Below are 48,985 nucleotides of genomic sequence, written 5' to 3'. Positions count from 1 at the left end.
TCGGCTAATTGTTCCAAAGCCGTTGAAACTCCACCTGTTGGCATTGAAACTTTAGTTGCTACCCTTGAAACTTTAAAAAGTGTAACCACAACTACTAATACTGCTACTGCTGAAGTCGCAAAAGGCGTTAAAACTACTGTCCAAGAGACAACTAATACCACCGTTGGACAATTGGCTGGAGTTGCAACCGATTCTAAAACAACTGCACAAGTAAAAGACCCAAGTCAAGTTAAACTACCATCTTTGGATAACCCAACACAACTCGTCCAAACCACTGGTCAAGCTGCGGTTGGAATTAAAGCCGATCAACAAAGTACTCAAGCTGATGCAAAAGCCAACCTGGGAGTACAAATCGCTGATTTGGCCACAGTCGGTATCTGTTTAGACGCTAATGCAACATTAGGAATTGTTAATAAAGGTAGCTCGGCTAATTGTTCCAAAGCCGTTGAAACTCCACCTGTTGGCATTGAAACTTTAGCTGCTGCCCTTGGAACTTTACCTGTTGCGGTTAAAACTCCACCTGTTGTGGTTGAAACTCCACCTATTACGATTAAAACTCCATCTGTTGTGATTAAAACTCCACCTGTTGCAGTTGAAATTCCACCTGTTGTGGTTGAAAAGTTCTATGTTGGTATAAAAATTCCATCTGTTGGTGATAAAACTCACTCTGTTCCCGAACCTACAACTCTCGGAGGACTTGCTTTGTTGGGGGTTTACTTTATTTCCCGCCGTCGTCGAATCTCTTAATTTAGAACCTACATTCCGTAGAAGTAGGTAGTTACATGTTTGGGCTATTTAACTTGAATTGGCTAACAGTGCCTTCTCTGTTGGCGAGTTGCTACACATTTATTAAAGGTGATTTAGGAATGGCTAAAAAGTGGTAACTTTATCTGGAACGTCGAGCCTTTACCCTCATTGCTCATCACATGGATATGACCGCCGTGGGCCTGGATAATTTGTTGAGCGATCGCTAATCCCAACCCAAATCCGCCGCTTTCTCTAGCACGTTCTGTGTCAACCCGGTAAAAGCGATCAAAAATGTAAGGTAAATCTGCCTCTGGAATTCCAATTCCAGTATCGATGACCTGAATTACTGCCCGATCTGGATGAGATTCTAAGCGTAACCAGACAGTTCCACCAGACGGAGTGTAATTGCAAGCGTTGTTGAGTAAGTTTTCCACAGCTAGCCGCAACAAATCGGGGTCAGCCGACAACTCAATAGGTTGTTTTGGTAAATGGCTGATCAACTCGATCGACGCTTTTGCAGCAACAGTATTGTAATAAACAGCTAAATTCTCTAGCAAACTATTAAGATTAACCTTTTTAAGAGATTCGGGAGTTAATTTTCCCTGATGCCGAGCTAACAGCAATAGGTTATTGACCAAGGTACTCATCGACTTGGCGCTATCGATGATGTTCTCCACTGAGGGATGAATTTGGGGATAGTCTGCTGCTATTAGTAACCCAACTTGGGCATTGGTCAAAATCGCAGAAAGGGGCGATCGCAACTCATGAGAAGCATCTGATGTGAAGCGTTGCAGTTGATTATAGGCTAGCTGAACGGGTTGCATAGCTATGCCACTGAGTACCCAACCTGTAAGTCCAATCAACCCCAGTGCTACAGGTACAGCAAGGGTCAATATTAACTGAAATTCTCTGAGCTCGTTTTGAGTTTCTGTCAGTGGGATAGCAACTTGCAGATAACCGATGACCGAATTTCCTCCTTGAACAGGTAGAGTGACTTGACGAAGCCAAAGCGTCTTACCTGTAAACTGGTCAACAGACTTAATCGTGAGAAACTCAGATGCTATTTCTAACTGCTCTAGAGGTGGAGTACCAAAAAACCGCTTGAGTTTGCCATCGGGGTCATACCAGCGAACATACACCAGTTCAATATCAGCGGGGTGAGAACCACTACCCAATAGCGGTATATTGCTCAGATCGACTTGTTTTTGTCCTTGATACAGCCGATACTGCGAACTGGCAGCCATTAGCTCTGCTCTTTTATAAAGCAGTTGATCTAATGCTTTGAGCTTGTCTTTCACCTCAAGATTATAAATGACTCCAGCAAAGAGAATGAGAATGCACCCCATTGAAAGGGTAAACCAACGAGCTAAGTTACGACGACTGCGGTTAAACACAACTCATGCTAATTCGTAATTCGTAATTCGTAATTCGTAATTACAACGCTTTTCAAGTAATTAAACTACACTATATTTCTACTCTGCGTAGCCATTATTAAATCTCAAGATGTTTCTGGAGGGTTGAGGCGATAGCCCATACCATAGACAGTTTCAATCCAATCGGCTGCTGCTAATGTTTGCAAACGTTGGCGAAGTTTACGAACTAGAACGGTAATTGCATTGCTTTCTGGCTCACTACCCCACTCCCATACGGCTTGTTCAATTTGGTTGCGAGTCAAAACTTGCTTAGGATGACGCATGAAGTACTCTAGCAACTGAAATTCTTGGCTGGAAAGGGATACGATCGCCCCTTGTCGCTCCAAAATTAGTGTATCGAGATGAAGTTGCAAGTCTGCCAAGCAGAGGGTGTCTCTTTGCCAAAGGGGCGATCGCCTCCTCAATGCCCGCACCCGTGCCATGAACTCCACGATATCAATCGGTTTGACCAGGTAATCATCTGCTCCGGCATCTAATCCTATGACTTTATCGGGTATGGTATCTTTTGCTGTGATCATTAATACGGGAGCTGTTTTTCCCGCCGCCCGATACTGTTGACACAAACTTACTCCACTAATCCGAGGTAACATCCAATCCAAAATCAGCAGGTCATATTCTTTTTCAGCCAAAAGCCATTGAGCGGTTTCACCATCCTTGACACCATCGACGCTGTGTCCAGCCTGAGAGAGAACCATTTGTAACGGCATTAATTGTTTTGGATCGTCCTCTACCAGTAAGATTTTCATCACCTTTATACACTTGTGCTTGTTTAGAATAATCCATTGAAGCAATCTCAACGTCTTTCATCAGTCAGATTTCAGAGGATTGTCTACCTGATTACGATATACATGAACTGTGATCTAGCAAAATCAGAAGCAGGTGTAGTGTGTGGCGTGTTAGTAAACGTTGGCTGCAAGGGCTGGGATTAGAGTTTTGGTTGCCTCTACCACTGGTAGCGGTTGTGTTTTGGCTTGGCTGTAATTTCCTAGCTGCTCAAGAGTTAAGCCGACCCTACTCTACGAAGAAAAAACTTCAGTCAGATACTCAACTTGAAGCACGGGTATCAGTCAATGTGTTGCTCATTAACGCTGCCGTCAACCGAACTAAAAGAATTACCCAGGTAGAAGTGGAAACAGCAGACCCCATCTTGAAGCGACTGGAATTAGAACTTCCAACAATAGAATTCAGCCAAATAGAAGCGACAATTGCCCAAGAACTAGGTCTACCCCGTGAGGATGTTAGAAAGTTAGTACGCTATGAAGTTGTTGACTAATGACGTTCTTGCATGAATGGAGTGTCATAGAAAGCGGAAAAGTATTATTTTTTGTTTACTGCATTAAATGTTTACCATGAAAATTTAATATGTATGTAATGCATCCATCCACTTCCTTGCGTCAAGGTGGTGAAGTTTCAGCCGGAATTGCAGGGATATTGTTTGGAGAAGAGCAATGAAGGTGCGTACTGTTTCTGTACTCTATGCGATCGCGGCTTTGTTGATTTTTCCCGCGCCTGCTCGGTCTGCGATCGAAAAGGTTGTTGGAGGTGGTAGTGTTCATCAGGGTGAAACACGCCGTATTACTGTGATCGGAGATGGGATCGATTTTGCGACTTCGGTCGCTTCCTCGGATGCGCGGATTGGTGTCAGGCTTCTCAGTAAGAAAGGACTTGGACAGGGCAGAGCAAAAGGGCAAATTGTACTGGAAGTTGCTGTGCCTCTCAATGTCCCTAAAGATCAGAACTTTAACCTGACGGTTAAAATCGCTCCAAACCTTTATTACTCCAAGGGAGGTTCTGAAACGGTTCGGCTGAATGTGCAGGAATATCCCAACAGTTCATGGAGACCTTTGTTTCATTTTGCTCCTTCATGGGGATGGATGAACGATCCGAACGGTCTTGTCTATGTAAACGGAACGTACCATCTCTACTATCAGGCAATTCCGTTCTCCCGGGATCTTAATGGCCAAATTAACTGGGGACATGCAGTTAGCACCGATCTGGTTCACTGGTCTGGGCGCAGAGACGCGATGTTCAGTCCGTCAATGGATCTCCTTCCCAGTAGCGACGATCAGAATCAAGTCTGGTCTCCTTTCTCGGGGTCTGCGGTGACTGTTAGTGGTGAGGCAGCAAGACAGTTCCCCTGCGACTGCTCAAACCTTTGTGTTGCTTCTATATTCACCAAGAACACTCCTATTGTTTCACTCCAGGATCAGTGGCTTGCGGCTAGCTGCAATGGGGGCGAGTCCTTTAAAGCACCGGAGAGTGTGTTGCCTAACTTGACACCTCCTAAGCCAGATTTTCGAGATCCGAAGGTATTCCCCTATAAGGGACGCTGGATTATGGTGTTAGCGGTTGGAGATAAAGCCGAGCTTTACGAATCTGCGAATCTGAGACAATGGAACCTTTTATCCTCTATCCCGCTCTACAGCAGCCTCACCACTTTAGGTCCTTTCGTCGAAACCCCAGATTTGTTTGAATTACCGATCAGCAATTCGGGGACGAACCAGACCAAGTGGATACTGACCTACAGCGAAGGTTTCCTTCCGCCTGTGGTATGCCAGGGTCTTCGAGACAGTACCGGAATGCCGCTCACTGACCCCAAACTCAAAAAGGACTGTGAAAGCTCCCGAAAATTTACCTCACGTAGCTTCTATATCGTCGGCGAATTTGATGGGAAGCAGTTCAAGCAGGAGTCACAGCCTCGACCTATAGATTTTGGCTCAGATTTTTATGCGCCTCAAACCTGGTCTGGCACTCCAGGACGACGCATCCTGGCTGGCTGGCAAAATAATTGGCATTATGCCCACCAAACTCCAACAACGCCGTGGCGAGGGCAATTGAGCATTCCGCGAGACTTGGGGTTGATGAGAGATTCTGGCACCTATTGGCTGACTCAAACTCCGGTTCAAGAACTAGCGCTTCTGAGAAATTCTGCGCTTGGGCGTGTGACTCGGCTGCGGAATAAACCCTTGACTAACAAGACGCCAGAGGAGCTGAAGAATTTTCGTTCCACTGCATTCGATGCTGACCTAGCAATTGATGTTGCTGGTTTGCCCAAAGTGAACTCTGAAATTAAGATTCATCTGCGATCGGGTAATACAGCACAAGGAATGGTGTTGGCATGGCGACGTACTGGTGCCGACAAGGGGGAGTTATCACTAACGCGCTCTGCTTCTGAAGCCGGTGGATCGACTTCAGAATTAAAACAACAAGAGTCTGGGTTTATCGGTAAATGGTTGTCTGTCTCTGTTCCTTTTGCAGCATCCACAATTGAGCGACTCGTATCAAACCTCATGAATGCCCAACCTAATCAAAGTTCGCAGATCACTCAGGTGCCTGTTGTGACAAGTGGCACCAATAATAGCCTCTTAAAACTTCGGATTCTCGTGGATCGAAGTTCGGTAGAAGTGTTTGCGGGCGATGGACGCGTAGTGTTAAGCAGTTTGTTCTTTCCTAATTCAACCAATAAAGAGTTCAAGCTGTATGCAACAGGGGGAAATGCAAAGATAGTGAGCTTGGTTATATACCCGTTCAGTGATGACTGATGATTTCAGATAACGACTGCAAACTAATCAACCATCAGTGCGTAGACGCAAAGCGGTGAGGGGGTCGCAGTCTTCTCCCAAGGGGAGACGCTAAAAGCGATAGCGTAGCGTTAGCGAGTCCGCGAGCGTCTGGCGGTTCCCGTCGTTAGCGCAGCGTTAGCGAGTCTTCTCCCAAAGGGAGACGCCAAGGGCGAACGAGCGTCTTGCGAACCCTCAAACCCGTTGGCGCAGCCTCTCGTAGAGAAGGGCTTGTCGCCAGATATCACCTTATTGATGTTCTAGGCGACTATGTATCTCACTTCCTGCCCTGCTGTCAACTCTCAACAGGTGATGCTAGCAGTTGACTTGAAAAAGCGATTTAGCGATTTAATGAAGTAGTCGTAGTTTGATTAATGCGTTCTGCCTTGGTTTTCAATGTTTGGTTCATGGCTTCAAAGCCTTGACGAACGTCGATTAAATATCGACGAGACAACAGAGGTACTAGTAAACCCTGGAAAGATGCTTGCTGAATGAAGCGGACGCGTAGGCGTAGCCCGTCGTAGACATCGCTTCCTAGCGGTTCAATGATAAAGCTATGTTCACCGTCAAATAATCCTGGGAGCAAAAAGTGCCCTAACCAGCGCAATTTGCGATTAGGTTCTACCGTAATCACAGTCGGGCGAAAGGTCATAATATTTGTACCCGGAGGCTGAAAGTGAATAGTTAGCTGTGCCCCTTCACTCAGCGACCCACTAATTTGACGAATAAACAGATTCCAATGTGGAAAACTGGCAAAATCAGTGAGTAAGTTCCATACTTGCTTATCGGATGCCTGAATTTCGATTTCAGTATAGATTTTCATGGGTATGAGTTGATAGGAAAACCAGAATTAAAACGGTTATTCCTGCTAAAAATAACCCAATGTATTGTTGTCCTAGTACTCGATAAGCCCAAAAATTACGGGTGAAGGCAGGCAGATAAAGCAGGGGGAGCAGGGGGAGAAAATAACTTGATTTTCCTACCATAAACCCTGCAAAGTTTTTTGGTGGACTACGAGGAAACTAGATTGTTTGTTGTAAAGCATAATGAATACTATTCGTAGAAAACTCACGTTTGAACAGCAAAATTATGGCGGTTGGTAGACAGTTGTCAATGAATTACTGACCTTGAACAACCAGAACGGAACATGGAGCGTGATGAACGACGTGATTGCTCACACTTCCTGCTAAAAGTTCGGCAAATCCTTTAAGTCCTCTACGACCAAGCACAATCAAATCTGCTCCCCAACTCCGGGCTAAATCACAGATGTTAGTCCCAGGATCTCCTGTTTGATAACTGGATTCTGCCATAATGCCTAGTATTTTCGCTTTCTGATAGTACAAATGGAGTAAACTTTGTGCCTGTTGTGTTTCTATTTCCAGGTCTACTAAGTTCACAGTGAGTTGACTAGAAGCTGCTAGCTCAATGCTGTAACCAATCATTAACTGAGCAGCATCTCTTTGGGCTAACTCCAGCGCTTTTGTAAATACTGTTGCAGTCGCAAGTGAATCATCGACCGCCACCAAAATCTTCTTAAAGCTCATATCCAGCTCCAATAATCAATTACTTCATTCACTTTTGTTGTCTTTTAGCTTGAGGGACAAATGTGATTTAAAAGTGAAATTAAGTCCCGATAAGCAATTTATTCACTTTTCGTTCACATTCATCAGCAATCCTGGAAAAGAAGCAGAGAAACGAAACTAAGCTAACTGAGGTTTAAAACGAATCTCTTACCTAATACGGTTCATGCTCACACTAGAAAACTATAGTTTTTTACTATTTTGAGATTAATAAAGCTTCGTTTTAAACTTACTGATTTTGATAGGAGAGGTTGTGATGAATTTCAGTCCAGTTAAAAATGCGATCGGTATCATTTCTACCCGTCAGGCTGTAACACAGGTGCTTGATGAACTCAGAGCGATTGACTTTCCCATGCAGAAAATTTCTGTGTTCACTTTAGACTCTGAAGACGAAAAGTTGCACGAGGATGTTAATGCGGGTAAACATCCCATAACTCCGATCGAAGGTGCTAAAGCAGGCGCAATTACAGGAGGAACAGCCGGGGGCTTCCTGGCACTCACAGCCGGACTTGGCGTATTAGTTATTCCCGGTTTTGGGCCGGCATTAGCGGTTGAATCTGTGGTGAGTACACTGCTAGCGGGTGGAGCGAGTGCAATTTTTGGCAGTGTTTATGGCGCATTTCAAGGTTGGTTTGCTCCCGAAAGGCAAGCTAGACTCTGTGAGCCAGCCACCTGCCAAGAAAAATTTTTGGTGAAGGTAGAAGGAACAGCAGATGAAATCTGGCAAGCAGAATCCATTCTCCGTTATTGGGGTGTGCAGGAATGGCATATTTATGAACTTAGCAAAAAATTCTCGTTATTAACACAAATTTGAAAAAAAGGTAGAGATTCAAACAGAGAAATCGATATTAAATCTGATGAGTCTTAATTACGAATTAGTTTAACGGTTACTTCAATTTGGAAACTGAGATGACAGCAAATACGATCGCTACAAATACTTTTGCCCAAACAACAAAAGATTTACTCAACTATGAATGGCATACTCTGGGTGAACAAAAGGTTGTGCAAACGTTAACCAGCCATCCCGAAGCAGGTTTGAGCCATGAAGAAGCTACCAAACGACACCAGCAGATGGGTGCAAATCAACTGACTACTAAAAGTGGAAAAAGCCCTTGGCTACGATTTTTAGAGCAATTTAATCAACCACTACTATATATTTTGCTGACGGCGGGAGTAGTAACGCTGCTGCTCAAAGATTGGATAGATGCGGGAGTAATTTTTGCTGTCACCCTGATTAACGTCATCATTAGCTACATTCAAGAATCGAAAGCAGAAGGCGCGATCGCTGCTTTATCCAAAGCCGTCACTACCGAAGCAACTATAATTCGCGATGGTCAAAAAACCCGTCTAGCTTCGACTGAACTTGTTCTTGGTGATTTGGTATTGCTGGCATCTGGGGATAAAGTACCCGCCGATCTGCGGCTATTAAGTGTGCGTGGGTTGCAAGTTGACGAGTCTGCCTTAACAGGCGAATCCGTTCCGGTGGAGAAAGCAACGGCATCGCTGGCTGTGGAAACACCGTTAGCTGAACGAAGCAATATGGTGTATGCAGGAAGTTTTGTTAATTTTGGACAGGCAGAAGGGATTGTAGTAGCGATCGCAGATGCCACCCAAACCGGTCGCATCTCACAGTTAATTGAAAGCAGCACAAATCTGAAAACACCGCTAACGCGAAATATTGACAAGTTTAGCAAAACCTTGTTGTATGTCATCTTAGGTTTGGCTGCTCTGACATTTGCAGTTGGATTAGGACAAGGCGAATCTTGGATTGATGTTTTTAAAGCAAGTGTAGCTCTGGTAGTCAGCGCGATTCCAGAAGGACTACCTGCAATTGTTACCGTCACTTTAGCGATCGGAGTTTCCCGGATGGCACGACGTAAAGCAATTATTCGCAAGCTACCCGCAGTGGAAACTTTGGGAAGTACTACTGTTATCTGCTCTGACAAAACTGGGACGTTAACTGAAAATCAGATGACGGTTCAAAAGATTTATGCGGGTGGGCAACACTACACCGTTAGCGGTATTGGTTATGCCCCAGATGGTGAAATCTTAATCGATCAACAGCCTGTTGATTTCAATGCAGATGGACATATTGCTCTTTGGGAATCCCTGGAAGCAGGATTGCTCTGCAATGATTCTCACATTGAATGGGGAGATGGACAGTGGGACTTAGTAGGAACCCCAACTGAGGGAGCATTGATTACGGTTGCCAATAAAGCGGGATTGACACAAGCGAATCTAGAGCAATTACCTAGAATAGACACTATTCCTTTTGAGTCTCAATTCCAATACATGGCAACTTTGCATGAATTAGATGCAAAGCGATCGCTCAATATCATTTATCTCAAAGGTTCTGTAGAGGCAATTCTCCAACGATGCGATCAGATGCTTGATGCTCAAGGACAAGCTCCTCTCAATGCTGCCGCAGTGGAACAGGAAGTTGCTAGTATGGCAAACCAAGGGTTACGAGTGCTAGCTTTTGCCAGCAAAGAAGTTGCCACTAAGCGATCCTTGGAGCGTAATGATATCGATCAAGGACTGGTGTTTTTGGGACTTCAGGGCATAATCGATCCGCCCCGTGAGGAAGCGATCGCCGCAGTCAAAGCCTGTCAATCTGCCGGGATTCAGGTGAAGATGATCACTGGGGATCATGCACTCACAGCAGCTGCGATCGCCCGCCAAATGGGAATTTGCTCGACTGAAGAACAGGTTTTCACCGGACAACAATTAGCTCAGATGGATGAAAAAGAATTCGCCCAAGCGGCTGAACAAGGTATGGTATTTGCGCGAGTTGCTCCAGAACAAAAATTGCATCTGGTGAAAGCGTTGCAGTCTCAAGGTGAAATTGTTGCCATGACTGGAGATGGTGTCAATGATGCTCCCGCTCTCAAACAGGCAGACATTGGTGTAGCGATGGGCATAGCCGGGGCAGAGGTTGCCAAAGAATCGGCGGATATGCTTCTAACTGACGATAACTTCGCTTCAATAGAAGCTGCTGTGGAGGAAGGACGTGGTGTTTACCGCAACTTGCGAAAAGCGATCGCCTTCTTGCTGCCGATCAACGTGGGAGAATCCATGACGATTTTGATTGCCATTCTCCTGGCAACCGTGCTTCCCATCTTACCAATCCAAATTCTCTGGTTGAACATGGTCAGTTCAGTAGGGTTGATTGTTCCCCTCGCCTTTGAGCCAAAATCTGGACAGGTGATGCAGCAACCACCACGCAATCCTAGAGAAAAGCTTTTATCAGGTAGTTTACTTAAGCGCATATTAGCGATTTCTGTTTTCAATTGGGTGGTAATTTTTGGAGTGTTTCAATGGATACTTCAAACTACAGGCAATGAAGCCTTAGCTCGCACGATGGCGATTAATGGATTGGTGGCAGCAGAAGTCTTTTACCTGTTAAGCATTACCCAGTTTTTACCATCTCTAGTCGTGAGAATCCAAGGTAAACGCACACCCGTAGCTTATGCACCTGCGATCGGAATTGTGGTTGTGGTGATTTTACAATGTCTGTTCAGTCAGTGGAGCATGATGAATCAAGTGTTTGACACCACACCTTTAACATTTATCCAAGCTCTCATTTGCATGGGTGTAGGTTTGCCAGTGGTGTTTATAGCTCTAATATTGCAGCGTTTCGATCCGCTCAACTAGGGATATAGGAGTCCAATAATGGTTTCATCCAATGCCAAATGATTATGTTAGAGTTACACCCAAATAAATTAAAAACTCCATCAGTACATTTTGCTAGGTATGATATTTAATCTGCAAGCATTTACCTAGTAATAACCAGCTATGACCCAGAACTACCGCATTACTCTACTCCCCGGCGATGGCATTGGCCCTGAAATTATGGCAGTGGCGGTAGATGTGCTAAAAGTCGTAGGGAAGCAATTTGATCTGAAGTTTGAATTCCAAGAAGCCCTGATCGGTGGTGCAGCAATTGATGCCACAGGGGAACCCCTACCATCTGCCACTCTAGATACTTGCCGTAACAGTGATGCTGTGTTACTCGCTGCGATTGGTGGTTACAAGTGGGATTCCCTGCCATCCAATTTACGCCCAGAAGCAGGTTTGTTAGGGTTACGTGCCGGTTTAGGATTATTTGCCAATTTGCGCCCAGCGAAAATTTTGCCCCAACTAATCGACGCTTCAACTTTGAAACGCGAAATTGTCGAAGGCGTGGATATTATGGTGGTGCGCGAACTCACTGGTGGGATTTACTTCGGTAAACCCAAAGGGATTTTTGCTACAGAAAATGATGAAAAACGCGGTGTAAATACAATGGTTTACACAGAGTCGGAAATTGAGCGTATTGGGCGGGTGGCGTTTGAAGCAGCAAAAAAACGCGGTGGGAAACTTTGTTCGGTGGATAAGGCGAATGTATTAGAAGTATCTCAGTTGTGGCGTGATCGCATCACTCAACTTTCTCAAGAATATCCAGATATCGAACTCTCTCATTTATATGTAGATAATGCTGCTATGCAGTTAGTACGCGCTCCCAAGCAGTTCGACACCATTGTTACAGGCAACTTGTTTGGTGATATTCTTTCTGATGCTGCTGCCATGCTCACAGGTAGTATTGGGATGTTACCCTCAGCTAGTTTGGGCGCTTCTGGGCCTGGTGTATTTGAACCAGTCCACGGTTCCGCCCCAGATATCGCCGGACTTGATAAGGCTAATCCTCTAGCACAGGTTTTGAGTGTGGCGATGATGTTACGCTACGCTTTAGACCAGCCAAAAGCGGCAGACCATATCGAACAAGCCGTATTACAAGTTTTAGAACAAGGCGATCGCACCGGGGATATAATTTCTCCAGGAAAAAACCTCCTTGGTTGCCGCGCTATGGGAGACTCACTAATTAAGGCTCTTGAACAAAAATAATTTTATAGAGCAAACTGGGCAATATGGCAACCTTTGCTATAAGTTTCGGGTAGACTAAAGGGAAATCTAGCAATCAAATAACAGTCGATAGTGTACGCATTACGACAAGGTCAAGTAAATTTTACCGCCCCAAAGAACCAATCGCCTTTGATTGATCCTGCTGTAATCCGAGCTGCTGGGCAGATATACTATACTCACTGTGAAGTTCATCCCGAAATAGCTGGGCAACCTTCCGGTGTAGCAATTAATCGTGTGACTCATCGAGGTAAGGTTATTTTTACTAACCAACCAGTTCTTTTACCTCAAGAATGTTTTGTGCCCTTAAGTCAAATTGAATCCCACATGTATTAGTCATTGGTCATTAGTTCATTGGTCATTGGTCATTAGTTATTGACAAAGGACAAATGACACAGCACAAATGACACAGGACAAATGACAAAGGACAAATGACTATATGGACATTTTGTTCGCCATCCCGGCGAGTGTAATGGTCTTTGCTTTGGGTGCATCTATCGGTAGTTTTCTCAATGTTATTGTTTATCGCCTACCTGCTGGGTTGTCAATTCTTTGGCCGCCTTCTCGTTGTCCTAAATGCTTAAACCAGCTAAAAGCTTACGACAATGTACCAGTGTTCGGCTGGATTTCCTTAAGAGGGCGGTGTCGATATTGTAAAAGCAAAATTTCTGTCCGTTATCCTGTGTTAGAAGGGGTAACGGGCATAATTTTTTTACTAATTTTTTTGGTATTTCAAGTTTCGACTTTAACAATAGGCTATTGGGCTTTTTGCAGTTGGTTATTGGCGCTATCGCTCATTGACCTAGATACAATGACTCTACCCAATCCACTTACTCAGTCGGGTTTAGTGGTAGGGATTTTATTTCAAATGGTAGTTGGTTTTCTACCAGAGGGTAGTTTTGTAGCATTGGTAAATCACCTAATAATGGGTATAGTTGGTGCGGTATTAGGATTATGGCTGTTTGATGCGATCGCCCTATTGAGTTCAATTGCCTTTGGTAAAACTGCAATGGGTGCAGGTGACGCCAAGTTAGCAGCCATGATGGGAGCCTGGTTAGGCTGGAAATATTTGCTCTTGGCTAGTTTTATTGCCTGTGCGCTGGGAGCATTAATTGGCATTGGTGTTTTGATTATGCAGCGATCGCGACAAAAATTAGGACAAAAGATACCCTTTGGCCCTTTTCTGGCTTTAGGATCTGTGATTACCCTATTTAGCGGCGAAGCCATTTTGTCTAGCTACCTGCGGTTATTTTTTCCAGCCTCTTGAATTGAAGTAGCGACTGGGGACTGGGGACTAGGGACTAGGAGAATAACCATACCTAATCCCCAATCCCCTTTCATAAGAAATATTTATAATTCGTGACTGTAACCAACATTACCCCATCTGCCTTTCAGATTTTGATAATATTCAGCTTGTGACTTGTATTACCCTCTTAACGACGATTAACCGTTGGCAAGCGCAACTAGTACAACAGATGCTGATTGTTCAAAACCTAGCAATAGGAATAATTGATTTGGGTGGGAGAGGGAGAGCATCTTATTTGGAGGTTGGTATTCTCATGGCTTTGTCAGTACATCCATATAATTAAGTCTGCTGAAAAAAAGAGCAAGAGACTTGTATTGGTATAAGTATTTTCGTTAAGCTGGCAACCAAAGATGAAAATTAAGGTCTGAATTGCTTAAAAGCGTAATTTAACGACTTAGGCATTAGTCAGCCAGCGCGGTCTCTTCTCTACAAGATGCTATGCGAACGCGAAGCGTCTCGTAGAGAAGGGGGTTTCTACGCCACTTCCTTCAAGTCGGCAAAGCCGCCCGACGGAATGGCTTCCCATGAGGAACTGGCGTTAACGATGTAGAAGCGTCACCGAAGGGTCATTAATAAAGACAAATGACTAATGACTAAGGACAACCCAATACGGTTTGAAATGTTTTCGACCTCATACCCACTTAAAATAAAATAAAAAATGGCTAACAACGAAGAATCACGTGGTTTAAAGTCTCTATTTGATTGGTTTGCAAATCGACGGAAGTCAGGATCTACCAGCCTCGAACGCCAAGAACGTGAAATTGCTGATGGATTATGGCATAAATGTTCCAAGTGTGGCGTGTTGGCATATACAAAAGACCTGAAAGCCAATCAGATGGTTTGTGTCGAATGTGGTCATCACAATCGGGTAGACAGCGATGAGCGCATCCGTCAATTGATTGATAATAATACCTGGAAACCGCTGGATGAGCATTTGCGTCCAACTGATCCGCTGGAATTTCGCGATCGCAAACTCTACAGCGATCGCCTACGAGAAACACAAGATAAAATTGGCTTAATAGACGCGGTTAGAACTGGTTTAGGTCAAATCAATGGTTTACCCATTGCCCTTGGGGTTATGGACTTCCGCTTCATGGGTGGTAGTATGGGTTCAGTCGTGGGAGAAAGACTCACCCGGATGATTGAGCAAGCCACTCAACGACGCTATCCTGTAGTTATCGTTTGCACCTCCGGTGGCGCAAGGATGCAAGAAGGTATGCTTTCTTTGATGCAGATGGCAAAAATCTCCGCAGCCTTACAACGCCATAAAGACGCGCGATTATTATATATTCCTGTTTTGACCAATCCGACAACAGGCGGCGTTACCGCTAGTTTTGCAATGTTGGGCGATATAATTTTGGCAGAACCCAAGGCAACGATTGGTTTTGCAGGTCGGCGAGTGATTGAGCAAACCCTGCGGGAAAAACTACCCGAAAATTTTCAGACTGCTGAAGATTTGCTCCAGCATGGTTTTGTTGATGATATCGTACCCCGTACCCAATTAAAGAACACCTTAGCCCAGCTGATTGCCCTACACCAGCCTGTACTAACAACACCTCACATGGTGTTGTGGGAAACAATGTCCTTGACTTCTACCGCCGCAGAATAAAGCTTGGGGATTGGGGCTTGGGGCATTGAGTACAAGAGGCAGAGGTGCACGGGGGTAGAGAGGCAGAGGGGAAAAACTTACTGCAACTTCTCCCCTGCTCCCCTGCTTCTTTCCCACTCCCCACTCTCTCATCCTCTGCCTGGCTCTTGAAGAAATATGAGTGGAACAAGGGCTACTAGTCGGAATAAACCTGATAGGGCAAACAAGCCTAGTAAGCCTCCAGACTGAGCAAATTGGACGAGAAAGCTGCCTATAGTTGTGCCCAAAGCACCACTTGCTCCAGCAACGGCAGCTGCGATCGCAAAATAAATAGACTGATTTTTAATTGGTGCAATGCCCAATTGTATATTGTTGCTGCACAAGTCAATTGCCGCCCAAGTACCTCCAGTCAAGATGTGTAGTAGTGGCAACCACAGCCAAATGTCAAGGCGATTAACACTAATCCCTAGCCACAAAAGTGGTGTGATTCCAACCAAAATCCCAATACAGATGAGGATGGGACGATTACCTATCTTGTCTGCTAATTTTCCCCACAGGATAAGCATCAGCAAAGTTGCCCCCGCCTGAAGACTGTTGTAGATAGTCACATAGCTCACATCTAAATTCAACGTGTCAAGCATATAGAGGTTAAAAAAAGGACTGCTGAGGTTAACAGCAAGCGTCCAAAAGCTGAAATACACCAGAAATATCAAAAAGTTAGAGTTTTTCCAGATGCTGTTAGCTGACTGATCTTTTGGCAGATGAATTGATTGAAGTACTTCAGAAGATTCATCTTTTGTAACCTCTGATTGAATTTCACTGATTTGTGGTGACTTGTCATAATAAGTGTTTTGCGATTGCGGATTCATGTCCACTTGGAAATACTGACAACCCAATCCCATAATCCCAAAGACAATGCTTATCAGTAGAATTACTCCATAGCCTTGTAGAGTTCCCCCATACCAATGTGATACAACTAGACCGGCCATTGGTACGCAAACCAAATTAGTTAGACTAGCGGCACTATTACGTGTCCCAAAATACCTGCCTCGCAATTGACGGGGAACTATCATTGCTACCCAACTTAGCCACGATGCAGTTCCTAGTCCTCCCAAAAGACTACTAAATAGAACAATCAAGAGTGTTAATATGACTAGCTGGTGAGTATTAAGTACTCCCCAACTGACACTGGCAATACCAATTACTAGAACCAACCATAGCAACCGACCAATTCCGTGTGTCCGAAGCGAATATTGAAAGCGACTGGTGCTACGTTCAGACAAGTAAGCACCCAACGGCTGAATGAGATTGACCAACATGGGAATAGAGGACAGCATTCCAAATACCACTGGACTAGCACCCAACTCCACCAATAAATTGCTGAGTAAAATCCCGCCAGTTCCAAGAGAGTAAACCGATGCTAAGACAGAATCCGCAGTGGAAGCTTTTAAACTAGTGCGAATAGTATCCTTGGAAATTCGAGAGTTTGAAGAGATTGCTGTTGGTGGTGAGGCAATCTGGGTAAATTTCAGGATCAGTGGTGCAGTTGTTTCAATCTGAACAGAATCCGTAAACATAGATTATGGGTGAAGTATCCTCGGATAAATCAGCTTGCAAAGGATCTCAGTATGCTTTAGTTAGCATCGCTGATAATTTTTCGTTATTTTAGCTTGCAATTTTTAACCAAAATTTCAAATAATTAAGATATCACTCCTTAATAACACAAGGTATGAGCGAGGAAAAAGACGTATTATTTGTTTGTGATTAATAAAGGATTATTTAATTTTTTGGCATTGGTGATGGCGATCGCGATCGCCATTATTGGTTGTCACACCCTAGAATTACCAAGCAAACTCTCAGCATCTACCCCAGTCACCATTAAACTCAGTGGTTGGGGGGGCAATCTTGTTGAGCAAAAACTTTTGAAACAGGTTCTGCTAGACTTTGAGGCACAGCATCCAAATATTAAGGTCAAATATGAGGCGATTTCTGACCAATACATGGATGTAATCAAAACTCGTTTGGTTGGAGAAGCAGCGCCTGATGTCTTTTATCTGGAGTCGGTCGAAGCTCCTTTTTTGATGAGTCAAAATGTCCTCGAACCGCTAGAAGCTTACATTACCCCCGAATTTGACCTAGCGGACTTCGAGGATAGCCTACTTGACAGCTTCAAATACCAGAACCATATTTATGGTCTTCCTAAAGACTATTCCACCCTTGCCCTGTTTTATAACAAAAAAGCCTTTGCCGCCGCCGGCTTGAGTAATCCGCCAGCTACTTGGGATGAACTACGCACTTACTCTAAGCAATTGACAGGCAAACTTAATAAATACGGCTTTGGAGAAAACCCCGACTTAGCACGTCAGGTTTATAAAATTAAAGCCTTTGGTGGACAACTCGTCGATCAAAATAGTTATGCTACCTTTGCCAGTGAGGCAAGTTTACAGGGTTTAGAGTTAGTGATAGATCAGTATCAAAAAGACCGCTCCTCCGCTCAAAAATCTGATGTTGGCACAAACTCAGGTAGTGAAATGTTTGGTCAGAGTAAGGTGGCGATGGTGATTGAAGGTAACTGGGCAATTCCCTATCTAACCGAAACCTTTCCCCAAGTAGAGTTTGCTACCGCACAAGTGCCTACGATTAATAATAAAAAAGGCACAATGATGTTGACCGTTGCCTACGTGATGAATAAGCAAGCACAACACAAAGCCGAAGCTTGGGAGTTGATTTCTTATCTCACGGGTAAAGAAGGAATGCAGAAGTGGACAGGCACAGGGTTTGCTTTGCCAACACGTAAATCAGTAGCAAAAAATTTGGGCTATGACCAAGATCCCTTGCGATCGCCATTAGTAGCGGGTGTTGATTATGCTACACCGTGGCAAGTAGGTCAGTATCCAGCTGCGATCATAAATAACTTTGATAACCAGTTTGTCAGCGCCTTGTTGAGGCAACAACCATTAAAGCAAGCGATGCTGAAGGCAGAGAATGAAGCTAATCAGCAAATTAAGACGATGGAGTAAGTAATCTTTCTTACCTCTACCAAATCACTTCTGAGTAGAAATTTGCTATCTCCTTATCAGATGTAATTATTGCAGCTTAATTATTTCTGGCTATTGCAACGACAACTCGATCTACTGGATCTCGATGACCCCATTCCAAGTTGACACTTTCCATCCAAATATTTTCATCAATAGGTACAATTTGAACGGTACTAGACTTTTTCAGCCTTACTACGTAATCGTTAAGATTGACTCCTAAATCTAGTTTTTTATTTTTAATTTTTATCGCAATTTCCCATATAGCTATGGACGGGACAAGACTATTTTTTATCCCTTTCCATGTAGTTGCACGCTTCTTTGGCTTGTTCAGAAAGTTTGGCTGGATCTAAACTCCACCAGATTAAGGCACAAGTGTCAAGGACTATCTTCACAATTGTGTCCATTCCTCAGTAGTTGGTGTAGTTAAATCCTCAAAGTACTTCACTTTACCGCGCATTTCCCCAAATAACTCTTCTGTTGAAGGTGCTTGTGCGTATTTGGAAATTTTCACAACTGGCTTACCGCGATCGGTAACTACAATTTCTTCTCCCTCTGACTCTACAAGTCGTAAGAACTCAAGAAGTTGAGATTTGAGTTTACTTTTGGAAATTGATTTCATGATAACCGTAGTCATGACTATAGTCATATTCTAAAGGGCATAGCATGAACTATTACTCAATATTTACTAGCTATGACCAAGACCTACTGTGATCGCTATTAGAAAGTGGTGTAAATTATGCTACACCGTGGTAGATAGGTCAGTATCTAGCGGCGATCGTGAATAATTTTGATAACCAGTTTGTCAGTGCCTCGTTGGGGCAATAACCATTAAAGCAGGTGATGGTACGGGCAAAAAATGCAGCTAATCAGCAGATAAAAGCCATGAAGTAACTTAAGAGCATTCACCGCATAATATTTAACTGCTAACGTTCTTAACTCAAAAACAAGCTGTCTATTGCCATAGTCTTGATAAATGTCTTGAAGAAAATCAATTGACCTATTATTGTAAAAAATGAGGTCTCGAATAAGTTTTCCAGATTCTGTACGACTCTGTTCTGCTGCAAAGTTAAGGTCTGGATAGAAAAGCGATGCAAAAAGTTGACAGATATAATTTTCGTATTTAATGTGTGCTTCATTCGTCTTTCCTGTTGGTAGCTTTTCTATTTCACCTAATTTTCGTTTAGCGGAAAAGACGGGAATCTGTTTAAATAGCGGATCGTTTTTACAGTCATCCTGAGTTCGCTCTTTTACCTTGATATATTCCTGAACAATGCCATAATTATCCCTATTGAAGTTTAGAACCTTAACACGTTCTTCTGGCTCACCAGGATTAAAAATTTCATCACGAGGACAGTAATCCTTAAAGTAGTCTTTAAAGTTGATCCACGGAGAAAATCTTAGCCATCTCTTAGGAACAAAGATTAAAGGCTCTTTGGTTTCAGGATTTACGGGCAATGTAATTTCCTGATCTAGGATAAATGAATTTTTACGGTAGTTATAAATTCCAGCAACAACAGCTTTAGTAATTGGTATTCCTACTTCTTCGCATTGTTGTATTGTAAAGTCTATCAAAAATGATTAATGATTTAATAAAGTTACAACAAATATCACTGATGCGATCTTTCGCAATTCCATCTACATAAAACTGGATCTCTTCAAAGTGAACAAATCCGTATTTTCCATACTCAGGAATTTTCTGAAATAAAGAGAGAATTTCATCTGCTTTATTACGGCTAATTTTTATACCTTTTCGTTTTTTTGACAATCCCAGTCCAATCTCTTGGCATTCAGATGCAAGAATGAGGTTGTCACGAGCCTGATCTATTTTGCCTTTCTGAACAAGAAAGTTTAGGTTATTAAAGGAATTAATTATGGAGGTATGAAGTGATTGGTCTTGTTGTGAGGGAGACTTCCATAAAAGAAAAGGGTCAACGTAAAGGGGAATATCTTCATCTAGAAATGCTATGGCAAAATCTAGCTGTGCTTGGGTAGCTGAAATGCCGTGGTAATCAATTATTCTTGGGCGGACGATCGCCATTTGCTATTTTTGTCTACGTATAGTCGACTATTATAATGTCAAATAATTTTTGTGCCATGTCTAATACTTCTGCCCTTGAAGACTTTATTTCATTCCGTGGTCATCAGGTATGGTATGGTATCGCATCGTTAAACCAGACCAAGAAGATTCTGGCAAGCTACCACTGCTGTGTCTTCACGGAGGCCCAGGAGTACCCCACGACTACTTGGAACCTTTGGAAGCGTTGGCTTCGCCCGCCGCAGGCATCGCCACAACCGGACGCAGGGTGATTTTTTACGATCAATTAGGGTGTGGAAATAGCGATCGCCCCACAGACCCTACCTTATATTCCATAGATTTATTCAAAGAAGAACTCTTCGCCGTCCGCAGTGCCTTAAATTTAGACCAAATTCATCTTTTTGGGCAATCATGGGGCGGTTGTTTAGCTTTGGAACATGGTCTTTCTCAACCGACTGGGTTAGTCAGTCTCGTTCTAGCTAACACGCCTTCTAGCATTCGACAATTTGTCACTGAAGCTTATAGCCTGATGAATGAGCTACCAATCGAAGTACAAGAGGTCATTCGTAAACACGAAGCCGATGGTACTACTCAAGACCCCGAATACAAACAGGCAATGGAAGTATTCAATCATTCTTTTCTTTGCCGACTAGACCCTTGGCCCAGCAGCTTAACTAGAGCCTACAGTAAAGTTGGTACAGAGTTTCGGGGTACAGGCAAAATCATCGACTGGAATATTGAAGACCGCCTCGGTAAAATTATCGTACCTACACTGCTGCTATCAGGTCGTTACGATGAGGTGACGCCTACTTGTGTTGAAACAGTTCACCAGGGTATTTCTGGCTCTGAGTGGGTAATGTTTGAAAACAGTTCACATATGCCTCATCTCGAAGAGACGGAACGATTCTTGCAAGTCTTGAGCAAATTTTTGAATCGTGTCGAAACAGCCTTGTAAAGGTGAGATTGTAAGTTGAGTCTCATATTCCTTGAACCTAAGTCTTCATTTATTCTCGAATTCTCGAAGTTCCGAGTTCTGAGCACGAAGTTCCGATATTGTAAACATTAAAGCATCCATAATAAGAATTAAAGCGTTTATGAATACTTTAATGTTTGCTACTAATGTTGTTTTCTAGTAGTTCTCTTTCGCTTTGCAAACGAACCAACAGCTAATCCACCAAATACTACTACTGCCCCCATGATGGTTGTTGGTTCTGGAACTTCTTGGGGAACTTCGATAGAGCCGCTGACTAGAGCCAGACCATTCAAGGTAATAGTTGATCCTAAATTAACAATGTCTTCTTCCGAGAACAATAGTGTGCTTATACCATTTTTGAATATGCCCTTACCGCCAGTGATATTCACGATGCCAGAACCTTTCGCTGTCAGATTATCAAAATTAACTGAAGCACTGGCATCACTAGTTCCAAATAACTTGTTATCACCGTCGCCAAACACGATGTAGCCTAATGGGAAACCTTGGACACCAAATACTTCTGGATTATTGTTAAAAGTGAGATTTCCCTTGTCATCAATCACGGAGTATGTCAAACCTTTGTATAATCTTAAATCATAGGGTGCATTATCACTCAAACCAACCTCAAATACCTGCGAAACGTTGCCTGAAATAGGCGTAATATTGACTGTTGTCCGATAATTGCCAATAAATGGATAAATGGTCTTTGCTGTTGCTCTGCTTACATTTGAGCAAAGACTAACTGAGGTCAAAACTAGTGGAACAATCCACATTCTGAGTGAATGAAGCATCATTTAAAATCTCCATTTTTAAAAAGTACCTATTTTCACAGGGAGTTTACAATACCTAAGAAGCAGTTACAATGAATAATCCTTTGATAAAATTGGCATTTTTTTATCAGATGATATATAGAAACCTCCTCTAAAGATAAAAATTCCACTCCGGTGCATAGCCCAAAAAGAGAACAAGAGCTAAGTTAAGCAAATTTTTCAACAATTTTCTAACCTTTTCCCAAAGCAGAATCATCTTTTCCTTACAAAATGAGGATTGAATGCTTTTGTGACAGGAGTACGATAAATAATCATGCACAACCCATCGCTACAGCCGGGTTAGTGCGAGATTAAACGGAGGTTCAGTAGTGTTTGAAATCAACAGGCGGCGGAATAACCCCAGGTGGAACATCACCGAAGACTTGGCTGGGTATATGTTCATGATGCCCACCATTCTAGTTTTGGGAACTTTTGTAGTCTTACCTATTCTCTACGCCGTTTTTCTTTCCTTGCAAAAAGTCCAACTTCTTGGCGGTATTGAGTACGAGTTCATTGGTTTTCGGAACTTCACACGATTAGCTGAAGATGAAAGAGTTTGGATTGCTTTGAGAAACACAGCCGAATATGTAGCCATTGTTGTGCCAACTCAAACTATCCTGGCTTTAATTCTGGCAGTAACTCTAAATTCTGGGATTCGCGGTAAAAACTGGTGGCGCATTCTCTATTTTTTGCCGACAGTCACTTCTTCAGCAGTGCTGACACTTATCTTTATGTGGATTTATAACACTGATGGGCTACTAAACGATTTTCTTGCCTTTGTGGGGCTACCTACTTATAACTGGTTGGGCGATCCAGCAGTTGCGCTCAAAGGAATTATGATCATGAACATTTGGTCAACCGCGCCGTTTTATATGGTGATTTATCTGGCGGCGTTGCAAGATATACCCCAAACACTTTACGAGGCCGCGGAACTTGATGGCGCAAATGGATGGCAGCAATTTATCCACATTACTCTTCCCTTGCTTAAGCCTGTAACCTTCTTTGTGGCGACAGTGGGGGTAATTGGCACTTTTCAACTTTTTGACCAGTCTTACATCTTCTCTGGCGGTACTGGTGGGCCAAACAACGCTACCTTAACTGTAGTGCTGCTGATTTATCAAGCTGTATTTCGGAATTTACAAATGGGATATGCAGCTGCGATCGCATTTTTGTTAACAATAATCATCATTGCCATCACTTTGATTCAGCGGCGACTTTTCGGAGGCGAACGAATTTGACTAAAACCTCTGGCTTATCCTGGCTCAAAGCCCTGTTGTACGTCTTAATGACACTTTATGCCATCATTACCCTAATTCCCTTTCTCTGGGCACTTTCAGCATCATTTAAGCCACTAACAGAGATTGTCAGTGGTGAACCCAACTTTCTCCCCAAGAATTTTACTCTTGACAACTACAGGCAAATCTTTCTCCAAGAACCGCTATTTTGGCGCTGGTTATTCAACAGTGTAGCGATCGCCGTCAGTGTTACGCTTTTAAACTTGTTGTTAAATTCAATGGCTGGTTATGCCCTGGCAAGACTGCGCTTTTTGGGCAAGCGCTTTTGGTTCTTCCTAATTTTGGCAGTACTAGCAGTACCGACGCAAATCACCCTGATTCCGACATTTTTGATTTTAAAAGCGATCGGCTGGCTGAATTCTTACCAAGGCATGATTGTTCCTAGCATGGTTAATGCCACTTTTATCTTCATGATGCGGCAGTTTTTCGTTAATTTTCCTAAAGAACTAGAAGAAGCAGCGCAACTGGATGGCTTAAATACTTTTGGAATTTTTCGACACATTGTCTTACCTTTGGCAAAACCAGCACTAGCAGCACAGGCAGTTTTTGTGTTCATGGGGAGTTGGAATAATTTTTTACTGCCTATAGTTATCCTATTTGACCCAGAAATGTTTACCCTTCCTTTGGGGCTGAACACCTTCAAAGGTCAATACATCAGCTATTGGAACTACATTATGGCGGCTTCTATGGTCTTCACCCTACCAGTCTTAGGTATTTACGCATTTTTTAACCGTTACTTTATTCAAAGCGTCACCTTTACTGGGGGAAAAGGTTAATAGGCATTGGGCATTGGGTTATTCCCCTTGTCTCCCTTGTCCCCCCATGCCCCATTCCCCAAACAGTATTTTGGGCAACAAATTGCACTCCTAACGTGATATTGGTATTACAGCGACTCAATCTCTATCTATCAGTAAACAAGCATTATGGGTTTTGCAGACCTATCGATCGCAGAGATAGCAGCCGACTACAGCATTCCTGTAGAAAAAGTGTTTTCTCTGTGCAACCAACTGGGAATCGCCTACAAACACCAAAAGACCCGTTTGGCGTTAGAAGATGCAAAGGCAATTCTTTCCCAAATATCATCTGAAATATGCCCCAAAGGTACTAACGACTTGGTGGACGATCGCGAAGTCCCCTGAAGGGTTATCTCAGAACTTTCGCTAATAACTGATAGCTAATGACAAAAAACAATGAGTCATTAGCAATTAGCAGCTTGGAGATTGAGAATCGCATTCTTAGCTGTGTTGAGCGTCAAATCTTTAAGGGGAAACATGTTTATAAAACTAATTGGCGTTGTTGTGGCTACTGTTTTACTTTCGTTTCAGTTGATTGTCGGTACCGCGACAGCAGTGGAACTAGACGAAGCTACCCGAACAGTGCCATTAAATACTCAGGGTGATACCGTTGTACTCAGCCTTAAACAAGTCAAAGAAGGCAAACGCTTATTTAATTACGCTTGCGCCCAATGTCATGCTGGGGGAGTTACCAAGACAAACCAAAACGTGGGACTTACTCCAGAGGACTTGGCACTAGCAACACCTAACCGTAACAACGTTGAAGGTTTAGTAGATTACCTGAAAAATCCCACTACTTACGACGGGGAAGAAGAGATTTCCGAAATACACCCCAGTCTCAAAAGCGCAGATATTTTCACAGCAGTGCGAAATCTGACGGATGATGACTTGGAAGCGATCGCCGGTCATATTCTCTTACAACCCAAAATCGTTGGTACTAAGTGGGGAGGCGGGAAAATCTATTACTAAATCCCGGAGTTGAGTCATTGGGAATAGGGCATTGGGTATTGGGAATAGGGCATTGGAAAGAATTTAGTCTCCATTCCCCATTCCCTATTCCCCATTTACTGCTGATTGGACGGCTTTTTGCAATAAATTACTCTCCATTCTTAAAAAAAAAATAGATATATGACAGATTGTCATACTTTGACGTTGATTTTATTTAAAATGAGAAAGGGAAAAAATTGTTTGTTAGGAGAGAGCTATGAAATTAATTTCGGCAAGCTGGCGACGCCTTAGTTTAGCTGTGTTGACAATCCTTTTAGTTGTTAGCAGCTTTGCTGTTTTTACTCCCAGTGCTTCGGCTGAAACCTACAAGGTGAAATTGGGTAGTGATAAAGGACTGCTAGCATTTGAACCGAAAAAGTTGACCATTAAAGCAGGTGACACAATTGAATGGGTGAACAATAAAGTTCCTCCCCATAATGTAGTGTTTGATCCTGCCAAAAACCCCTCTAAGAGCGCTGATTTAGCTAAATCTCTGTCTCATAAGAAGTTGCTCATGAGTCCCGGTCAAAAGGAAACAACCACCTTTGCAGCAGACGCACCTGCTGGTGACTACACCTTCTACTGTGAACCTCATCGTGGTGCTGGTATGGTTGGTACAATCACTGTCCAATAGCTAGAAACACCAGCGTTTGACACGAGATGATTACTCAGTGAAATTAGCTCATCGCCACACGCTAGACTCCTAGAGTGACGCACAAAATACACAAATGGCGGTAACGAGTCCTATCCTTCCCTAAGACGCTAAACAATCTGTAGCGATCGAGGAGTGAACTCGTTACCGCCAATTTTGATCAAATTTGACTTAATCAGGGATTAATCGCGTTTATACTCTTGCTGGAGGCTTGTTGCGAGGAAATTTTGTTGAGAATACTTTTATTAATTCTACTGTCGACGATCGCCCTATTCAAATTTACATTCATTAGTCCAGCACTAGCTGCCGAAACATCCAACGGTGCTAAAATTTTCGAGGCTAACTGCGCTTCTTGCCATATAGGTGGCGGTAACATCCTTATCAACCAGAAAACCTTGAAAAAGGAAGCATTGTCAAAGTACCTAGAAAATTACAATCAAGACTCAATCCAGGCGATTATCCACCAAGTGCAAAATGGTAAAAATGCCATGCCTGCCTTTAAAAGCAAGTTAAGTTCTGAGGACATTTTAGAGGTAGCTGATTACGTTTTTCACAATGCAGAACAAGGCTGGTAAAGTAGCTATACCGTCTAGTTTTTATGGGGTGAGCAGTTATTGCCTATCTTTAATTACTGGCGAGCTAGACGCTCACCCCAAAACATTGGAGAATTTATTTGTTGAAAATCTCTTATACCAATTCTTTATAAGCTTGCACTAAATGATTATCTCTCTCTTGCTTGGCGTTCTTGGCTTTCTTGGCGGTTCGTTTTTCAAGATTAAGTGCATCTTCATGGAGAATTGGTATTAGTGCATTTCCTTCTTGGAAGCTTTTAACGAACTTCTAAGTTAAGTATTATGTATGACGAACCAGCGATCGCTTATTTGTCACTACTAAAAACAATATTTTAAACCCAAAACCCTGATGTAGAGACGCGATTTATCGCGTCTTAAAAGACCAATTATCTACACCAATAGATTTCTTGTACGAATACAAAACTAGTTCTAATCCCCCAACCCCTTCCCCCAATTTTAGGAGAAGGGGAGACAATTTCAAAGTCCCTCTCCCAAGCTGGGGAGAGGGATTTAGGGTGAAAGCTCATTGATTCATGCAAGAAGTCTAATAACTTTTAACCCAAGCGTATTGTATTTTAAACAGGACTTACGCAAACAATAGTCGAAAAGAATGATTTTCAGGTAGGTAAAAGGCCCAAAAGGTACTCCAGGGGAGAACTCGTAGAGTAGCTGCTTCTTTAAGAGACGCTGCGAATACGTCTAGAGCAATTACCCCTACCTGAATCCAAAATCATCAGCGGGTGATTATTTTTCTGAATTAGACTTTTGTCTACTTTCCTTGACTTCGCGCAACCGTTCTACTAATTTTTTATCCGATTCAGCAGCAGATGTAGACTGGCCATGATTGATTTTTGGCAACAATAACGGTTCAGAAGTAGTAGCTGCCGATGAAGGCGTAAGCTGGTTATTTTTAATTTGCAGTTCAGATAATGGTTTAGGAGTAGCTGCTGGTGCAGTTAATGGTTTGAGAGTACCTGTTGGTGAGGACGTAGACGGGTTATTTCTGATTTGTAAATTAGGTAATGGTTTAAAAGTATCTGCTGGTGAGGGGGTAATCTGATTATTATTGATTCCCGGTGCAGATAATGACGAGGGCTTTTGCTCTTGAGTAATTCCAGTAAGATTGCTCCTACTGCTTTGGAAATGTAGGTTGAATGGATAGGAACTAATCTGTTTATCTCCCTTGGGGGATTGCTTGTTGAAGTATTGCCTTGCTTTTAATTGCAATTCCGGGGAAATTAACTTGTCTTGAAATTTGATATCTAAGACCTTACCATCAGGATCTACAACCAATACACCCAAAACAGCACCTTCAAGATTTGACTTATTCGTGGATAATGTTTGGCGGATGACTGGTTTTTGTTCAGCGTTAGGGTATTGTTGCTGGACTTCCTTTCTCAGGTTGGCGTAGGAATCTAGCTGTGCAATTGCCTGTTGAGTTCCCTTAGTCGATAAATCGGCTGTTTGTAGCGTGCTTCCCCTAGTTCCAATTAAAGTACCTCCATTCGTTGGAGCTTGTTTTAGAGAATTTATCAGTGGGTTTTGAGCAATTGCAGACGACGCATTAGAAATTGGTTGCGTCATTGGCTGAATTGGCACAGAAGTCGTATTTACCTGTGCTGTTTCAACGGGTGTACTGTCAGATAAGATTGGAGGTTGGGCATTCCGCAGAATATCAGCAGGTATTTGCTGCGACTGCAATTCTGGCAACCTATTTACAGCCAGCGGCTTAGGTGGCTCGTATTTGGCGACGTTTTCACTCACATTCACGCGAGGAACTGGTCGAGAGAATCTGGCGCTGGTATTAAATTTAGAACTATCAAATTTAGACGCGTCAAATCGCAAATTATCACTAGGAATCATCCGCAAAGACTGCCTTGTAGGCAAGGAAGAGACTCGATAGTTATTCGATGATGCCGGTAGCGGAGGTAATATCAGCTGACTTGATGGTGATGGCGCTAATGGGGTTAATCCCGGTTGGAGGCTAAAGTTTGGAGCAGCAAGTGGGGCGACAGGAGGTAATTGTTGTAAACCAATTTGGGGTGTGCTTTGTTGCGGCAAACGGTTTTGGTCTGCTTGGCTCAATTCCAAAAGTCCAACTGTTTTAGATGATGCTGTTTCTTTGGGCTTGTTAGACTCCATCGGCATCAATGGTACAATCATGGCGATCGCACCGTGGATACCAAGAGAGGCTATAGCTGCTATCCCAATTGGCTGGCTTAAGATTTCTGGTATATTTTTCAGCAGGGAGACGTAAGACATAGCTTTTCTCGTTCACTCACTCAGTTGCAGTTGACTAGCGATTTTCTCTTTTCGATATTGCAATATCTTGCAAGATATGCGTTCTTCATAATGAAATAATAACTTCCTCTGCTGGCAATCAAAACGCCAAAATTGCCATTTATTCAAGTTTTTAATTAATGACGCTGTATCATATCTTCAAAATTCCAGCTTGCTAAAGAGATATTTGAAAAATTACTACTTTTGATTTTTTATTGTTATGACACACACAATTAAAATTAATATCTAGAAGTTTTATAAAGTTTAAGTAAACGCACAAGTTATCAAAACATCTGCTGAAGTTACCTTGTTTTTTCAACTGTTTTTCAGTCAACTACACTTCTGTAACAAATGACACACGTGTTTGTTTGAGACTGGGGCTTATTAAAAAAATAGTACCACATCGGCAGCCACTCAAACTGTTGCAAATTGTACAATTTTATTGAGATCCTAGCCTAAAACCCACCAAAGCTATTAGTTTTTCTCCAAGGAGTGAGTCAGACGATCGCAATTCTAGCTCCTGAATCATGACTATTTCTTCGTCAAAAAAGTTCAAACCTTCAATCTTACATCCCCAAAATTTCAAATGCCGTTACCGACAGTTATTTTGCCTGGATATTTAGAAAGTGCGATCGCTTATCGCCAGCTAGAACAATCCCTACAAAAGTTAGATTTTCCCGCAGTTACAGTACCACTGCGAAGGCGTGACTGGCTCCCCACTTTGGGAGTAAGACCCATAATATTGATTTTGCAACAACTCGATTGCACAATCAAGCATATATTATGTCAACATAATGCTACTCAAATTAACTTAATTGGTCACTCAGCCGGAGGTTGGATATCCCGCATTTACATGGGAGAAAAGCCCTATTTAGCACGCGGTGATGTCAAGCCATTTCTCTGGCAAGGGCATCCCTTAATTGCTACTCTCATTACCTTAGGTACACCCCATATTAGCCAAGAACGCTGGACACGCTCCAATCTAGATTTTGTCACCAATAACTACCCAGGAGCTTTTTACAAAAACGTTCGTTACGTTTGTGTGGCTGGCAAAACTATCTTTGGGAAAAGGCGGCCTGGTAGTTGGTTAGCTTACAGTAGTTACCAATTAACCTGTGGTAAGGGCAACACCTGGGGAGATGGCATTACGCCTATTGAAGCTGCTCATTTAGAGGGAGCAGAAAATCTCGTGATTGAAGGTGTCAAGCATTCTCCCAGAAGTCCTGGAATTTGGTATGGCTCACCAGAACCCTTAAAAGCTTGGGTGCAATATTTGATTTAAAAAACTTTATTTTTATATAAGAAAAGTAAAATTTATTAAAATTTCTTAGCTAGAATCGTAATAAGAATAAATACTTAGTTAAGAACAGGAGGGGTGAGCCATGCAAAGCACCCAGTTCGATAAGATTTTGCGACGAATAGCGACGATATTATCAGTCGTGATTTTGACTCTGTGTTTAATTTATATCTCAACCGGAGTAATGCTTTCTTTTTACTATGAACCGACAGCAGGCGGAGCTTATAACTCATTAAAGATGATTAATACACAACTGCCATACGGCTGGTTGTTTTGGAGAGCGCATGATATTGCTGGGAATGCGGTAATTGCGATCGCTCTAATTCAAATTGTGGTGATGTTTTTAGGTCGGCAATTTCGCAAGAGTTGGCTGGCTGCTTGGATTAGTGTGATTTTGTTAACCCTGAGTGCGATCGGGCTGGATTGGACAGCGATGATTTTAGATTGGACTCAGGAAGGATACTGGCGTTTTAGCATTGAGCTAGGAACTATTGAAGCCATTCCCTTGATTGGTGGGCAGTTGCGCGAAATCCTAACTGGTGGTGGAGCCATTAATACAATTACTGTCGAACACCTTTACACAATCCACAGTTATCTGATTTCGGTAGCGACACTAATTCTCGCTATAGTACATTTGTCTACTTTACTCTGGCAAGAATGGCAAATGTATCAAGAAGCGCCAAAACCAGAAAGCGAATTTATTCCTTCCCAAAGCTAATATACAGTCAAGAGTTAGAAATTCCTCCTCTGCTCCCCTGCTCCTCTGCCCTATCCCCCTCATCCCCCAGAAGCCTCACTAGTAGAAAGTTGAGATAATTGGGTCAGGGATAGGTCTTCAACCTCTGGTAACTTTTCTAGAGAAAGGGGAGTGGATTGGGTAGCACCAGATAAGCGTTTTAAAAGGCTAGGTCTGGGGTCATGCAACAGATAAATAATGCGATCGCCAATTTCCCAATCTTGGTTAGCTGATATTACCTGTAAGCGTTCTGCTCGTTCTATCAATAGCGGTATCAACCCCCCCGTCCGAATCTTTTCTTGGATGCGATCGCATTGAGTCGAAAACTCCAACTCATCTAGCGTGGTTGTCCCCAACTTCACTCGCCCATCATTCAAATATTCATTCCAAGTTTTAATCGCTAAGTCTGGGATAAAAGCTTGATTAACTTTATTACTAGCCGAGATACTCGCTTGCGGATCGCGGGGAAAAACAGCTAAGACGCGCGGGGGTTTAAACTCCTCAGCTGCTCGTTGAGCCAAAACAAAATTCACCTCGCCATTACTTGTCATAGCCAAAAAAGTACCCATAGAGGCAAGTCCTGCCTCTTCCAAAACAGCAGCATCCAGCGCACTGCTGGCAATAACCCGGAGATTTTGCGCCTCGGCTTGCACAAGACATTCGGGGTCAGTATCAATCATCACCACGTTTTCTCCCCGTTCTTGAAAGAAGCGAGCAATCAAAAGACTCAAAGGATTACAACCCACAATCACTGCTCCAGTTACATCCTTGGAAGTGATTTGCAGCCATTTAGCAACCCAGCCAGCTGTTAGCCCCTGGCAGACAACAGTCATGATAATTGTCAGGAATACTAGAGCTTTGATCGAATCACCGCCGTTAATGCCGCGTTGTGTCAACGAAATCGCAAAAAAAGAAGCTACAGAGGCAGCAACAATTCCTCTCGGAGCAACCCAGCTTAAAAACAGTTTCTGTCGCCAGTTTAAGTCACTGTTCCAGGTACACAAGAGGATATTAATCGGGCGAACGACAAACATTAGTACCAAAACGGTGAATAAACTACCCCAACCCAAAGCAAACACACTGGCAATGGATAAATCAGCAGCTAATAAGATAAATAGCACCGAGACACTGAGAATTGTCAGCTGACCTTTAAAGCTGCGTAACAGACGTTCTTCCGGGACTGAGGAGTTAGCAAAGACCGCTCCTGCAACTACTGTTGTCATTACTCCCGATTCACTGCGGATCATTTGCGATAATGTAAACAGGCTCCAAAGTATCGCCAACACCACTAAGTTTTTTAGCTCAAATGACAGAAAACTGGCGCGTTTGAAAATCAAACTCATCAGATAACCGCCAGCACCACCAATTCCTGCACCAACAGCCAGACGTATAAGTAAACCGACGATCGCATTGATCGGGTCAGCATCGCCGTTCAAAATCGTATCGAGGACAACGAAGGCGAGGATGGCTCCTACAGGGTCAATTAAAACCCCTTCTCCTTCCAAAAGTGTTGCCACTTGTCGATCTACATTGATTTGTTTGAGCAATGGGCCAACGACGGTTGGCCCTGTCACCACGACTATGGAAGCATAGAGAAAAGCTATGTTCCAGGGAAATTCACCCAGCCAGTGGGCTGCCATACTCCCGCCAAGCAATGTGATCAGCGTTCCTTGAGTGACAAGCAATTGTAGGCTGACTGAAACTCTACCTAACTCTCGCAGATCCAAGTTAAGTCCGCCTTCAAACAAAATGATTGCCGTTGCTAGGGCGACTATAACTTCCAGTCCAGTGCCTAGCGAATGGGGATGCAATAGCCCTATGCCATCAGAGCCAAACAAGATGCCCAACAGCAATAACAAGACGATACTGGGTACACGAAGGTATGCAGCCAGCACTTGGGCACTAATGCCTGCAAAGACAGCGATCGCCATCTGTATGGTGATTTCAAAAGATGCTTCCATGTTGTAGATTTTGAGCGATTTATTTCAAAATCTCTTGTAAAAAACCGTAGATATTAACTCTACAGGGTACAACATCATACCCTTTGTTCCTTGCTGTCTTCAGCGTTTTTTAGATATGTGTATACCCAGAAATTCCCAGCGCCCAACGCTGACGCACCCTGTGGCTGATCGCAGAAGCATCTACGGACTTTTTTATCTGTCTCCATATCTTTGTATCCTCTTCAAGCTTTTGCTTCCACCAAGTTTAGCTGCTACAAACTTTTTTTGGCAAAACCTGTTGACAACGGCAAGGAAATTGGTTAACTTATAAAAGGTTTGAGTCCAATGCCCCCATCGTCTAGAGGCCTAGGACACCTCCCTTTCACGGAGGTAACGGGGATTCGAATTCCCCTGGGGGTACTTAAAAACAATAAAAGCAAAAGCTTTTTTGTTTTAAATCTAGCAATAAAAACCATCATTCATGAATACACCTGAATGATGGTTTGATTGTTGTTATACATACGGTTCTTTGCTGGCTAGTTCTTCTACACGTTGGTGAATAGCCAAAAGATTTAACCGCAAATCTTTGCTCAGGCGATTTTCAATAATTCCCACTGGCATAGTGAGTTTAGGCCAAACTTGAATTGTGTAGGACAGATTTGTTCCTAGATACTCACCAAAAGAATAAGGCTCTAAGCACCAGCTACCAGAAAAGCCTTTAAAATCTCCCTCTACCATGCGGAAATTAATTGCTTTAGGGAAGCATTCTTCCAAATCTAGAACTACCCGCGCACAAAAATTGAAATTCAGTAAACGTTGGGAGCCTACTTGCTCCAGTCGAATTCCACCATTGGGATGCTCGATTAGACAACTCTTGGCGAGGCTGGGGATGAAGTCAGGTAAGGCTTCATAATTTGTCAGAACCTTCCAGATTTGCTCCACTGGGTGGGGAATTTGGACTTTAGCACTAATTTGCCGCTGTCGCTCTGCTATTTTCTCAATTTGAACTTCTACCTGAGCAGGTAAATCCCCTTCTAGGTTGGTGTCATCAGCAAAAGACTGCAAATTAGGGTTCTCTGTTGTGTTCTGTTTTTTAGTCACTTTCAGAATTATGGTTTGCTTTCGTCAGAAAATTGGGGCAGAGTCAAGGTGAAGCAAATTTCGCTCTGTTCAGAATCCGAAATTGGCAGACTTTCAACAGCGATCGCTCCATTCAGATGCTGCACTAAAGACTTAACTAAAGCAAGTCCCAAGCCAGTCCCTGGAGTCCAACGCCCTTTTCCACGACGGAACTTATCAAAGATGTAGGTCGCTTCTTCTTCTGAGATGGCACGTCCTGTATTCGTCACCTTCATGATAACTTGATCGATTTGTTGATCGACTCGGTGAGCAGCTTCAAGGTGGACTATTGTATCAGGCTCTGAGTATTTACAGGCATTCGTTAACAATTCTTGCAGAATCCGGTCAAAGCTTTCCAGTTCTGTTTGCAGTTTGAGCGATTCCTCCGGCAAATCTACAGAAATCTTTAATCCCTTTTCGCCAAGTTTTTTTTCAAAAGATGCTGCTATATCCTGAATTCTAGTATTTAAATCTATAGATTCTAGTTGCGGGGCTTCGTGAGGCGACTCTAGCTTTTGGAGGGTTAACAAGTCATTAATCAAGTTGATTTCCTTTGAACATTCTTGTTCAAGAATATCCAGATATCTACCCTGACGCTCTGGTGTTATTCCTGGCAAACGCAAGTTTTTTATTGACATCAGCATATTTGTCAAAGGATAGCGTAGGCGATCGCTCATGTTACTCAAAAATTCATCTTTGAGTTCATTCAGTTTCCGTAGCTGCTCAACATACTGCCGTGTTCTTTCATGCAATTTTGCCTGGAGTTCCAGACTACTCTGGAGTTTTGCCGTCCGCTCATCTACCAAAGTTTGCACTTGGCGCAATGTCTGTGACTGAATTATGGCGTTACTCACTTGAGCGCAAACCATTTCCACAAGATTTAATTCTGCTGGTTGCCAACTGCGAATCACAGATTGCTGTAGCACCAAGAATCCTAAAATTTTACCTTGACTCTCCAATGGCACTAAAAGTACCGCAGGCAATTCTTCTATTGCAAATAATGGAGCAGCTGTCAAGGTTTCATTTTGGTCTGTATAGTCATCGAAGATTACTGGTTTTCCAGAATCCATGAAGGCACGCTGGCATAAACCACAGTCTGAAACCAAGAAAGACTCAGCTAAAGTGTCTAGTTTACTAGTGCGGGAACTTTGTGTTTCCCTAGCCCATTTACCAATCACAGTAGCTTTCGCTTTGGGAATTTGTTTTTTAGCTTGAGTCCTAAAGAGTGGATCTGTATATTTCAGTGATATGAGTAAACCCCGATCTGCCTGTAGAGATTCGGCAGTCGAGGCGATGACTAACTGGAGCATTTGATTCAGCTCCAAGTTGCTACGACTCAATATAGTTAATTGCTTGATCAAGCTCTGATGCTGCTTGCTTTTTTCCAGGTACTGCTCTTGATGAGCAATTTGTTGAGCTTGTGCTACTCCAGAAAAAGCGATCGCGCAAGCCGACTCCACTTCTTTGAGCAATTGTTTTTCTGATTCACTCCATTCATAAGGTTGGAATTTAATCAGATTAATCACTCCATTATTATTGCCACCAAACCGAGTGGGAATTGCCAAAACTGCTTTTATCGGTAGGGGCAAATATTGACACCCAATTACCAGACTGTTCTGAATTATGGAAATGTCTTCAATAGTCAATGGTTGGGCAGCACATTGCAGCACTGGCGAGTGCATAAGCAACTGTTCCATCGAAAACATTTCTTCTGGGTGTGGCAACCCTAGATACTCATCAGCACACCAATTACTAGTAGTTGCTTCGTCGGATGTCTGATCCGCCACTGAAACCAAGCAGCAGCAATCTACTTGAAAAGCAACTCCTAGCAATTGAGCAATATCTTGCAGCATCAATGCCGTAGCCGAGCTATTGGCAATGATTTGGTTAATCTTTTGTACCAACTCGTGGGCAGGTTCTTCCTGATGCTGCATCAGCTTGACTTGGTAAGGTTGTAGTCGATCTATGTCATCTACGTAATGTGGCGGCGATGATAAAGGCTTTTTCATTCTTGGCACGCCCTCGGATAATAACCCCATTGTTCTTGCACCCAACCTCTTGGCATATTCTTCACCGTTAGTTGTGTTGCTACACCCTGATAATTGACAAATTTTGTGTGAATACTTTCTCTCACCTGTTATAGCCCTTTTCTATCTCAGATGACCAAATTTCCACTGTATCAAGCAAATTGCTACATTGGTACATAAGTAATAGAATATTTAAGATATCCTATAAATGCTTCAGTTAGCTTATTTTTAACTACTCTATGTTGAAATAATTTACTAACTTTATCCTGTCTGTAAGTATCACATAAACCGTAATTTCTCTGGAATTCCAGCAAAATTCACCTTTTGAGGGCGTAAAATTACGTAACTTACTTTATAAAGCTTTATTACATTTATTGAAAAAACTAGTAGGTTTAACAAGCTACTCTTCGATCTCCGTAACTCTCAGTAAAATATCAATAAAAGTAAAAAGAGGCACGAGGAGGTTGCTCTTGTAGTGTAGGCTTCTCTTCTCTACGAGAGGCTGCGCCAACGAGACACACTCGTGTTCAGACCTACGCTGATAGCGTAACTGTGGTAGCGAGTTCGTGAGCGTCTTGCTCTCCAACTGTGGCAGAAATTTGGAGTAGAACTTAAATTTAAATAAATTCTTGCTTATCAGAGGTTGCGGCAGTTCTGGCTAAATTTTGAATGCAGCCCAGTTATTAGTAAAAATAACTAGGCTGCATTCGTCTGAATATAAAATTAAACCACATCTATTTTGAAAACTATATTTTTTAAAGTAGTAAGAGCATTTAGTACTCCCTGCTGGTAGTGGCGAGCTTTTCGGCCCGCCCTACTCCAGGTTTCAAAATGGACGAAGTTTATCCAGCCAAGCTCTCGACACTCAGAGGAACCATATCGCCATTCCTCGTTAGTCCTAACAACATCGGTTCTTGGGGTTGAATTAGTTGACCTGTAAGTACACAGCGTTCTTCTTGCTGAGCTGTGGCAGCTATGCTAGCTCGAATGTCGGATCGCGAAAATCGAGGCTTCCACTCACCTGATTTTTGCTGGACATAATTCCAAAGGATATCTCGGATCAGAGCTTGATATCCCTGATTCCCAGCTATTTCTTTGAGCTTATCTTTGAGTTCTCGCTCTAAGCGAATGCTGGTAACTTCCATATCAGTGGTTGGGGTGCGAGCGATCGTATGCATCAGTTTTTCTCCTTAAAGGTATAGACAGGATAGTAATACAAGTGTAGTATGTTTAAAGGAATGTTCAATAGGTGAAATTTTCTGTGAAATCCATTTACCCCATCTCTACTTCAATTTTGTGCGCTACCAATTGCCGAACCAATTGGGAATCAGCTGCTATGGAAGTGGAGTATTTATTTATGGGCGATGGTAGCCGAAATCATGGGCAAATCACAGAGGGTAATGATGATTATAAGTATGTAACCATTAGTGCACTATTTGCAAAACCACAACTAAATCAAAAAAGCGGGGGGTATAGGCAAAGGAATCCTGTACCGATATGAGACTAGAAAATTTTCCGGTCAATTCTAACCTCCGCTTCACCGAAAACTTGAAGCGGGGGTTTTTTTATAAGGAGTTATAGCTGTGACGATATCTTCCATGCGCGGCGCGAACGCAATGCAAGTGTTAGAGCAATCTGTGGTGGTTTTCTCTCAAAATTACTTGCCACTATGTCGGGTCAATATCAAGCGGGCGATTGTGCTGTTAGTAACCAACAAGGCGCAACCGCTGGGTTTTACCACAGAAAGCGGATGGCAAGTTCACTCACCCAGTTTGGTAATTGATGTGCCAAAACATATTCGCTTAACAATCACTTCTAATGAGCGGATGTGGAAAGTTCCGCCAGTCAATCGGCGGGAAGTATTGCGACGAGACCATCACAGTTGCCAATATTGCGGCAGCGGCAAACATCTAACGCTAGATCATGTGATGCCGCGTTCTAAAGGCGGTTCTCACACTTGGGATAACGTAGTCGCAGCTTGTGAAAGATGTAACTCCCGTAAAGGCGATCGCACTTTGTTTGAAGCTGGTATGCAACTGCGTACCAAACCAAAAGCGCCAATCCACCCCGCGATTTCTTTTGCTGAACAGTTTTGGATAGATATGCAAGCAAACCTGGAATAACAGGAGAGCATAAGGAATGCTGAAATTAACTTACACTGAAAGCAGTTTTGATTTGGAATGTGTCACTCTGTCGCTAGAAGAATGGGTAGCGCAGCGAGTGATTTTAGCCCTGCGAGTTGGGCAAGGTTTATCCATTGAACCCACTACCGCTTCCTTTTTGCTTCCTGTTGATTTGCCAGGAGTAGAAGTATTGAGGGCTGAGGTGAAAAGAGATGACAGAGAAATCATTGCCCTCTGTGCGTGTGATGCCGAATATATGGAAGTCACCCTGCGGGGTTCTTGGCTATCAGCTAGTTCTAAGGATTCTGTCGGTGTGTTTGTCACCACTATGAGCAATCGCGCTGAGTTCTTTTTGCAGAAACTTTGGCAAGAAGCTCAATCTTGTGCTTCTGTGATGAGTGAATAAACGAAATAGTCGGGTGAGAAATTTTCCTCACCCTTTATTGCGCCATTTTTAGTAGTTCAGGAATTGTCACAAATCGGTAGCCTTGCTGTTTGAGTCCGCTGATGATTTGTGGCAAAGCTTCTACAGTTCTGTGGCGATCGCCACCACCATCATGCATTAAAACAATGAAACCAGGTTTCGCGCCTTTGAGGACATTATTTACAAATGCCTGAGGTTTGGCGTGAGGATCGGTATCAGCTGAAGTTAGCGACCACATAATGACAGCATCTTTCTGGCTTTTGGCGTAAGCGGCTAGTCCGTTATTTAAAAAGCCTCCAGGAGGACGAAACAGAGACGTTTTAACTCCTGTAGTTTTGTATATCAGATCCGCAGTGCGATCAATTTCACTCTTGGCTGTGGCTTCATCCATTCGTCGATACCAATGATGCCAAGTATGGTTGCCAATGGCGTGTCCCTCGACTACTTCACGCTTGGCTAGGTCAGGATTTGCTTGCAGAGCTTGTCCTACCCAAAAGAATGTTGCTTTCACATCATTTTGCTTCAAGATATCCAGCATTTCTAGGGTTGTCTTTGGCCAGGGCCCATCATCAATGCTAAGAGCGATAACCTTTTCGTTGTTGCTGGGTTGCACCTTATAAACTGTTTTTCCCTGAAATTTAGTTGGGACTGTAAAAGTAGGGTTTTCTACTTTGACTGATGACGGTAGCTGGGCATTAATTTGGCCCTTTCCTGGCTCTTGAACTTGTGCAGTATGGATTTTCAACCCCGATTGTGGGGAGATACCTGGAACAATACTACAAGCTGTAACACTAGAGGCGATCGCGACAAAACTAATTATCTGTTGTCGCTTGAGGGAGTTGTTTGTCACGTCAGGCTTTTAAAGATTCACCCAATCATAAGCTGTAGTTTGACTTTCCAGAGGGTTTTACAAGCTCAAATATAAGTGCAGAAGCTTTTCTAGACAATTTAAAAAAAACTTTCTAAAACCCCTTGACACCTTTTGTAGTGTTTTGTAGTATATTTGTAGTGAAGCGAAAGACAAAGCTTTCCAAAAGTCAAAGTTATGTTCTACATACAACTAAAAGACAGGCGTTGGAATAAACCAAAGTCCCCAATCAACAAAGTTGTTTTTACTTGCAAACCACCGTTAGTAGAAGCAAGAAACGAAAAAAGTTCTAAATTTGCACTCATCAAAACTACTGAATACATCCGTAATACACAACAGGCTTGCTACCTAGAGTTTCGGTTGTTTTCCTAATAGTTTCTAACAGTAAAAAGTAATTTTTCTGAACCTTGAAAACTAAATAATAAATGGGCAAGTTCATCAAAATTCTGTACCTAAAAACCTAAAAGTTTAGGCACAGATTCAAAAAATCGGGGTGTAGCTCAATTGGCTAGAGCGTTCCGTTGTCTGCGGAAATGTTGCGGGTTCAAGTCCCGTCACCCTGGTTGTAGTCCTGTAGGCGAATAGTTTAAGCCGTCAGCCCCTCAAGCTGAAGATTGCGAGTGCGAATCTCGTCAGGACTCCCAAATGGCTGAGTAGCCAAGTGGTCGAAGGCGTTGGTCTGCAAAACCGACATCGTGAGTTCAAATCTCACCTCAGCCTCTGGTGCGATCGCAGTGTAGCTTAACCAGCAAAGCCCCAGGTTCATACCCTGGTATATGCGGGTGCAAATCCCGCCACTGCCACCAAATGCAGGGATGGTGTAACGGTAACACCTCGTGACTCCAAATCCGATGTTCTAGGTTCAAATCCTAGTCCCTGCGTCAATTATGCCCCTGTAGACGAACGGTTAAGTCGCTGTTCTTTCAAAACAGAGATTGCGGGTTCAAATCCCGTCAGGGGAATCATTATGGGTCGATGGCCGAGTCTGGTTGAAGGCGACAGTCTGTAAAACTGTTCTTTTTTGCACGCAGGTTCAAATCCTGCTCGACCCACTGTGGAGAGGTGGCTGAGTGGCTCAAAGCGTCCTCCTGCTAAGCAGGAAGCGGGTACTTAATACCCGTCACAGGTTCAAATCCTGTCCTTTCCGCCTTGAGAGTGTGGTGTAACTGGATAACATCTCAGTCTACGAAACTGAAGATTTGAGGGTTCAAATCCCTCCGCTCTCGTTACATGGGAGAGATGATGGAGTGGCTGATTCGAGTTGAATTAAACCAGTCCACTGGGTAAAACCCATCTCTCCTCATTATCCCTCGGTAGCTCAGTTGGTAGTTAGCGCCTGTGTGAAGAACAGGAGGTCGTCGGTTCGATTCCGACCTGGGGGGCTTCGTTGCCTCATAGCTCAATGGCAGAGCAAGCGGCTGTTAACCGCGCGGTTGTAGGTTCGAGTCCTACTGAGGCAGCCTATCTAATTCGTAATTAAATAAAGGTTGATACCCACGTTTTTTAACGGCTTTTATGTCAGTCGGGATTTAAATTCTCGTCACAAAACATAATTACGAATTACGAACTACGAATTATTTAATGCCGGGTGGACGAATTGGTAAGTCGCATCGCTCTGAACGATGAGGTTGCAGGTTCAAACCCTGCCCTGGCAATAAAGCCCTGTGGTGTAATTGGCAACATAGCGCTCTTTGAAGGCGAAGATTCCAGGTTCGAGTCCTGGTGGGGCTGCCAAACTTTGCTCTTGTAGCCCAACTGGAAGAGGCTGCCGTCTCAAAAACGGTATGTTGTGGGTTCGATTCCCACCAAGAGTACCAAAACTTGCTCCTGTAGCCCAATTGGAAGAGGTGGCAGACTTAAAATCTGTTTTGTTGTGGGTTCGACTCCCACCAGGAGTACCAATACCAATTCGTAATTTGTAATTCGTAATTAAGAAAGTCAGATTTCATCTGGTTTCCTGATTTGAATTTGTTGTCGGATTTTAGAGAATTGGTACAAGCTCTCGTGAAGGAATGGAAGACGCACGCTTACCAAGGATCTAGTTTTTTACAGGTTCAAATCCTGTCGGGAGTACCAAAATATCTGGGTGTGGCGCAGATGGGAGCGCAGGAGTTTTGGGAACTTCAGGTCGCAGGTTCAATCCCTGCCACTCAGACTTTGCCCTTGTAGCCCAACGGAAGAGGCGCTTCGCTTAGAACGAAGAGGTTGCTGGTTCAAATCCAGTCAGGGGTATTTGGTGAATATGCGGGGATAGAGCAACGGTGGCTCGTCAGGCTCATAACCTGAACATCAGCAGGTTCAACTCCTGCCTCCGTCACCAAAATTAATGCTGGTGTAGCTCAATTGGCAGAGCAACTGACTTGTAATCAGTAGGTTGCAGGTTCAATTCCTGTTACCAGCTTGATGCAGGTGTGATGTAACGGCAGCATGAGACGCTTCCAACGTCTTCGTGCGAGTTCAAATCTCGCCATCCGCTCTGACTTGCGGGTGTGATGTAATCGGCAGCATCTGAGTACGCCATACTCAGTGCGTGGGTTCCAGTCCCTCTACTCGCTTGCATAGTCCTGTAACTCAATTGGTAGAGTGTCTTCCTTACAAGAAGAATGTTGCGGGTTCAATTCCTGCCAGGACTACCAAATCTTGGGAGTGTAGCTCAATGGAATAGAGCGTCGAGCTTCTACCTCGAAAGTTGTGGGTTCAAGTCCTACCACTCCCGCCTGAATAAGTAAAAAGAGCAAAGTAAAAAGTAAAAAAAAGACAAATAATTAGATTCTTCTTTTAACTTTTGACTTTTGACTTGTTTTGATGGGGTCATAGCTCAAATGGATAGAGCGCCTGCCTTGCAAGCAGGAGGTTATGGGTTCAAGTCCCATTGATTCCACTGATGGTGTCTGAAGCCAAAGTGGTCGAGGCGCTGGTTTGTGGAACCAGTCAGAGCGGGTTCAAGTCCCGTCAGACGCCCCTGAATGGAAGATGCCGCTGAATGGACGGCAACTGGTCTTGAAAACCAGGGTATGGGCAACTGTAGGGGTTCGATTCCTCCATCTTCCACTTATCCACCTGAAGCCGAAAAGCGAGGCGCTGTGCTGATAACACAGAAATAGGAGGGGCAGTACCTCCCTGGTGGATTTATATCTAAGTTTGGTGTTACAAGGTTTACGATGTAATCCGATCGCACTTGCTCATTTCTTTTTCAAATTAACTAGGGTGGTTGGCATACCGGCTGTGCAGCGGGCTTTTAACCCGCAGAAATAGGTTCGACCCCTATACCACCCACTAAATCAATTCAAAATTCAAAATTTAAAATTCAAAATTAAGAAATGCAATCTTAGTTAGCTTTTTGGCAATTGCTAATGTACAACTTGAATGCTCGTTGGGTTATGAATAGCAACTCGCGATCGCTAGTTGAGCATGTTGCGATAATACATTTTTATCCAAAGCATGTATGGGATATTGCGGTGTTACTGCCAGTAGTTTCTCAATTCTTTCTCTAGCTGCTTCTACCACTGTTTCATCTAAGCTACCGTTACTAAGCGAATCAGCAAAATCTTCAGCAATCCGATAAGTTCTCTGAATAGATGATGAATTAATATTACGCGACACAATAAACAGATCGCAGCCTGCATTAAATGACTGCGCCACACTACCAGCTTTCATAAACATATCTGAGATCGCTTTCATATCCAAATCATCAGATACAACCACTCCCTCAAAGCCAAGTTCCTCTCTAAGTATGGTTTTGAGGATAGCCTGAGAAAGCGTTCCTGGCACATCAGGATCTATCTTGGGAAATAAGATATGGACAGTCATAATCAAAGGAATCTGGACTTCGATTAAAGTTCTGAAGGGTATAAGTTCTCGAAGTCGCAGGTCTTCTAGAGTTAAATTCAGTATTGGTAACTCAATGTGAGAGTCCTTGCTGGTGTCTCCATGTCCGGGAAAGTGTTTGGCACATCCCAAAATTCCTAAATCTCGAAGTCCAAGGTAGTAGTCACGCGCACCTTGAGTAGCAGTTTCGGGAGTGTTACCAAAGGCGCGAGGCCCAATCACGGGGTTGTCAGGATGGGAAAAAATATCTGCTACAGGTGCCCAAGATAAATTTATTCCCAATGATTTTAGTTCTATTGCTGTGGCTTTTGCTACTTCGTAAGCGTGCGATCGCAGCAATAAGGCATGAGGAAAGCGGGTAATTGGCGGTGGTGTACGAATTACACGACCTCCTTCATGATCGAGAGTGATGAACATGGAATCACGTTCAGCGTATTCTCGTATTTGCCTGTTTAAATCCTTGAAGCTTTCCAGCCAAATCTGATATGGGGTGCCATCCAAAAAGTTCTTAGCAAAAAAGATCGCCCCAATCGGTTTTAATTCATTGAGTGCGCGTTTATCGTCATCGCTTAATGTAGTGCCGGAAACACCTAGAATCAGGTGATGTCCAAAGCGCCTTAGCTCCTGCGATACACTCATAATCTTTTACCTAGAAGTTGTTAGGTAAACAACTTGGTTGTTCAACCTAGAGGACATAAACATTTATCCTACACCCTTATCAGGAGAGGAAAGTTTTTAAAGTAGTCCTTAAGCAATACCATAGATATTTTCTCAGACCAAATACACAAATTAGCAAAGAAATCAACTACTTTAAGATAACTTTTGAAATTATCTATTTTCAGTCAAAGGAAATACTTTTGTTTCCCGAAATCACTTACATGTAAATATAGATAAAGTGCACGTTGCAAAGCTATTACCAATAATGGTATTGGCAATTTATTTGGGCAGGTGCGCGTAGGTAAAATTCCCTTTGGCAAAAGTTTTTTGGGGAAGCGATCGCACAACAACTGCCAAATGTAACGGATTGCAACGTATAATGAAAACGATAAAACGGTTAAGAAATATTGAAGAGCAGTAGGGTTACATGCGAGTAGGGATCGCGGGAGCGGGACTAGCAGGACTTTCCTGCGCGAAATATCTTACAGACGCAGGTCACACACCCATTGTCTTGGAACGTCAAGACGTTCTAGGCGGTAAAGTGGCTGCGTGGAAAGATGCTGATGGAGACTGGTACGAAACAGGTCTGCACATCTTTTTTGGCGCATATCCTAATATGTTGCAGTTATTCAAAGAGCTGGACATTGAAGATCGATTGCAGTGGAAAGAACACACAATGATCTTCAACCAGCCGGATGCACCTGGTACTTACAGTCGCTTTGATTTCCCAGATTTGCCGGCACCGATTAATGGTATAGTGGCAATTCTGCGAAACAACGACATGCTGACATGGCCAGAAAAAATCCGCTTTGGCATCGGATTATTGCCGGCGATGATTCAGGGGCAAAAGTACGTTGAAGAAATGGACAAATACTCCTGGACAGATTGGCTGCGTAAACACAACATTCCAGAACGAGTCAATAAAGAAGTTTTTATTGCCATGGCCAAGTCTCTGAACTTCATTGGCCCAGATGAAATTTCGGCAACCATTCTTTTAACTGCCCTCAATCGTTTCCTCCAAGAAAAAAAAGGCTCGAAAATGGCCTTTCTGGATGGTTCGCCAACAGAACGATTGTGTCAGCCCCTAGTGGATTACATTACCGAACGCGGTGGAGAAGTCCGCTTGAATGCCCCTCTAAAAGAGATTTTGCTGAACGCCGATGGTAGCGTTAAAGGATACTTGATTCGGGGGTTGAATGGAGAGGAAGATGAAGTTTTCACGGCGGATTTGTATGTATCTGCCATGCCGGTTGACCCTCTAAAGGTGATTTTGCCAGCACCTTGGAAAGAAATGGAGTTTTTCCAAAAGCTAGAAGGGTTGGAAGGCGTGCCTGTGATTAACGTACATTTGTGGTTCGATCGTAAACTTACGCAAATTGATCACTTGCTATTCTCGCGATCGCCCCTCCTAAGCGTTTATGCTGATATGAGCAATACCTGCCGTGAATACGCCAACCCCGAACGCTCGATGCTGGAATTAGTTCTAGCCCCGGCAAAAGATTGGATTGCCAAATCCGATGAGGAGATTGTGGCTGCAACTATTGCCGAGTTAGAAAAACTCTTCCCCGACCATTTTGGGGGAGACAATCCAGCAACATTGCTGAAATCTCATGTGGTGAAAACGCCCCGTTCAGTTTACAAAGCGACCCCTGGTCGTCAACAGTACCGTCCCTCGCAAACAACCCCCATTAGTAATTTCTATCTCAGCGGGGATTACACCATGCAACGCTACTTAGCCAGTATGGAAGGTGCCGTACTTTCTGGTAAGCTGACAGCGCAGGCGATTTCTGAGGCCCTCCCGGTAGCAAATTCCTCAAACCTGCAAACGCTCACCCGACCGCCCGCAACGAATGCTGCAACTGCCTGATTCCCCGCCGCGCATGAAAACGCTGGTCTCTGTAGACGAGTCATACAAACTTTGTCGGCATCTCACAGCAAAGTATGCCAAGACTTTTTACCTGGGTACTTTGCTGATGAGTCCGGTAAAACGTCAATCTATTTGGTCAATTTACGCTTGGTGTCGCCGTACAGATGAATTGGTGGATGGCCCCGCATCTGCTATTACCACGCCAGAAACCCTAGACCTATGGGAACAGCAGCTGGAATCCATTTTTGCGGGACGCCCATTAGAAAATTACGATGTCGCTTTAGTTGATACTCTCCAGCGCTTTCCGATGGACATTCAACCATTTCGGGATATGATTGCCGGTCAGCGCATGGACTTATATCGCAGTCGTTATGAAACCTTTGAGGAGTTATACCTCTACTGTTACCGTGTTGCTGGTACTGTTGGCTTAATGTCAACATCAGTTATGGGTGTAGATAACACCATATATGCAGCACCGTGGCGGCAAAACATCCAACCTTATGTTCCCACAGAAGAAGCGATCGCTCTGGGAATTGCCAATCAACTCACCAACATCCTGCGGGATGTGGGAGAAGATGCCAAACGGGGGCGGATATACATTCCCCTTGAGGACTTGGCAAAATTCAACTATACCGAGCAAGACTTCTTTAATTGTGTGGTAGATGAGCGTTGGCGGGCATTGATGCGTTTTCAAATTGACCGCGCCCGCCAATTTTACACTACATCCGACCGGGGAATTACTTATTTAGCATCCGATGCCCGTTGGCCTGTGTGGGCAGCATCAATGCTGTACGGTCAAATTTTGGAGGTAATAGAACGCAACGATTACGATGTATTTAGTCAGCGCGCTTTTGTTCCCCAGTGGAAAAAGTTACGTACCTTGCCCATAGCTTGGATGCGATCGCAAGTCCTTTAAATAATTAGTCATTTGTCCCTAGTCCTTAATCCTCAGTATTTTATAAATAACCAATGACAAATGACAAATGACTATTGACTCTTGACAACAAACCTGCTACCATTATTATTCGTGAGTCAGGAGAGGTGGCTGAGTGGTCGAAAGCGGCAGATTGCTAATCTGTTGTACGGCAGGCAACTCCGTACCGAGGGTTCGAATCCCTCCCTCTCCGTTTTCTAGCCTTTGATACACGGAGTATATTCTGTGTAGAAAAATAAATATTAATGCCGGGTAAATACTCCTACTCCCAAAGATGGATGATATGATTTATCCTTTAAAGTCTTGATAAGATCCAGCTAAGTTATAAATCTAGTTTGGATTTTATTTTTAGGCTCCTAAGTATTTTGAGGAGTGAGAGTAATTTATGAAAAAAATTAGTACCGCCTTAGTTTTCAGTATAGCTACCTTAGCAACTGGGCTTTTAGTTGGGGCTTGTGGTGATAGCAGTACCCCCAACGGTACAGCGAATAACGGAAGTACTGCTACCCCAGCCGCAAACTCAACTATTACAAGCAGTGCTAAAGGACTAAAAATTGGTTCACTGTTACCAACAACAGGTGACTTGGCTTCTGTAGGACAGCAGATGCTAGGTTCTGTCCCTTTACTTGTCGATACAGTCAACGCTTGCGGTGGGGTGAATGGCGAACCTGTTACCCTAGTGCAAGTAGACGACCAAACCGACCCAAGAGCTGGAGCTGCCGGTATGACTAAACTAGCAACTTTAGATAAAGTAGCAGGTGTAGTTGGTTCCTTTGCCAGTAGTGTTTCTAGTGCAGCAGTCTCCATTGCTACGCCAAATAAAGTCATGCTGGTTTCTCCTGGTAGTACCAGTCCCGTATTTACCGAAAAGGCTCAAAAAGGCGACTATAACGGCTTTTGGGCACGTACAGCCCCCCCCGATACATATCAAGCGCTAGCTTTAGCCCAACTTGCCAGAAAAAAAGGTTTTAAGCGAGTTTCTACAGTCGTGATTAATAATGACTATGGCGTAGGGTTTGAAAAAGCATTTGTGCAAACTTTTGAAAAATTGGGTGGAACTGTAGTTAATAAAGCTCAACCTGTCCGCTACGATCCAAAAGCCCAAACATTTGATACAGAAGCAGCTGCTGCTTTTGCTGGTAAGCCAGATGCAGTACTGGCTGTACTCTATGCGGAAACTGGTAGTCTGTTCCTGAAAGCCGCCTATCAACAAGGTGTGGCGAAGGGAGTACAAATTTTGTTAACAGATGGGGTTAAATCACCAACTTTTCCCGAACAAGTTGGCAAAGGCGGTGATGGTAAATATATCTTAACTGGAGCGATCGGTACAGTACCGGGTTCCGATGGTAAAGCATTAGAAGCTTTCAACAAGCTGTGGAAAGATAAAAAGGGTGGTGCGCCAGGGGAATACGCTCCTCAAACTTGGGATGCAGCTGCTTTATTGACATTGGCGGCGCAAGCTGCTAAACAAAATACAGGCGTTGGCATAGCCAGCAAAATCCGGGAAGTTGCTGATGGGCCTGGTACGGAAGTTACCGATGTCTGCGAGGGATTGAAGTTACTTAAAGATGGTAAAAAGATTAACTACCAAGGAGCCAGCGGCAACGTAGATGTCGATGCTAACGGTGATGTTGTTGGTGTATACGATGTTTGGACAGTAGGAGATGATGGCACAATCAAAGTGATTGACAAAGTTACCCCTAAATAAAAACTAAGGAGTTATGAGTTATGAATTTAATCTTAATAACTCCTAACTCCTAATTCTTAAAGCCCATTGAAGTTGTAACCAACTCCTAACAACAAGCCCACATCAGTTTCATCGAAAAATCCGGCATTTATTGCAGCTGTTGCTGTAAATTGAGAAGTTAGAGGCACATCAATGCCAGCCGATGCCAAAAAGGCAAATTGCGAATCATCACCAGTTTTATAAGCTGCACCCACTCCGACATAAGGTGCGATCGCTAATGGTTCGCTAAAAGCATCTGCTGATTTGAAGGTAAAATCATAGGTGATCGGAAGTAAAATTGTGGTGTTATCCCCAAATACGGCTGAGGGTCGCACTGATATAGAATTTGTCAGTCCGATTTTGCTAACTACTGCAAAGTTACCGTCGCCCAAAGACGTGTCACCACCACTCAAACCAATGTTAGCAGCGATCCCAAGATAGCTACTACCACCATTTGTAGTTCTACCTAAATCAATATCCGATTGCGCCACTTTGGTAGTAGCTGGTTGAGCAGTGGCTTTAGAAGTCGGTTGGACAAATTCAGAGGTAAGCGTCGCAGATGAAGTCGCCACTGTGCCTGGAACGGGTGTGGGTGTTACACTAGCGTTTTCTTGTATCGCAGTATTGGGCAACTGCTCTCCCTTAGTTAAATTTGTGACTGTAAAAGTCTTAGTTATTTCTGTAGAGAGATTTTGGCTTTCAGTGTCTATTTCTGGATTAAACTCGTTGGGAGACGCTACGGTTGCGGAAGGTTCGGTTAATGGCTGACTGCTCACCTTGTCTACTGTCTGGGCGCTTGCAGATAAACCGCTACTCAGGAATGCAAGAGCAGCTAAACTTGGCAACCAAAAAACACCTTTACGAAGAAAAATAGTATTCACATTCACTCCT

The 48,985-nt window shown here is 43.4% G+C and carries 44 protein-coding genes and 28 tRNA genes; 53 read left to right on the top strand and 19 right to left on the bottom strand.

Annotation, left to right across the window (positions count from 1 at the left end):
* Positions 1–747: PEP-CTERM sorting domain-containing protein (locus ACFE93_RS00860; protein ID WP_375471575.1), on the top strand; the 747-nt coding region annotated here is incomplete at its 5' end.
* A gap of 113 nt (positions 748–860) precedes the next feature.
* Here the strand turns inward: ACFE93_RS00860 and ACFE93_RS00855 are convergent.
* Together ACFE93_RS00855 and rppA are read right to left on the bottom strand one after the other, a co-directional pair.
* Positions 861–2,141 carry a sensor histidine kinase gene (locus ACFE93_RS00855; protein ID WP_375471574.1) on the bottom strand — a complete coding sequence of 427 codons (1,281 nt, stop codon included), beginning with the start codon at positions 2,139–2,141 and terminating at the stop codon, positions 861–863.
* A 104-nt stretch (positions 2,142–2,245) separates the two neighbouring features.
* Positions 2,246–2,926 carry a two-component system response regulator RppA gene (gene rppA, locus ACFE93_RS00850; protein ID WP_375471573.1) on the bottom strand — a complete coding sequence of 227 codons (681 nt, stop codon included), beginning with the start codon at positions 2,924–2,926 and terminating at the stop codon, positions 2,246–2,248.
* 140 nt (positions 2,927–3,066) lie between these two features.
* On the opposite strand from rppA, the gene ACFE93_RS00845 reads away from it, so the two are divergent.
* Entirely contained in the window at positions 3,067–3,453 is a 387-nt protein-coding gene (locus ACFE93_RS00845) for a hypothetical protein (protein ID WP_375471572.1), read from the top strand.
* 121 nt (positions 3,454–3,574) lie between these two features.
* Here the strand turns inward: ACFE93_RS00845 and ACFE93_RS00840 are convergent, their stop codons facing one another.
* Positions 3,575–3,736: a hypothetical protein gene (locus tag ACFE93_RS00840; protein ID WP_375471599.1), complete on the bottom strand. Its 162-nt coding sequence runs from the start codon at positions 3,734–3,736 to the stop codon at positions 3,575–3,577.
* 24 nt (positions 3,737–3,760) lie between these two features.
* Between ACFE93_RS00840 and ACFE93_RS00835 the strand changes: the two genes are divergently transcribed.
* Positions 3,761–5,722 (top strand): glycoside hydrolase family 32 protein, encoded by a 1,962-nt coding sequence (locus ACFE93_RS00835; RefSeq protein WP_375471595.1) that lies wholly within the window; start codon positions 3,761–3,763, stop codon positions 5,720–5,722.
* A 358-nt stretch (positions 5,723–6,080) separates the two neighbouring features.
* Here the strand turns inward: ACFE93_RS00835 and ACFE93_RS00830 are convergent, their stop codons facing one another.
* Both ACFE93_RS00830 and ACFE93_RS00825 read right to left on the bottom strand, forming a co-directional pair.
* Positions 6,081–6,563, bottom strand: a complete 483-nt coding sequence (locus ACFE93_RS00830; RefSeq protein WP_375471571.1) for an SRPBCC family protein — start codon at positions 6,561–6,563, stop codon at positions 6,081–6,083.
* A 295-nt stretch (positions 6,564–6,858) separates the two neighbouring features.
* Entirely contained in the window at positions 6,859–7,284 is a 426-nt protein-coding gene (locus ACFE93_RS00825; protein ID WP_375471570.1) for a universal stress protein, read from the bottom strand.
* Positions 7,285–7,576: 292 nt separating this feature from the next.
* On the opposite strand from ACFE93_RS00825, the gene ACFE93_RS00820 reads away from it, so the two are divergent.
* From ACFE93_RS00820 to accD, 7 genes are all read left to right on the top strand, one after another.
* Entirely contained in the window at positions 7,577–8,134 is a 558-nt protein-coding gene (locus tag ACFE93_RS00820) for a hypothetical protein (RefSeq protein ID WP_375471569.1), read from the top strand.
* A gap of 95 nt (positions 8,135–8,229) precedes the next feature.
* Positions 8,230–10,974 (top strand): cation-transporting P-type ATPase, encoded by a 2,745-nt coding sequence (locus ACFE93_RS00815; protein WP_375471568.1) that lies wholly within the window; start codon positions 8,230–8,232, stop codon positions 10,972–10,974.
* Positions 10,975–11,115: 141 nt separating this feature from the next.
* A complete protein-coding gene (gene leuB / locus ACFE93_RS00810) occupies positions 11,116–12,204 on the top strand; it encodes a 3-isopropylmalate dehydrogenase (RefSeq protein WP_375471567.1) in 1,089 nt (362 codons plus the stop codon).
* A gap of 90 nt (positions 12,205–12,294) precedes the next feature.
* A complete protein-coding gene (locus ACFE93_RS00805) occupies positions 12,295–12,555 on the top strand; it encodes a hypothetical protein (protein WP_104908437.1) in 261 nt (86 codons plus the stop codon).
* Positions 12,556–12,658: 103 nt separating this feature from the next.
* Positions 12,659–13,486 carry a prepilin peptidase gene (locus tag ACFE93_RS00800; protein WP_375471566.1) on the top strand — a complete coding sequence of 276 codons (828 nt, stop codon included), beginning with the start codon at positions 12,659–12,661 and terminating at the stop codon, positions 13,484–13,486.
* A gap of 148 nt (positions 13,487–13,634) precedes the next feature.
* On the top strand, positions 13,635–13,808 hold the full coding sequence (locus ACFE93_RS00795; RefSeq protein ID WP_375471565.1) for a hypothetical protein: 174 nt from the start codon (positions 13,635–13,637) through the stop codon (positions 13,806–13,808).
* A 375-nt stretch (positions 13,809–14,183) separates the two neighbouring features.
* The gene (accD, locus tag ACFE93_RS00790; RefSeq protein WP_292873445.1) at positions 14,184–15,134 is read left to right on the top strand and encodes an acetyl-CoA carboxylase, carboxyltransferase subunit beta; all 951 of its coding nucleotides are present in this window, start codon (positions 14,184–14,186) and stop codon (positions 15,132–15,134) included.
* A 128-nt stretch (positions 15,135–15,262) separates the two neighbouring features.
* Here accD and ACFE93_RS00785 read toward each other — a convergent pair whose 3' ends face one another.
* Positions 15,263–16,690, bottom strand: coding sequence for an MFS transporter (locus ACFE93_RS00785; RefSeq protein WP_375471564.1), 1,428 nt, complete (start codon positions 16,688–16,690; stop codon positions 15,263–15,265).
* Positions 16,691–16,912: 222 nt separating this feature from the next.
* Between ACFE93_RS00785 and ACFE93_RS00780 the strand changes: the two genes are divergently transcribed.
* Positions 16,913–18,133 carry an ABC transporter substrate-binding protein gene (locus ACFE93_RS00780; protein ID WP_375471594.1) on the top strand — a complete coding sequence of 407 codons (1,221 nt, stop codon included), beginning with the start codon at positions 16,913–16,915 and terminating at the stop codon, positions 18,131–18,133.
* Positions 18,134–18,209: 76 nt separating this feature from the next.
* Here the strand turns inward: ACFE93_RS00780 and ACFE93_RS00775 are convergent, their stop codons facing one another.
* From ACFE93_RS00775 to ACFE93_RS00760, 4 genes are all read right to left on the bottom strand, one after another.
* Positions 18,210–18,392: a hypothetical protein gene (locus ACFE93_RS00775; RefSeq protein WP_375471593.1), complete on the bottom strand. Its 183-nt coding sequence runs from the start codon at positions 18,390–18,392 to the stop codon at positions 18,210–18,212.
* Between the two features lie 147 nt (positions 18,393–18,539).
* A complete protein-coding gene (locus ACFE93_RS00770) occupies positions 18,540–18,785 on the bottom strand; it encodes a type II toxin-antitoxin system prevent-host-death family antitoxin (RefSeq protein WP_335031008.1) in 246 nt (81 codons plus the stop codon).
* Between the two features lie 194 nt (positions 18,786–18,979).
* Positions 18,980–19,723: a hypothetical protein gene (locus ACFE93_RS00765; protein ID WP_375471563.1), complete on the bottom strand. Its 744-nt coding sequence runs from the start codon at positions 19,721–19,723 to the stop codon at positions 18,980–18,982.
* The gene (locus ACFE93_RS00760; protein WP_375471562.1) at positions 19,671–20,189 is read right to left on the bottom strand and encodes a hypothetical protein; all 519 of its coding nucleotides are present in this window, start codon (positions 20,187–20,189) and stop codon (positions 19,671–19,673) included. The genes ACFE93_RS00765 and ACFE93_RS00760 overlap by 53 nt, the downstream gene beginning before the upstream one ends.
* A 109-nt stretch (positions 20,190–20,298) precedes the next feature.
* Between ACFE93_RS00760 and ACFE93_RS00755 the strand changes: the two genes are divergently transcribed.
* Complete coding sequence (locus ACFE93_RS00755; protein ID WP_375471561.1) at positions 20,299–21,141, top strand: proline iminopeptidase-family hydrolase; 843 nt, start codon at positions 20,299–20,301, stop codon at positions 21,139–21,141.
* 161 nt (positions 21,142–21,302) lie between these two features.
* Here ACFE93_RS00755 and ACFE93_RS00750 read toward each other — a convergent pair whose 3' ends face one another.
* A complete protein-coding gene (locus ACFE93_RS00750) occupies positions 21,303–21,953 on the bottom strand; it encodes a hypothetical protein (protein ID WP_375471560.1) in 651 nt (216 codons plus the stop codon).
* A gap of 344 nt (positions 21,954–22,297) precedes the next feature.
* Here ACFE93_RS00750 and ACFE93_RS00745 point away from each other — a divergent pair, with 344 nt between their 5' ends.
* The 6 genes from ACFE93_RS00745 to petJ all read left to right on the top strand — a co-directional run bounded on the left by ACFE93_RS00745 (position 22,298) and on the right by petJ (position 26,271).
* A complete protein-coding gene (locus ACFE93_RS00745; RefSeq protein ID WP_375471559.1) occupies positions 22,298–23,206 on the top strand; it encodes a carbohydrate ABC transporter permease in 909 nt (302 codons plus the stop codon).
* Positions 23,207–23,253: 47 nt separating this feature from the next.
* Positions 23,254–24,039: a carbohydrate ABC transporter permease gene (locus tag ACFE93_RS00740; protein ID WP_375471592.1), complete on the top strand. Its 786-nt coding sequence runs from the start codon at positions 23,254–23,256 to the stop codon at positions 24,037–24,039.
* Positions 24,040–24,186: 147 nt separating this feature from the next.
* Complete coding sequence (locus tag ACFE93_RS00735) at positions 24,187–24,402, top strand: hypothetical protein (protein ID WP_375471558.1); 216 nt, start codon at positions 24,187–24,189, stop codon at positions 24,400–24,402.
* A 132-nt stretch (positions 24,403–24,534) separates the two neighbouring features.
* Positions 24,535–25,026, top strand: a complete 492-nt coding sequence (gene psbV, locus ACFE93_RS00730; RefSeq protein ID WP_375471557.1) for a photosystem II cytochrome c-550 — start codon at positions 24,535–24,537, stop codon at positions 25,024–25,026.
* A gap of 235 nt (positions 25,027–25,261) precedes the next feature.
* Complete coding sequence (gene petE / locus ACFE93_RS00725) at positions 25,262–25,678, top strand: plastocyanin (RefSeq protein WP_375471556.1); 417 nt, start codon at positions 25,262–25,264, stop codon at positions 25,676–25,678.
* A 248-nt stretch (positions 25,679–25,926) separates the two neighbouring features.
* On the top strand, positions 25,927–26,271 hold the full coding sequence (petJ, locus tag ACFE93_RS00720) for a cytochrome c6 PetJ (RefSeq protein WP_375471555.1): 345 nt from the start codon (positions 25,927–25,929) through the stop codon (positions 26,269–26,271).
* A gap of 741 nt (positions 26,272–27,012) precedes the next feature.
* On the opposite strand, the gene ACFE93_RS00715 is transcribed toward petJ, so the two are convergent.
* Positions 27,013–28,530 carry a hypothetical protein gene (locus ACFE93_RS00715; RefSeq protein WP_375471554.1) on the bottom strand — a complete coding sequence of 506 codons (1,518 nt, stop codon included), beginning with the start codon at positions 28,528–28,530 and terminating at the stop codon, positions 27,013–27,015.
* Positions 28,531–29,134: 604 nt separating this feature from the next.
* On the opposite strand from ACFE93_RS00715, the gene ACFE93_RS00710 reads away from it, so the two are divergent.
* Together ACFE93_RS00710 and ACFE93_RS00705 are read left to right on the top strand one after the other, a co-directional pair.
* Positions 29,135–29,830 (top strand): esterase/lipase family protein, encoded by a 696-nt coding sequence (locus ACFE93_RS00710; protein ID WP_375471553.1) that lies wholly within the window; start codon positions 29,135–29,137, stop codon positions 29,828–29,830.
* 100 nt (positions 29,831–29,930) lie between these two features.
* Positions 29,931–30,563, top strand: coding sequence for a cytochrome b N-terminal domain-containing protein (locus tag ACFE93_RS00705; protein ID WP_375471552.1), 633 nt, complete (start codon positions 29,931–29,933; stop codon positions 30,561–30,563).
* A 59-nt stretch (positions 30,564–30,622) separates the two neighbouring features.
* On the opposite strand, the gene ACFE93_RS00700 is transcribed toward ACFE93_RS00705, so the two are convergent.
* Positions 30,623–32,542 (bottom strand): cation:proton antiporter, encoded by a 1,920-nt coding sequence (locus tag ACFE93_RS00700; RefSeq protein ID WP_375471551.1) that lies wholly within the window; start codon positions 32,540–32,542, stop codon positions 30,623–30,625.
* A 326-nt stretch (positions 32,543–32,868) separates the two neighbouring features.
* On the opposite strand from ACFE93_RS00700, the gene ACFE93_RS00695 reads away from it, so the two are divergent.
* Positions 32,869–32,941, top strand: a tRNA-Glu gene (locus ACFE93_RS00695).
* Positions 32,942–33,034: 93 nt separating this feature from the next.
* Here ACFE93_RS00695 and ACFE93_RS00690 read toward each other — a convergent pair.
* The 3 genes from ACFE93_RS00690 to ACFE93_RS00680 all read right to left on the bottom strand — a co-directional run bounded on the left by ACFE93_RS00690 (position 33,035) and on the right by ACFE93_RS00680 (position 36,845).
* Positions 33,035–33,622, bottom strand: a complete 588-nt coding sequence (locus ACFE93_RS00690) for an SRPBCC family protein (protein ID WP_375471550.1) — start codon at positions 33,620–33,622, stop codon at positions 33,035–33,037.
* An 8-nt stretch (positions 33,623–33,630) separates the two neighbouring features.
* Positions 33,631–35,649, bottom strand: coding sequence for a GAF domain-containing protein (locus ACFE93_RS00685; RefSeq protein WP_375471549.1), 2,019 nt, complete (start codon positions 35,647–35,649; stop codon positions 33,631–33,633).
* Between the two features lie 860 nt (positions 35,650–36,509).
* The gene (locus ACFE93_RS00680; protein ID WP_094347436.1) at positions 36,510–36,845 is read right to left on the bottom strand and encodes a hypothetical protein; all 336 of its coding nucleotides are present in this window, start codon (positions 36,843–36,845) and stop codon (positions 36,510–36,512) included.
* Between the two features lie 438 nt (positions 36,846–37,283).
* Here ACFE93_RS00680 and ACFE93_RS00675 point away from each other — a divergent pair, with 438 nt between their 5' ends.
* Together ACFE93_RS00675 and ACFE93_RS00670 are read left to right on the top strand one after the other, a co-directional pair.
* On the top strand, positions 37,284–37,790 hold the full coding sequence (locus ACFE93_RS00675) for an HNH endonuclease (RefSeq protein ID WP_322695765.1): 507 nt from the start codon (positions 37,284–37,286) through the stop codon (positions 37,788–37,790).
* Between the two features lie 16 nt (positions 37,791–37,806).
* Positions 37,807–38,196: an alr0857 family protein gene (locus tag ACFE93_RS00670; RefSeq protein WP_375471548.1), complete on the top strand. Its 390-nt coding sequence runs from the start codon at positions 37,807–37,809 to the stop codon at positions 38,194–38,196.
* 34 nt (positions 38,197–38,230) lie between these two features.
* On the opposite strand, the gene ACFE93_RS00665 is transcribed toward ACFE93_RS00670, so the two are convergent.
* Complete coding sequence (locus ACFE93_RS00665) at positions 38,231–39,064, bottom strand: polysaccharide deacetylase family protein (RefSeq protein WP_375471547.1); 834 nt, start codon at positions 39,062–39,064, stop codon at positions 38,231–38,233.
* A 507-nt stretch (positions 39,065–39,571) separates the two neighbouring features.
* Between ACFE93_RS00665 and ACFE93_RS00660 the strand changes: the two genes are divergently transcribed.
* From ACFE93_RS00660 to ACFE93_RS00535, 26 genes are all read left to right on the top strand, one after another.
* Positions 39,572–39,645 (top strand) — tRNA-Asp (locus ACFE93_RS00660).
* A 4-nt stretch (positions 39,646–39,649) separates the two neighbouring features.
* Positions 39,650–39,726: transfer RNA gene (locus tag ACFE93_RS00655), tRNA-Glu, on the top strand.
* A gap of 3 nt (positions 39,727–39,729) precedes the next feature.
* A tRNA-Cys gene (locus ACFE93_RS00650) sits at positions 39,730–39,802 on the top strand.
* A 10-nt stretch (positions 39,803–39,812) separates the two neighbouring features.
* A tRNA-Met gene (locus ACFE93_RS00645) sits at positions 39,813–39,888 on the top strand.
* Positions 39,889–39,891: 3 nt separating this feature from the next.
* Positions 39,892–39,963: transfer RNA gene (locus ACFE93_RS00640), tRNA-Trp, on the top strand.
* Between the two features lie 9 nt (positions 39,964–39,972).
* A tRNA-Glu gene (locus ACFE93_RS00635) sits at positions 39,973–40,044 on the top strand.
* 7 nt (positions 40,045–40,051) lie between these two features.
* Positions 40,052–40,134, top strand: a tRNA-Tyr gene (locus ACFE93_RS00630).
* 4 nt (positions 40,135–40,138) lie between these two features.
* Positions 40,139–40,229, top strand: a tRNA-Ser gene (locus ACFE93_RS00625).
* 4 nt (positions 40,230–40,233) lie between these two features.
* A tRNA-Arg gene (locus ACFE93_RS00620) sits at positions 40,234–40,308 on the top strand.
* An 81-nt stretch (positions 40,309–40,389) separates the two neighbouring features.
* Positions 40,390–40,464: transfer RNA gene (locus tag ACFE93_RS00615), tRNA-Phe, on the top strand.
* 6 nt (positions 40,465–40,470) lie between these two features.
* A tRNA-Asn gene (locus tag ACFE93_RS00610) sits at positions 40,471–40,542 on the top strand.
* A gap of 122 nt (positions 40,543–40,664) precedes the next feature.
* Positions 40,665–40,737, top strand: a tRNA-Gln gene (locus tag ACFE93_RS00605).
* 3 nt (positions 40,738–40,740) lie between these two features.
* Positions 40,741–40,816, top strand: a tRNA-Gln gene (locus ACFE93_RS00600).
* Between the two features lie 6 nt (positions 40,817–40,822).
* Positions 40,823–40,899 (top strand) — tRNA-Leu (locus ACFE93_RS00595).
* A 6-nt stretch (positions 40,900–40,905) separates the two neighbouring features.
* Positions 40,906–40,983, top strand: a tRNA-Leu gene (locus ACFE93_RS00590).
* Positions 40,984–41,164: 181 nt separating this feature from the next.
* Positions 41,165–41,237 (top strand) — tRNA-Pro (locus tag ACFE93_RS00585).
* A 4-nt stretch (positions 41,238–41,241) separates the two neighbouring features.
* Positions 41,242–41,314: transfer RNA gene (locus ACFE93_RS00580), tRNA-Leu, on the top strand.
* An 11-nt stretch (positions 41,315–41,325) separates the two neighbouring features.
* A tRNA-Met gene (locus ACFE93_RS00575) sits at positions 41,326–41,402 on the top strand.
* Positions 41,403–41,410: 8 nt separating this feature from the next.
* A tRNA-Thr gene (locus ACFE93_RS00570) sits at positions 41,411–41,483 on the top strand.
* A 4-nt stretch (positions 41,484–41,487) separates the two neighbouring features.
* Positions 41,488–41,558, top strand: a tRNA-Gly gene (locus tag ACFE93_RS00565).
* An 84-nt stretch (positions 41,559–41,642) separates the two neighbouring features.
* Positions 41,643–41,718: transfer RNA gene (locus ACFE93_RS00560), tRNA-Val, on the top strand.
* Between the two features lie 6 nt (positions 41,719–41,724).
* Positions 41,725–41,798 (top strand) — tRNA-Arg (locus tag ACFE93_RS00555).
* 91 nt (positions 41,799–41,889) lie between these two features.
* Positions 41,890–41,963 (top strand) — tRNA-Ala (locus ACFE93_RS00550).
* A gap of 6 nt (positions 41,964–41,969) precedes the next feature.
* Positions 41,970–42,043 (top strand) — tRNA-His (locus ACFE93_RS00545).
* A gap of 7 nt (positions 42,044–42,050) precedes the next feature.
* Positions 42,051–42,133: transfer RNA gene (locus ACFE93_RS00540), tRNA-OTHER, on the top strand.
* Positions 42,134–42,287: 154 nt separating this feature from the next.
* Positions 42,288–42,358, top strand: a tRNA-Lys gene (locus ACFE93_RS00535).
* 102 nt (positions 42,359–42,460) lie between these two features.
* On the opposite strand, the gene ACFE93_RS00530 is transcribed toward ACFE93_RS00535, so the two are convergent.
* Positions 42,461–43,549 (bottom strand): glycoside hydrolase family 3 N-terminal domain-containing protein, encoded by a 1,089-nt coding sequence (locus tag ACFE93_RS00530; RefSeq protein ID WP_375471546.1) that lies wholly within the window; start codon positions 43,547–43,549, stop codon positions 42,461–42,463.
* Positions 43,550–43,994: 445 nt separating this feature from the next.
* Between ACFE93_RS00530 and pds the strand changes: the two genes are divergently transcribed.
* The 4 genes from pds to ACFE93_RS00510 all read left to right on the top strand — a co-directional run bounded on the left by pds (position 43,995) and on the right by ACFE93_RS00510 (position 48,076).
* Positions 43,995–45,434, top strand: a complete 1,440-nt coding sequence (gene pds / locus ACFE93_RS00525; protein ID WP_375471545.1) for a 15-cis-phytoene desaturase — start codon at positions 43,995–43,997, stop codon at positions 45,432–45,434.
* Complete coding sequence (gene crtB, locus ACFE93_RS00520) at positions 45,418–46,350, top strand: 15-cis-phytoene synthase CrtB (protein WP_375471544.1); 933 nt, start codon at positions 45,418–45,420, stop codon at positions 46,348–46,350. The genes pds and crtB overlap by 17 nt, the downstream gene beginning before the upstream one ends.
* 119 nt (positions 46,351–46,469) lie before the next feature.
* Positions 46,470–46,561, top strand: a tRNA-Ser gene (locus ACFE93_RS00515).
* Between the two features lie 192 nt (positions 46,562–46,753).
* Complete coding sequence (locus ACFE93_RS00510; RefSeq protein ID WP_375471543.1) at positions 46,754–48,076, top strand: ABC transporter substrate-binding protein; 1,323 nt, start codon at positions 46,754–46,756, stop codon at positions 48,074–48,076.
* A gap of 56 nt (positions 48,077–48,132) precedes the next feature.
* On the opposite strand, the gene ACFE93_RS00505 is transcribed toward ACFE93_RS00510, so the two are convergent.
* Positions 48,133–48,975 carry a hypothetical protein gene (locus tag ACFE93_RS00505; RefSeq protein ID WP_375471542.1) on the bottom strand — a complete coding sequence of 281 codons (843 nt, stop codon included), beginning with the start codon at positions 48,973–48,975 and terminating at the stop codon, positions 48,133–48,135.
* Positions 48,976–48,985: the final 10 nt, after the last annotated feature.

The organism is uncultured Nostoc sp., from assembly GCF_964247315.1.
Taxonomy (GTDB): Bacteria; Cyanobacteriota; Cyanobacteriia; order Cyanobacteriales; family Nostocaceae; genus Nostoc.
Note: the sequence above shows the minus strand (reverse complement) of the source record. Positions and strands in the feature narration are given on the sequence as shown.

What these genes read in the sequence shown, in the direction of transcription:
- rppA (WP_375471573.1), bottom strand. Translation starts at nt 2,926, where the DNA reads ATGAAAATCTTACTGGTAGAGGACGATCCAAAACAATTAATGCCGTTA.
- ACFE93_RS00840 (WP_375471599.1), bottom strand. Translation starts at nt 3,736, where the DNA reads ATGAACACTACCACCTCCAACAACCTTTTCGATCGCAGACCGAGCAGG.
- ACFE93_RS00830 (WP_375471571.1), bottom strand. Translation starts at nt 6,563, where the DNA reads ATGAAAATCTATACTGAAATCGAAATTCAGGCATCCGATAAGCAAGTA.
- ACFE93_RS00825 (WP_375471570.1), bottom strand. Translation starts at nt 7,284, where the DNA reads ATGAGCTTTAAGAAGATTTTGGTGGCGGTCGATGATTCACTTGCGACT.
- ACFE93_RS00820 (WP_375471569.1), top strand. Translation starts at nt 7,577, where the DNA reads ATGAATTTCAGTCCAGTTAAAAATGCGATCGGTATCATTTCTACCCGT.
- ACFE93_RS00815 (WP_375471568.1), top strand. Translation starts at nt 8,230, where the DNA reads ATGACAGCAAATACGATCGCTACAAATACTTTTGCCCAAACAACAAAA.
- leuB (WP_375471567.1), top strand. Translation starts at nt 11,116, where the DNA reads ATGACCCAGAACTACCGCATTACTCTACTCCCCGGCGATGGCATTGGC.
- ACFE93_RS00800 (WP_375471566.1), top strand. Translation starts at nt 12,659, where the DNA reads ATGGACATTTTGTTCGCCATCCCGGCGAGTGTAATGGTCTTTGCTTTG.
- accD (WP_292873445.1), top strand. Translation starts at nt 14,184, where the DNA reads ATGGCTAACAACGAAGAATCACGTGGTTTAAAGTCTCTATTTGATTGG.
- ACFE93_RS00785 (WP_375471564.1), bottom strand. Translation starts at nt 16,690, where the DNA reads ATGTTTACGGATTCTGTTCAGATTGAAACAACTGCACCACTGATCCTG.
- ACFE93_RS00780 (WP_375471594.1), top strand. Translation starts at nt 16,913, where the DNA reads ATGGCGATCGCGATCGCCATTATTGGTTGTCACACCCTAGAATTACCA.
- ACFE93_RS00770 (WP_335031008.1), bottom strand. Translation starts at nt 18,785, where the DNA reads ATGACTACGGTTATCATGAAATCAATTTCCAAAAGTAAACTCAAATCT.
- ACFE93_RS00760 (WP_375471562.1), bottom strand. Translation starts at nt 20,189, where the DNA reads ATGGCGATCGTCCGCCCAAGAATAATTGATTACCACGGCATTTCAGCT.
- ACFE93_RS00755 (WP_375471561.1), top strand. Translation starts at nt 20,299, where the DNA reads ATGGTATGGTATCGCATCGTTAAACCAGACCAAGAAGATTCTGGCAAG.
- ACFE93_RS00750 (WP_375471560.1), bottom strand. Translation starts at nt 21,953, where the DNA reads ATGATGCTTCATTCACTCAGAATGTGGATTGTTCCACTAGTTTTGACC.
- ACFE93_RS00740 (WP_375471592.1), top strand. Translation starts at nt 23,254, where the DNA reads ATGACACTTTATGCCATCATTACCCTAATTCCCTTTCTCTGGGCACTT.
- ACFE93_RS00735 (WP_375471558.1), top strand. Translation starts at nt 24,187, where the DNA reads ATGGGTTTTGCAGACCTATCGATCGCAGAGATAGCAGCCGACTACAGC.
- psbV (WP_375471557.1), top strand. Translation starts at nt 24,535, where the DNA reads ATGTTTATAAAACTAATTGGCGTTGTTGTGGCTACTGTTTTACTTTCG.
- petE (WP_375471556.1), top strand. Translation starts at nt 25,262, where the DNA reads ATGAAATTAATTTCGGCAAGCTGGCGACGCCTTAGTTTAGCTGTGTTG.
- ACFE93_RS00715 (WP_375471554.1), bottom strand. Translation starts at nt 28,530, where the DNA reads ATGTCTTACGTCTCCCTGCTGAAAAATATACCAGAAATCTTAAGCCAG.
- ACFE93_RS00710 (WP_375471553.1), top strand. Translation starts at nt 29,135, where the DNA reads ATGCCGTTACCGACAGTTATTTTGCCTGGATATTTAGAAAGTGCGATC.
- ACFE93_RS00705 (WP_375471552.1), top strand. Translation starts at nt 29,931, where the DNA reads ATGCAAAGCACCCAGTTCGATAAGATTTTGCGACGAATAGCGACGATA.
- ACFE93_RS00700 (WP_375471551.1), bottom strand. Translation starts at nt 32,542, where the DNA reads ATGGAAGCATCTTTTGAAATCACCATACAGATGGCGATCGCTGTCTTT.
- ACFE93_RS00685 (WP_375471549.1), bottom strand. Translation starts at nt 35,649, where the DNA reads ATGAAAAAGCCTTTATCATCGCCGCCACATTACGTAGATGACATAGAT.
- ACFE93_RS00680 (WP_094347436.1), bottom strand. Translation starts at nt 36,845, where the DNA reads ATGCATACGATCGCTCGCACCCCAACCACTGATATGGAAGTTACCAGC.
- ACFE93_RS00675 (WP_322695765.1), top strand. Translation starts at nt 37,284, where the DNA reads ATGCAAGTGTTAGAGCAATCTGTGGTGGTTTTCTCTCAAAATTACTTG.
- ACFE93_RS00670 (WP_375471548.1), top strand. Translation starts at nt 37,807, where the DNA reads ATGCTGAAATTAACTTACACTGAAAGCAGTTTTGATTTGGAATGTGTC.
- ACFE93_RS00530 (WP_375471546.1), bottom strand. Translation starts at nt 43,549, where the DNA reads ATGAGTGTATCGCAGGAGCTAAGGCGCTTTGGACATCACCTGATTCTA.
- pds (WP_375471545.1), top strand. Translation starts at nt 43,995, where the DNA reads ATGCGAGTAGGGATCGCGGGAGCGGGACTAGCAGGACTTTCCTGCGCG.
- crtB (WP_375471544.1), top strand. Translation starts at nt 45,418, where the DNA reads ATGCTGCAACTGCCTGATTCCCCGCCGCGCATGAAAACGCTGGTCTCT.
- ACFE93_RS00510 (WP_375471543.1), top strand. Translation starts at nt 46,754, where the DNA reads ATGAAAAAAATTAGTACCGCCTTAGTTTTCAGTATAGCTACCTTAGCA.